This is a genomic window from Eggerthella sp. 1_3_56FAA (genome assembly GCF_000185625.1).
GTDB classification, from domain to species: Bacteria; Actinomycetota; Coriobacteriia; order Coriobacteriales; family Eggerthellaceae; genus Eggerthella; species Eggerthella lenta.
In genome coordinates this window covers 86542-143713 of record NZ_GL622581.1, presented here as the reverse complement: position 1 = coordinate 143713, position 57172 = coordinate 86542, and the positions used below count along the sequence as shown (strand labels likewise).

Annotated in this window: 54 protein-coding genes (1 of these 54 cut by a window edge); 38 read left to right on the top strand and 16 right to left on the bottom strand. The window is 63.0% G+C overall.

Going from position 1 to position 57172, the window contains the following annotated elements:
- The 8 genes from HMPREF1023_RS10890 to HMPREF1023_RS15495 all read right to left on the bottom strand — a co-directional run.
- Positions 1-80 carry the 5' end (the start) of an MBOAT family protein gene (locus tag HMPREF1023_RS10890; protein WP_009306370.1) on the bottom strand. The gene continues 1510 nt to the left of window position 1, outside the view, so only the first 80 of its 1590 coding nucleotides appear in the window; its start codon is at positions 78-80; its stop codon lies beyond the left edge, outside the window.
- A 34-nt stretch (positions 81-114) separates the two neighbouring features.
- Positions 115-351: an acyl carrier protein gene (locus tag HMPREF1023_RS10885; protein WP_009306369.1), complete on the bottom strand. Its 237-nt coding sequence runs from the start codon at positions 349-351 to the stop codon at positions 115-117.
- Positions 348-1586, bottom strand: a complete 1239-nt coding sequence (locus HMPREF1023_RS10880; RefSeq protein ID WP_009306368.1) for an alanine racemase — start codon at positions 1584-1586, stop codon at positions 348-350. The genes HMPREF1023_RS10885 and HMPREF1023_RS10880 overlap by 4 nt, the downstream gene beginning before the upstream one ends.
- A complete protein-coding gene (locus HMPREF1023_RS10875) occupies positions 1583-3124 on the bottom strand; it encodes an amino acid adenylation domain-containing protein (RefSeq protein WP_009306367.1) in 1542 nt (513 codons plus the stop codon). Before HMPREF1023_RS10875 ends, HMPREF1023_RS10880 begins: the two co-directional genes overlap by 4 nt.
- A gap of 90 nt (positions 3125-3214) precedes the next feature.
- Positions 3215-4120 carry a GDSL-type esterase/lipase family protein gene (locus HMPREF1023_RS10870; protein WP_009306366.1) on the bottom strand — a complete coding sequence of 302 codons (906 nt, stop codon included), beginning with the start codon at positions 4118-4120 and terminating at the stop codon, positions 3215-3217.
- Between the two features lie 95 nt (positions 4121-4215).
- A complete protein-coding gene (locus HMPREF1023_RS10865) occupies positions 4216-5826 on the bottom strand; it encodes a sensor histidine kinase KdpD (RefSeq protein ID WP_009306365.1) in 1611 nt (536 codons plus the stop codon).
- Positions 5798-6502, bottom strand: a complete 705-nt coding sequence (locus HMPREF1023_RS10860) for a response regulator transcription factor (RefSeq protein WP_009306364.1) — start codon at positions 6500-6502, stop codon at positions 5798-5800. The genes HMPREF1023_RS10865 and HMPREF1023_RS10860 overlap by 29 nt, the downstream gene beginning before the upstream one ends.
- A 10-nt stretch (positions 6503-6512) precedes the next feature.
- Complete coding sequence (locus HMPREF1023_RS15495) at positions 6513-6833, bottom strand: Ldh family oxidoreductase (protein WP_139019509.1); 321 nt, start codon at positions 6831-6833, stop codon at positions 6513-6515.
- Between HMPREF1023_RS15495 and HMPREF1023_RS10855 the strand changes: the two genes are divergently transcribed.
- The 33 genes from HMPREF1023_RS10855 (at position 6832) to HMPREF1023_RS10695 (ending at position 38461) form a co-directional block, all read left to right on the top strand.
- Positions 6832-7533: an ABC transporter ATP-binding protein gene (locus HMPREF1023_RS10855; RefSeq protein ID WP_009306363.1), complete on the top strand. Its 702-nt coding sequence runs from the start codon at positions 6832-6834 to the stop codon at positions 7531-7533. The two genes, HMPREF1023_RS15495 and HMPREF1023_RS10855, sit on opposite strands and share 2 nt — an antisense overlap.
- A 10-nt stretch (positions 7534-7543) precedes the next feature.
- A complete protein-coding gene (locus tag HMPREF1023_RS10850; RefSeq protein ID WP_009306362.1) occupies positions 7544-11077 on the top strand; it encodes an FtsX-like permease family protein in 3534 nt (1177 codons plus the stop codon).
- Between the two features lie 46 nt (positions 11078-11123).
- Complete coding sequence (locus HMPREF1023_RS10845) at positions 11124-12461, top strand: trigger factor (RefSeq protein ID WP_009306361.1); 1338 nt, start codon at positions 11124-11126, stop codon at positions 12459-12461.
- Between the two features lie 427 nt (positions 12462-12888).
- Entirely contained in the window at positions 12889-17211 is a 4323-nt protein-coding gene (locus HMPREF1023_RS10840; protein WP_009306360.1) for a hypothetical protein, read from the top strand.
- A 204-nt stretch (positions 17212-17415) separates the two neighbouring features.
- Positions 17416-17853 (top strand): hypothetical protein, encoded by a 438-nt coding sequence (locus tag HMPREF1023_RS10835; RefSeq protein ID WP_009306359.1) that lies wholly within the window; start codon positions 17416-17418, stop codon positions 17851-17853.
- Between the two features lies 1 nt (position 17854).
- Positions 17855-18640, top strand: a complete 786-nt coding sequence (locus HMPREF1023_RS10830) for a hypothetical protein (RefSeq protein ID WP_009306358.1) — start codon at positions 17855-17857, stop codon at positions 18638-18640.
- Positions 18637-18900, top strand: coding sequence for a PqqD family protein (locus HMPREF1023_RS10825; protein ID WP_009306357.1), 264 nt, complete (start codon positions 18637-18639; stop codon positions 18898-18900). Before HMPREF1023_RS10830 ends, HMPREF1023_RS10825 begins: the two co-directional genes overlap by 4 nt.
- Positions 18897-19352, top strand: a complete 456-nt coding sequence (locus HMPREF1023_RS10820; RefSeq protein WP_009306356.1) for a S24/S26 family peptidase — start codon at positions 18897-18899, stop codon at positions 19350-19352. The genes HMPREF1023_RS10825 and HMPREF1023_RS10820 overlap by 4 nt, the downstream gene beginning before the upstream one ends.
- The gene (locus HMPREF1023_RS10815; RefSeq protein ID WP_009306355.1) at positions 19352-21115 is read left to right on the top strand and encodes an ABC transporter ATP-binding protein; all 1764 of its coding nucleotides are present in this window, start codon (positions 19352-19354) and stop codon (positions 21113-21115) included. The genes HMPREF1023_RS10820 and HMPREF1023_RS10815 overlap by 1 nt, the downstream gene beginning before the upstream one ends.
- Positions 21112-22419: a nucleotidyltransferase family protein gene (locus tag HMPREF1023_RS10810; protein ID WP_009306354.1), complete on the top strand. Its 1308-nt coding sequence runs from the start codon at positions 21112-21114 to the stop codon at positions 22417-22419. The genes HMPREF1023_RS10815 and HMPREF1023_RS10810 overlap by 4 nt, the downstream gene beginning before the upstream one ends.
- A gap of 369 nt (positions 22420-22788) precedes the next feature.
- Positions 22789-23619 carry a 50S ribosomal protein L2 gene (rplB, locus tag HMPREF1023_RS10805; RefSeq protein WP_009306353.1) on the top strand — a complete coding sequence of 277 codons (831 nt, stop codon included), beginning with the start codon at positions 22789-22791 and terminating at the stop codon, positions 23617-23619.
- A 22-nt stretch (positions 23620-23641) separates the two neighbouring features.
- Positions 23642-23917, top strand: a complete 276-nt coding sequence (gene rpsS / locus HMPREF1023_RS10800; protein ID WP_009306352.1) for a 30S ribosomal protein S19 — start codon at positions 23642-23644, stop codon at positions 23915-23917.
- Positions 23918-23932: 15 nt separating this feature from the next.
- Positions 23933-24274 carry a 50S ribosomal protein L22 gene (gene rplV, locus HMPREF1023_RS10795; RefSeq protein ID WP_009306351.1) on the top strand — a complete coding sequence of 114 codons (342 nt, stop codon included), beginning with the start codon at positions 23933-23935 and terminating at the stop codon, positions 24272-24274.
- 5 nt (positions 24275-24279) lie between these two features.
- Positions 24280-24993: a 30S ribosomal protein S3 gene (rpsC, locus tag HMPREF1023_RS10790; RefSeq protein ID WP_009306350.1), complete on the top strand. Its 714-nt coding sequence runs from the start codon at positions 24280-24282 to the stop codon at positions 24991-24993.
- Positions 24993-25415 carry a 50S ribosomal protein L16 gene (rplP, locus tag HMPREF1023_RS10785; protein WP_009306349.1) on the top strand — a complete coding sequence of 141 codons (423 nt, stop codon included), beginning with the start codon at positions 24993-24995 and terminating at the stop codon, positions 25413-25415. Before rpsC ends, rplP begins: the two co-directional genes overlap by 1 nt.
- Positions 25416-25610: a 50S ribosomal protein L29 gene (rpmC, locus tag HMPREF1023_RS10780; RefSeq protein WP_009306348.1), complete on the top strand. Its 195-nt coding sequence runs from the start codon at positions 25416-25418 to the stop codon at positions 25608-25610.
- Between the two features lie 27 nt (positions 25611-25637).
- Positions 25638-25898, top strand: coding sequence for a 30S ribosomal protein S17 (gene rpsQ, locus HMPREF1023_RS10775; protein WP_009306347.1), 261 nt, complete (start codon positions 25638-25640; stop codon positions 25896-25898).
- 51 nt (positions 25899-25949) lie between these two features.
- Positions 25950-26318, top strand: a complete 369-nt coding sequence (gene rplN, locus HMPREF1023_RS10770; protein ID WP_009306346.1) for a 50S ribosomal protein L14 — start codon at positions 25950-25952, stop codon at positions 26316-26318.
- Between the two features lie 23 nt (positions 26319-26341).
- Complete coding sequence (gene rplX / locus HMPREF1023_RS10765) at positions 26342-26653, top strand: 50S ribosomal protein L24 (protein ID WP_174262984.1); 312 nt, start codon at positions 26342-26344, stop codon at positions 26651-26653.
- A gap of 125 nt (positions 26654-26778) precedes the next feature.
- Entirely contained in the window at positions 26779-27330 is a 552-nt protein-coding gene (rplE, locus tag HMPREF1023_RS10760; protein ID WP_009306344.1) for a 50S ribosomal protein L5, read from the top strand.
- Between the two features lie 106 nt (positions 27331-27436).
- Positions 27437-27622, top strand: coding sequence for a type Z 30S ribosomal protein S14 (locus tag HMPREF1023_RS10755; protein ID WP_009306343.1), 186 nt, complete (start codon positions 27437-27439; stop codon positions 27620-27622).
- A 106-nt stretch (positions 27623-27728) separates the two neighbouring features.
- Positions 27729-28127 (top strand): 30S ribosomal protein S8, encoded by a 399-nt coding sequence (gene rpsH, locus HMPREF1023_RS10750; RefSeq protein ID WP_009306342.1) that lies wholly within the window; start codon positions 27729-27731, stop codon positions 28125-28127.
- Between the two features lie 17 nt (positions 28128-28144).
- Complete coding sequence (rplF, locus tag HMPREF1023_RS10745; RefSeq protein WP_009306341.1) at positions 28145-28684, top strand: 50S ribosomal protein L6; 540 nt, start codon at positions 28145-28147, stop codon at positions 28682-28684.
- A 37-nt stretch (positions 28685-28721) separates the two neighbouring features.
- Positions 28722-29090 carry a 50S ribosomal protein L18 gene (gene rplR, locus HMPREF1023_RS10740; protein WP_009306340.1) on the top strand — a complete coding sequence of 123 codons (369 nt, stop codon included), beginning with the start codon at positions 28722-28724 and terminating at the stop codon, positions 29088-29090.
- A gap of 15 nt (positions 29091-29105) precedes the next feature.
- Entirely contained in the window at positions 29106-29633 is a 528-nt protein-coding gene (gene rpsE / locus HMPREF1023_RS10735) for a 30S ribosomal protein S5 (RefSeq protein ID WP_009306339.1), read from the top strand.
- Positions 29633-29824, top strand: coding sequence for a 50S ribosomal protein L30 (gene rpmD, locus HMPREF1023_RS10730; RefSeq protein ID WP_009306338.1), 192 nt, complete (start codon positions 29633-29635; stop codon positions 29822-29824). The genes rpsE and rpmD overlap by 1 nt, the downstream gene beginning before the upstream one ends.
- A 143-nt stretch (positions 29825-29967) precedes the next feature.
- Positions 29968-30417: a 50S ribosomal protein L15 gene (rplO, locus tag HMPREF1023_RS10725; protein ID WP_009306337.1), complete on the top strand. Its 450-nt coding sequence runs from the start codon at positions 29968-29970 to the stop codon at positions 30415-30417.
- Positions 30411-31691: a preprotein translocase subunit SecY gene (gene secY, locus HMPREF1023_RS10720; protein WP_009306336.1), complete on the top strand. Its 1281-nt coding sequence runs from the start codon at positions 30411-30413 to the stop codon at positions 31689-31691. Before rplO ends, secY begins: the two co-directional genes overlap by 7 nt.
- A gap of 297 nt (positions 31692-31988) precedes the next feature.
- Positions 31989-32615, top strand: coding sequence for an adenylate kinase (locus tag HMPREF1023_RS10715; RefSeq protein WP_009306335.1), 627 nt, complete (start codon positions 31989-31991; stop codon positions 32613-32615).
- A gap of 93 nt (positions 32616-32708) precedes the next feature.
- Positions 32709-34886: a hypothetical protein gene (locus HMPREF1023_RS10710; protein WP_009306334.1), complete on the top strand. Its 2178-nt coding sequence runs from the start codon at positions 32709-32711 to the stop codon at positions 34884-34886.
- Positions 34887-34940: 54 nt separating this feature from the next.
- Positions 34941-35669 carry a glucosamine-6-phosphate deaminase gene (gene nagB, locus HMPREF1023_RS10705; RefSeq protein WP_009306333.1) on the top strand — a complete coding sequence of 243 codons (729 nt, stop codon included), beginning with the start codon at positions 34941-34943 and terminating at the stop codon, positions 35667-35669.
- The gene (nagA, locus tag HMPREF1023_RS10700; protein WP_009306332.1) at positions 35660-36799 is read left to right on the top strand and encodes an N-acetylglucosamine-6-phosphate deacetylase; all 1140 of its coding nucleotides are present in this window, start codon (positions 35660-35662) and stop codon (positions 36797-36799) included. Before nagB ends, nagA begins: the two co-directional genes overlap by 10 nt.
- Before the next feature lie 249 nt (positions 36800-37048).
- Positions 37049-38461, top strand: a complete 1413-nt coding sequence (locus HMPREF1023_RS10695) for an L-cystine transporter (RefSeq protein WP_050784836.1) — start codon at positions 37049-37051, stop codon at positions 38459-38461.
- A gap of 68 nt (positions 38462-38529) precedes the next feature.
- Here the strand turns inward: HMPREF1023_RS10695 and HMPREF1023_RS10690 are convergent, their stop codons facing one another.
- From HMPREF1023_RS10690 to HMPREF1023_RS10655, 8 genes are all read right to left on the bottom strand, one after another.
- A complete protein-coding gene (locus HMPREF1023_RS10690) occupies positions 38530-39204 on the bottom strand; it encodes an N-acetylmannosamine-6-phosphate 2-epimerase (protein WP_009306330.1) in 675 nt (224 codons plus the stop codon).
- Positions 39201-40151, bottom strand: a complete 951-nt coding sequence (locus HMPREF1023_RS10685; RefSeq protein ID WP_009306329.1) for an ROK family protein — start codon at positions 40149-40151, stop codon at positions 39201-39203. The genes HMPREF1023_RS10690 and HMPREF1023_RS10685 overlap by 4 nt, the downstream gene beginning before the upstream one ends.
- A 12-nt stretch (positions 40152-40163) precedes the next feature.
- On the bottom strand, positions 40164-41156 hold the full coding sequence (locus HMPREF1023_RS10680; protein ID WP_009306328.1) for a dihydrodipicolinate synthase family protein: 993 nt from the start codon (positions 41154-41156) through the stop codon (positions 40164-40166).
- Positions 41157-41294: 138 nt separating this feature from the next.
- Positions 41295-42155 carry an ABC transporter ATP-binding protein gene (locus HMPREF1023_RS10675; RefSeq protein ID WP_009306327.1) on the bottom strand — a complete coding sequence of 287 codons (861 nt, stop codon included), beginning with the start codon at positions 42153-42155 and terminating at the stop codon, positions 41295-41297.
- Complete coding sequence (locus HMPREF1023_RS10670) at positions 42152-44179, bottom strand: dipeptide/oligopeptide/nickel ABC transporter permease/ATP-binding protein (RefSeq protein WP_009306326.1); 2028 nt, start codon at positions 44177-44179, stop codon at positions 42152-42154. Before HMPREF1023_RS10670 ends, HMPREF1023_RS10675 begins: the two co-directional genes overlap by 4 nt.
- Positions 44180-44183: 4 nt before the next feature.
- Positions 44184-45140 carry an ABC transporter permease gene (locus HMPREF1023_RS10665; RefSeq protein ID WP_009306325.1) on the bottom strand — a complete coding sequence of 319 codons (957 nt, stop codon included), beginning with the start codon at positions 45138-45140 and terminating at the stop codon, positions 44184-44186.
- A gap of 190 nt (positions 45141-45330) precedes the next feature.
- Positions 45331-46215 carry an SGNH/GDSL hydrolase family protein gene (locus HMPREF1023_RS10660; RefSeq protein ID WP_009306324.1) on the bottom strand — a complete coding sequence of 295 codons (885 nt, stop codon included), beginning with the start codon at positions 46213-46215 and terminating at the stop codon, positions 45331-45333.
- Between the two features lie 85 nt (positions 46216-46300).
- Positions 46301-47902, bottom strand: a complete 1602-nt coding sequence (locus tag HMPREF1023_RS10655) for an ABC transporter substrate-binding protein (protein ID WP_226844417.1) — start codon at positions 47900-47902, stop codon at positions 46301-46303.
- Positions 47903-48255: 353 nt separating this feature from the next.
- Between HMPREF1023_RS10655 and HMPREF1023_RS10650 the strand changes: the two genes are divergently transcribed.
- The 5 genes from HMPREF1023_RS10650 to HMPREF1023_RS10630 form a co-directional block, all read left to right on the top strand.
- Positions 48256-48669, top strand: coding sequence for a very short patch repair endonuclease (locus HMPREF1023_RS10650; protein WP_232228715.1), 414 nt, complete (start codon positions 48256-48258; stop codon positions 48667-48669).
- Positions 48670-48967: 298 nt separating this feature from the next.
- Positions 48968-52510, top strand: a complete 3543-nt coding sequence (gene nifJ, locus HMPREF1023_RS10645; protein WP_009306321.1) for a pyruvate:ferredoxin (flavodoxin) oxidoreductase — start codon at positions 48968-48970, stop codon at positions 52508-52510.
- Between the two features lie 86 nt (positions 52511-52596).
- Positions 52597-52944: a type II toxin-antitoxin system RelB/DinJ family antitoxin gene (locus HMPREF1023_RS10640; protein ID WP_227101050.1), complete on the top strand. Its 348-nt coding sequence runs from the start codon at positions 52597-52599 to the stop codon at positions 52942-52944.
- 1 nt (position 52945) lies between these two features.
- Positions 52946-53410, top strand: a complete 465-nt coding sequence (locus tag HMPREF1023_RS10635; protein WP_009306317.1) for a PIN domain-containing protein — start codon at positions 52946-52948, stop codon at positions 53408-53410.
- Between the two features lie 221 nt (positions 53411-53631).
- A partial coding sequence (locus tag HMPREF1023_RS10630) for a DEAD/DEAH box helicase (RefSeq protein ID WP_232228714.1) occupies positions 53632-57172 on the top strand: 3541 nt, incomplete at its 3' end.

Here is a 57172-nt window from a genome sequence, read left to right as displayed (position 1 = left end):
CGCCTTGGCGCCATGCCGTACAACATGACCGTAATCGGCAAAAAGGCCGTGAAGAAAAGGGCGGAATAGTACGACGTCATTAAAATGATTCCCTACTCGAGCGATTCGCGCAGGCTAAGCCTGCTCTGCTTGCAGGCGCGCCATCAGGGAGCATACGGCCTCAACCGAGTTGAAATTGTCGGGCACGATCTCGACGGGGGGTATCTCGACGTCGAATGCATCTTCGAGTTCGGCCACGAAGGCGATCATCGTCAGCGAATCGATGCAGCGCGAATCGACGAGGTCGACGCGCGCCTCATGATCCACGCCCGGGTTGATGTCTTCGAGAATGTCGATAACTTGATTTTTCATAGTCCGTTCTCCTTTTCGTCCTGTTCCGTCGATCTATCCTGCGGCCCGTTCGATGAATTGAACGAGGCCGTTTCCAGCCGATGCCGAGCAATGCGCATATTTCCCGAAACGTCGCGCACGACCACCGACGGAAGATCCCGGCTTAAAAACAGCGCCCGACCCTCCGTTGCGCAGTAGGCGCCTGCCCGAGAGAACGCAAGCACGTCTCCCACGGACAAATCGACGATCGGCGCTTGCTTGGCCAGGATGTCGTTGACCGTGCAAAGCGCTCCGCAGATGTTCCAAGGCTGCGCAGCGCCGGCCGTTGCGCCGACCTTCCTGAAAACCGGGGACTTCATGGCCATCGAATGCCCGTAGTACGAAATCTGATGCATGCCGCCGTCGACGATCGCGTAGTTTTGCCCGCTCGTCGTTTTGACGTCGACGACGCTGGTCAGATACGCTCCACAATCCGCTGCGATGCTGCGTCCCAGCTCGAGGACGATGTCCCCCTCGAAAGGGAAACCGTCCAGCAGCGTTGCAAGCTCGGCAACGGGTTCGTCCTGCGCGCTGCGAGCCCGTTCCTCGTTCTCGTCGAAGTACTCGACGGGAAGCCCGGGGCCGTATTCGATCTCGTTCAGCTTCACCGAGCAAGCGGCTTCCACTTCGGCCACGATGCGGTGCAGCTTGCTCAACTCTCTATCAAGCTTCTTGAGCGACGTTTTCTGCGTGCCCGAGTAGTACTGGATACCCTGGATGCTGATGAACGGGTCGTCTTTGCAGCCGGCAATCAGCTCTTTCAGCGTGGCGGAGTCTACGCCGAATTGGTTTTCGCTGCTCAGCCTGAAAAGAACGTTCACCCGCCTGCGATACGCGTTAGCGAGTTCGACCAGGTCTTTCAACTGTTGGGAAGACTCGATGGTGAATCTATGGGGGATGCGATCCGCTTGGAACAGATCGTCCAAGCAGCGACGGTCCTTCCACACGCCCGAAAGCACGATCTTCTCGAACGGCACGCCTGCGTTCGCGCAGATGAGCACCTCGCCCGGCGAGCATGCTTCTACGCAATCCGCCAGAGCCGACGCCTCCCGCACGATGAAGGGGTTCGCCTTCATCGCATAGCAGAGCTTGATGCGAGAGGGGAGCGATGCCCGTAACCGGGTGATTCGGTCGTTAAGAACCTGCTGGTCGAAAAGGTACAAAGGCGTCGGGCATGCATCCAGCGCGTTTTGCAGCGTTGCGTCGTCTATCATCATCGATCAGCCCTCTCGCGCTTCGCCGGTTCGCCGTGCGATTCCAGGAGCATCGCACGGTCCACCTTCCCGTTCTTGTTCAGCGGCATGCTCGGCACTTTCGCGATGCGCGTCGGCCTCATGAAAGCGGGAAGCAATGATGCCGCCCGACCGGGAAGCTCTTTCTCGCAAGCCGTTCCTTCGTAGAACGCGCATAGCCGGTTCTTTTTGGAATCGAAGGCGCATCGGCACCTGTCGACGTCGGAGAACCCTTCGAACGCCTTGTCGATCTCTTCCAGTTCGATTCGGTGCCCTCGGTACTTGATCTGATTGTCTTTGCGACCGCAAAAGACCAGATCGCCCTCGTCCGTCAGCATCGCGCTGTCTCCCGTGCGGTACACGCGCTCGCCGTAAAGGGAATTGAGGGGATTGGGCGCAAACGCCTTTTCCGTCGCTTCTCGATTGCCGATATATCCCAACGCCAACGAGGGTCCTCGCACGATGATCTCGCCTTTCTGGCCCGGCTCGACGATGCGCCGTCCCTCCTCGTCGATCGCTAGGACTTCGCAGTGCCCGAATGCTTTTCCCAGGGGAAGCTCGGCGGCGCCGTCTTTTGCGCGGTCGACGCGATGGTACAGGCAGTTGCAGGTGATCTCGGTTGGGCCGTACAGGTTGACGAACTCGGCGTCCGGCAAAGACGCAAGCAGGGATTTCAAGTGGGCAAGTGGCATTACCTCGCCGCTGAACAGCACTTTTCGAACCGTGGTAAGCGAATCGCTTGTAATTGCGCGAAATGTGTTCACCATGCACAAAGCCGCGACCGCCCAAACCATCACGGTCACGCGCTGCTCGTCCAGAAACTCAACCAAGGCTTTCGGCTGCATGAACAAGCGGCGCGGCACGATGACGAGCGTCGCTCCCACCGCCAAGCTTCCGAAAATATCTTTGACGGACACGTCGAAGTCGAATGGCGCTTGGTTTGCGAACCGGTCGCTGCGTTCGAATCCGAATTCCGACACGAATTCGTCGATGAAGCTGATGATGGCCCCGTGGCTGACGGCCACGCCTTTGGGGGCGCCCGTCGACCCGGAGGTGAACAGGACGTATGCCGGGTCGGTCGAAAGCGACGCCGGCTCGACCGCGTCGCGCTGCTGTATCCCGGCGCGCTGGCTATGCAGCTCCTCCAAGGAAACGATCTTGCACGCGTCTTCGAGTTGAAGGCCCCGCAGGGCTTCCTCGTCGGCCACCAAGAGCGGGCTTCCCAATGTCGCGACGATGTGCGCAAGTCGCACGGGGGGAACCGATGGATCGACCGGCACGTAATATCCGGATGCGAACAGCGTGCCCAGCATGATGGCAAGCGTGTCATAGCATTTTTCCACCATGATGACCACGCCCCGATTTGCCACGTCGTATTCGGATAGCGCTGCGCCGTACGCTGCGCTATCGTCCTGCAACTGCTTGTAGGTATAGCTGCCGAACTCGTCGACAACGGCCGTATCGCCGGGCCGCCGCTTCGCGGCCTCGGCCAGATACTCCAGCACATTGCTCTTGGATTTCATGGGAAACCTCTCTTACGTATTTGCCTCGTGTTCCACAGTAAGAGAGCAACCTTTTCGTTTCCTAAACGCTTTCTAAAGGTTTCTTTGGGTTTACCAATAGTCCAATTGAACGCCTCTCTGGTACACTGCCTGCGCCTTTGCGTAGTATCCGTAAGAATTCAAATGGGTCCAGTCTGAGCGTAGCTGCAGGGATATGCAGCCTACGGCAGCATCTTCTGCATCTTCTCGGGTGGGCGTAAGCCCTGCGATCGCCAACCCGTCATCGATGAGAAACTGGCGCATGTTGATAAAGCGGTCGCCGAATTCTGCGGTCAGCGCGGCCTCCCACTCGGTTTGACGGCCGGTCTCGCCCGGCTCGAAAGCCTCTTGACTTGGATCGCCGAACGAAGTTCCGGGGTCGTCAGTGTCGCCGATGATGATGAAGTTCTCGCATCCGGAGTTTTCGATGATCGCATGGTACTGCTCTATGAGCGTTGCGTAATCGCCGTCCCAGCCGCCGTTGCTTCCCATTTCCAGCACCAGTATCGTTCCCGTATGCTGTTTTGCCAGCTCGGTCACTTCCTCATCGATGAAGAGGCGCTCGTCCTCGTCATCGGCCTCGATGGCTCCTTGCATAATGCCGATCTCTTCGGATGTCGCGCCCGACACGCCGAAATTGCAGGTGGTCATACCCGTCAGTTTTTGAAGTACGTCAGGATACGACAGATAGCTGGCATCGAAGACGCCGTCGCCGGTCGCGATCACGGCTGGATCGCGACCGGCTCCTTCGGTCATGCTGTCGCCCCAGCAAGCTATCTCCTTCGACGCTTTTCCGTTGCTCCGATCGTCTGAGACCAAAACGCGCTCTTCGGGCTCATCGTATCTCGCGTCCGCCAATTCGTTGTCGATGGAATCGTTTTCAGCATGCTTTTCCTGGGTTGCGGCGCATCCCGCCAGTCCGATGTGGCCAAGCAGCAGCGCAAGCAGCGCGACGCAGCGTATCAGAGGATTCTTCATAGCTCTCCTTCAAGCAAAGGACATACGCTTTTCACTATGAAAAGCCATCCTTTGCTTAGGCTGAAGACAGCCTTAAGGTTTCTTAACGAAAGGGGCTATGCCAGCGGAAGAGTCACGACGATCTCGGTTTCGAAGTCTTCTTCGGGCCGAGCTGAAACGGCAATCGTTCCACCCTGCAAGTCTATGAAACGTTTGGCAATGGAAAGCCCCAAGCCGGTGCCCTTGCCCGATTCGCGTGCGTCATTGCTGGTCACAAACGGCTCGAACACATGGTCGCGTATGGATTCGGGAATTCCCGCGCCGTCATCCGCTACGGCGATCACCGCCTCGCTTTCAGTGCGTTTGCAGGTCAATCGAACGGTAACGCCGCCAGGATTATGCACGCATGCATTGTTGATCAGGTTGCCAAGCACGCGCGCCAGCAACGAGCCGTCGGCGCGCACCCAAATGGGATCGTCGGGGATTGCCGCGTCAAGGCGGCAGGCGCGCTGTTCGATAGTCGGAAGCATTTCCACCGCAATGCGACGAACCGCTTCGCAAACGTCCATCCGCACAAGCTGAGGGCTGTACGAGGGGTGGTTCGTTTTGGCGTAAAGAAACAGCGAATCGATGAGCTGGGAGGCTTCGTCCGTTTTTTCCTTCATTGCCCTCAGATACTCTCCGGCTTTTTCGGGCGGCACGCATCCGTCCTCGAATGCCTGCGCATACCCCCTTATCACCGTCAACGGCGTTTTCAGATCATGCGAAATATCCGAAACGATGCGCTGCTTGTCGTTTTGCGCGGCCTTAAGCTCCTCCATCAGCTCGAGAAAATTATCGTATGTCGGCACCAGCTCAGCTGGAACGCGATGCATGCCGTCGGGGCTTTCGCCGCCTTCCTTGCATGCGGTAATGGCAGCGTCGAGCGGCTTTGCCGCCCTGCGTATCATTCTCACGAGCACCACGGCGGCAATTGCCGTGAAGGCAACCGCGACAGGGATAGAAGAAAGCCAAATCATCCCGTTTTGGCTGATCAGCTCATCGTATGTTGCTTCGCTCACATTCGAGGAGATAAAAACAAGGGTGCGGGGCTGATTGTCGACGGTAACGTATTCGAGCTTCTGGATAGATTTGTTTGCGCTGAATTCCCCGTTTATCAGGGAAAGCTCCCGCTTGCTCAGCGATTCGCGACCGGCGAACAGGTCGCCTTCGACGATCGTTCCATCAAGCTTGCAAACGCATGAGGACAAGACTATCTTCGAACTCCCGATCCCGCTCATTCCGCATAAGTTTATTTCATACACGGTGCCGTAGCGGGCATCGAAGCGCTGCAAAACCTCGTAGAACACCTGATCTTCTTCGGTTCCGTTGATGATTTCCAGGTCGTTGGCGTCGATCGATTTGGCGACATCGTCATCGCTGGCATAGAGGCGGTTTCCGTTCTGATCGAATATCACCATCTGAGCAGATGGCGGTATCGAGTTTCTCAATTCGTTGAAAGAGTCGTTTTCCAGCGCGACCCTGTTTTCCTCCAGATCGTCGATGGAAGGAAACGCGCTGTTGAGGCGCGAGTCCGCGAGGTAGCCGACAGCCGAAAACAGGCCCATGATCAAGACCGCATAAACAAGCACGATCGACATGCACCGAAACGCCAAGCTGGAAAGCAGCGACTCCACCCCCAGCTTCACCGATGTCGTATCAGCCCTCAAAACGATATCCCAATCCACGAACCGTAACGATATGCGCCGGATTGTTGGGATCGTCTTCTATCTTAGAGCGGATGTTGGATATGTGAACCATGATGCTGTCCTCGCCTCCGCCATGCGAGGAAGCGCTGATCAGTTCATACAATTGCGCCTTCGTGTACACGCGGCCGGGCGAGGAGAACAGTTTGCTGAATATCTTCAATTCCGAGGCCGTAAAGGAAACCACGTTGCTGTTCTTCCGAACGATCAAGGACTCTTTGTCGAATTCTATGGCGCCCATGCGCACGACCGAACCGTCTGGTGAAATGTTGCTTGGGCCGCTTGCGGACAATGCGTTGCAGCGTCTGAGAACCGCGCGAATGTAGGCCAGCACTTCGATCGGGTCGAACGGCTTCGTGATGTACCCGTCGGCACCCAGATCCAAGCCGAGCATCTTGTCGGTGGGCTGACTGCGCGCCGAAATGATGATGATGGGCGCGTTCGAAACTAAGCGAGCTTCCTTGATGAAGTCAAACCCGTTCATTTCGGGCATCATCAAATCCACGAGTATGACGGAAGGGGACTTGCGCTCAAGCAGCTCGAGTCCCAGCTTTCCGTTCGCAGCGGTTTCGACTTGGTAGTCGCTACCGCATAGATAGAGGCTCAGGATTTCGATAATATCCGAATCGTCTTCGACTATGAGAACCGTCTCATTCATGACGAGCCTTTCAAAAGAGTAGCGAGATCACGCTTTGCTCTTGCAGGGAGGGGGAGCGGCTTGGATTCGTATTGCCAGGACGCAGCCCATCAAGATAACGTTCGAGCAAAGAAATACCATGACTGGCGGCCTTGAGGTCATAGGGGGATTGAAAGAACAAGAAATCTCGCACTTTTGCCATAACCTGCGCATTGCATCCGGCAAGCTGCGAGCCGTTGATTGGATCCGTGGAATTTGTTCGCAGGGCAGGCGTGTTGTCGCTGGCGTTGGGATGTGGGTTCGTGTATGGTGAGGGAAACCGGTATTCGGGCTGACGGAAGAAGGGCGACATGGCGTTCGTGGAGTTTCGCGACGTGCGCAAGGTGTACCGCATGGGCGAGGTGGAGGTGGCTGCCGTCGACGGCATGACCTTCGACATCGAGCGCGGCGAGCTCGTCGTGGTCGTGGGCCCCTCGGGCGCGGGCAAGACGACGCTTTTGAACATGTTGGGCGGGATGGACGCCTGCTCGTCGGGAACCATCATGCTCGACGGTCGCGAGATCAGCGCATTCTCCGAGAAGGAGCTCACGTACTACCGTCGCTACGATATCGGGTTCGTCTTCCAGTTCTACAATCTCGTGCAGAACCTCACGGCGCTTGAGAACGTGGAGCTTGCCAGCCAGATCTGCAAGGATCCGCTCGATGCGGGAACCGTGCTCAAGCAGGTGGGCCTGGGCCATCGCCTGGACAACTTCCCGGCGCAGCTTTCCGGCGGCGAGCAGCAGCGCGTGGCCATCGCCCGTGCGCTGGCGAAGAACCCTAAGCTCCTGCTGTGCGACGAGCCCACCGGCGCGCTCGATTACCGCACGGGCAAGGCCATCCTGAAGCTGTTGCAGGACACGTGCTTCGACACGGGCAAGACGGTGGTGCTCATCACGCACAACTCCGCGTTCACCGCCATCGCCGACCGGGTGATCCACATCCGTGAAGGACGCGTTGCGAGCGTCGAAGTGAACGAGGCGCCTGTTTCCGCCGAGGCGATCGAGTGGTAGCCGGCGCGTCGTGAAAAGCGCGTTCAACACTGAGACCCTGCGTTCGATCACCCACTCGCTCGGGCGCTTCCTGGCCATCGCCGCCATCGTCGCGCTGGGCACGGGCTTCTACGTCGGCCTGCGCATGACCGCGCCTGATATGAAGCTGGCGGCCGACGAGTACTTCGACGGCACGTCGCTCATGGACATCCGCGTGCTTTCGACCCTCGGCCTCACCGACGACGACATCGCGGCGCTGCGCCACGTCGAGGGAGTCGAGGCTGTGATGCCCGCGCGCGAGACCGACGTCATGGCCTCTATCGACGGCGAACAGTACGCCACGCGCGTGCATTCGCTGCCCGATGCGGCGCGCACGAGCGACACCTCCGACGGCGTGCATGCGCGTTCCGACGACCCCGACTATCTGAACCGTCCCCTCCTCGTCCGGGGCTCGTGGCCGCAGAAGACGGGGGAGTGCGTGCTGTCGGCCAACCTCGTGGAGAACGACGCCATCGCCGTCGGCGACACGCTGACCATCACCGAGGGCGTGCAGGACGTGGACCAGACCCTCGTCACGCGCACGTACACGGTGACGGGCTTTGTGAACGCTCCGTACTACGCAACGTCTTCGAGCATGGGCGAGACCACGCTGGGTTCGGGCTCCATCCAACAGTATATGTACGTGCCCGAGAGCGACTTCTCGGCCGATCTTCCCTATACCGAGGCGTACCTCGCGGTGCGCGGGGTGGCGAACGAACGCGCGTCGAGCGACGCCTACCAGCGGCTCGTAGACGAAGTGGCGGATCGCATCAAGGCGCTTGCGCCCGAGCGCGAGCAGGCACGTGTCGATCAGCTGAAGTCCGATGCGCAGAAGGAGCTCGACGAGAAGCGTGCCGACTACGAGCGCGAGAGGGCCGACGCGCAGTCGCAACTGGACGATGCGAAGCGCCAGCTCGACGATGCCGCCGCGACGATCGCCGCAAGCGAGCAGGGGCTGGCCGACGGCCAGGCGGCCTACGACAGCGGCGCGTCCGAGCTGGCGAGCCGGCGTGCGAGCGCTCAGGCGCAGCTGGACGATGCCGAACGGCAGATAGCCGAAGGGCAGGCGCAGCTCGACGCGCAGCGCCCGCAGTTGGACGATGCCGCAGGGCAGCTCCAAGCGGCCCGGGCTCAGTGGCAGCAGGGCGCCGACGCCCTCGCGGCGGCGTGGGGCGATTGGCAGCGGCAATCCGACGAGCTTGACGCGGGCATAACTCGGGCGCAGGCCGGCGTCGCCGACGCAGCGGCCGGCGTCGACCGGATCCAGAAGGGCATCGACGCGCTGGAGGAGCAGATCAAGCAGCTCGATCCCGACAAGGACGCGCAGAAGATCGCCGAACTGCGCGCCGAGCAAGACGCCCTCAAAGCGCAACAGCAGGATCTCCGGGCGCAGATGGCTCTCGTCCAGGCCACCCTCGACGATCTCGTCAACGTGCAGAAGCCCAAGCTGGAGGCAGCGCGCGCCGAGCTCCAGGGCAAGCAGGACGTCTTGGACTCCTCCAAGGTCGAGCTCGAACAGCAGCAGGCCGCCTACGAAGGGGGGAAGGCTCAGTTCGACGCGAGCGCCCGGAAGCTTGATCAGGCGCGCGCCGATCTCGCCTCATCGCGCTCGCAAGCCGACGCGCAGATCGCCGCGGCTCAGCAGCAGCTCGACGACGCCGCCGCTCGGCTGCAGGACGGCCGCGCCCAGCTCGAACAAGGTCGCGCCGACTACGACAGCGGCCTCGCCGAATACGAGCAGAAGAAATCCGACGCCGATGCGCAGCTGGCGGACGCCGAGCGTCGCCTCGACGACGCCCAGAAGCAGATCGACGATCTGGAGCGCCCCGAATGGCTGGTCATGGACCGCACGGCGAACTACGGTGCAGCCAGCTTCGAGGCGGACGCCGACCGCGTGGACAGCATCGCCGCGGTGTTCCCGTTCATCTTCTTCCTCGTGGCGGCTCTCGTGGCCCTCACCACCATGACGCGCATGGTGGAGGAGGAGCGTGCCCTCATCGGCACGTTCAAGGCGCTTGGCTACCGTCGCACGCGCATCGCCTCCAAATACCTCGCATACGCAGCCGCGGCCAGCGGGATCGGCAGCATTCTGGGCATCCTCGCGCTGTCCCAAGTGCTGCCCGCCGTCATCATGAAGGCCTACGGCATCATATACTTCGTGCCCGAGCTGCCGCTCCCGCTGCCCGTCGATCCTGGGTTCGCCGGGCTTGCAGCCGGGCTCGGCGTCGGCGTCACGCTGTTCGCCACCTGGGCCGCCGTCGCCGCCACCTTGCGCGAGCGCCCGGCGCAGCTCATGCTGCCGCGCGCTCCGAAGGCGGGCAAGCGCATAGTACTCGAACGCATCGGTCCGCTGTGGCGGCATCTCTCGTTCTCGTGGAAAGTGACGTTCCGCAACCTGTTCCGCTACAAGAAGCGCTTCGTCATGACGGTCATCGGCATCGCGGGCTGCACGGCGCTCTTGCTGACGGGTCTCGGGTTGTCCAACGCCATCAACGATATAATCGACAAGCAGTTCGGCGAGATCACGAAGTACAACGCCGTCGTTACGCTGGCGGACGACCTGTCAAGCGAAGAGCAGCGGCGTATCGACGACCTGCTCGACGACGGCTCGCTCGTCACCGCGCATACGCTGGTCATGCGGCAGAACATGCTGGCCGGCGGGCCGGACGAGCAAGACAAGCGCATGGAGCTGGTCGTGCCCGAGGATCCGGCATCGTTCGACCGCTTCGTGGCCTTGAACACCCGCGTCGGCCATCATCCGGTGAAGCTGGACGACGACGGCCTCGTGCTCACCGAGAAGCTGGCGGCGGAGTTGGGCGTGCGCGCAGGCGATGCCGTCACGCTGACCGAGCAGGATGCCATCGGCAACGCGACCGGCACGTCCTACGAGGCCACGGTCACGGGCATCGTCGAGAACTACGTGTACCATTACGCCTATATGGGTCCTGCCCTCTACGAGCAGCTTATGGGCAAGGCTCCCGACTACCGCACCGTGCTGGCCGTCACCACGTCCGACCCCGACTTGCGCGTGCAGTTCTCGAACGACCTTCTGGCCGCAGGAGGCGTGAAGACCGTGGCGTACAACGACGAGACTATCGACGCGTACCGCGACATGATGTCGAGCGTGAACATGATTGTCGTGGTGCTGGTCACCGCGGCGGCGGCGCTCGCGTTCATCGTGCTGTACAACCTCACGAACATCAACATCACCGAGCGCATGCGCGAGATCGCCACCCTCAAGGTGCTCGGCTTCACGCCGCGTGAGATGAACGCTTACATCTTCCGCGAGATATTCCTCTTGGCGGCCATCGGCTGCGCGGTCGGTCTCGTGCTGGGCGTGTGGATGGAAGGCTTCGTCGTGGTCACGGCCGAGGTGGATCAGATCATGTTCGGCCGTGCCATACACCCGACCAGCTTCCTGCTGGCGTTTCTGCTGACCATGCTGTTCACTGTGCTCGTGATGCTGGCCATGCGCGGCAAGTTGCGCCGCATCGACATGGTGGAAAGCCTCAAGTCGAACGAGTAATGCGCTACAATGAGCGCTTGACGATCGAAACAGAAGGGGACTCTTCATGAAGGTAACCGAAAAGAAGCTCGACGACGGACGCATCCTGCTGGAGGCCGTAGCCTCCACCGCCGAGGTCAGCCATGCCCTCACGGCGGCTCAGTACAGGTTCGCCCAGCAGATGGGCGTGCAGCCCACGCCGGGCATGTCCGTGGAGCAGGCCGTCGAGAAGCAGCTGGGCATCAAGGACCTCGACGCCATCGTGCAGCAGCAGGCCGTGGAGTACCTCGTGCCGTTCGCCATCGACAAGCGCAACATCACGCCGGCGTTCCCGGCTCTTCCGAAGGCCGCCGGTCCGCTCAAGCGCGGCCAGACCTTCTCGTTCGAGGTTCGCGTCACGCCGAAGCCCGACTACGAGCTGAAGTCTTACGAGCCCGTGTCCATCACCGTGCCGCCTTTCGAGATCGAGCAGGCCGAGGTCGAGGAGCAGATCGCGCAGATCGCCGAGAGCTACGCGGAGTTCGTGTCGGACGAGCCGCACCCGGTGGAGAAAGGCGACGGCTTCCTGCTGGCGCTCGAAGCCTTCCAGAACGGCGAGAAGATGGACAACCTGTCCACCGAAGGCCGCACGTACCTCACCGGCATGGGCCTCATGCCCGAGGACTTCGAGAAGCATCTCATCGGCATGAACGTGGGCGAAACGAAGTCGTTCTCCTTCGACCTGCCCGGCATGAACGCCGACGACAAGGGCGACACCGTCGACTGCACCGTCACCGTCAAGGAGATGCAGAAAAAGGTCGTCCCCGCCATCGATGACGAATGGGTGGCCAAGAACCTGCCCATGTACCGCGATGCGGCCGCTCTGCGCGGCGGCATAACCGATCGCCTGACGGCCGACCGTCGCGCCCAGTACGAGGCGTACAAGCTGCAGGTTGCGGCATCCGAGCTGGCCAAGCGTTTCGAGGGCCGCATTCAGGACGAGGTGTACGAGGCCATGCAGCAGACGCTCGTGTCCAACCTGCGCGGCCAGCTGCAGCAGCAGGGCATCCCCTTCGAGCAGTTCGTGCAAAGCCAGGGCGGCGAGCAGCAGTTCGGCATGATCATGATGATGCAGACCCGCGAGATGCTCGTGCAGGGCTACGCGCTGGACGCGCTGTTCCGTCACGAGAAGATGACCCTCACCGACGAGGACATCGACGCCGCCTGCCGTTCGATGAACCCGCAGAACCCGGACGCCGTGAAGCGCGAGATGCAGGAGAACGGCCGCGGCTTCGCTCTGCGCGAGGCCGCCGAGCGCATGAAGGCGAACCAGTGGCTGCTCGATCATGCCATCGTGAACGTGGAGCAGCCGGTCGCTGCGAACGAGACGGCTGCTCAGCCGGCTCCCGCAGTCGACTCAGAGTAGCGATAACGCACAGATAACTATCTATCCGAGCGGTTTTGCGGCCCCTGATTTCCGAAAGGAAATCGGGGGCCGCTTTTTATCGGCGCAGTGTCGCGCTGCTCACCCGCCGTCAGACGCGGCTAAAAGCCCGAGAACCCCTGCAAGCTGGTTTCCGTGTCCGTTGCCGAATCGACGGTTGACGAACGTGCGGTTCGAGGTTGGCGTCGGCACGATTTCCGACCTCTGGTTTCGATCGCGGGGAAACGGCCTTCTCAGCCTCTCGCAGTGTTGCGCCTTTGGCAAGGCTCTCTATTGACGTAATGCGGGGGGGGGGGGGTATTCTATTTTCATTGCTCATCATTACCGAGCGATTACGTTTGCTGGAAGGCATACATGCATACGTACTAGCAAAAGACTGAGCAAAAGCAGACGAGAAAGGCGGGGCCGTATGAAGAAAAGAAAAGGAGCGGATCAGCTGCTAGCAGTGGCGCTTAGCGCATCCATGGTCGTTTCCATGAATGCGCCCATTGCCGCATGGGCTGATACGGGCGAGGAAAGTTCTGCCGTGGTCGGTTCGCAGGTGGCGGAAACCGAGCCGGTCGTACCTGTTGAAGAGCAGGTGACCGACTCGAGCGCAGAACCGACGGTTGAGTCGTCCGAGATCGTCGACGTTGTCAAGACGACGGAGACTCCGGTTGCATTTGCAGCTGGAGAAACGCAGAATGCAACTGCAGTGGCCACCATCGACGGCACCGCGTACGACACGCTCGCCGCCGCCATCGCCGCCGTTCCAGATTCGGGGGCCACGCCGACAACCATCACGTTGAACAGCGATGCCACCGGCGGAGTTAAAATCAACGGCGACAAGAACGTCATCCTCGATTTGAACAGCCATACGTACAACGTCGTGCAGGGAGTTGGCTCCACAGGCACCGAGACGAACGGCATGCAGCTTATCAAGGGCAGCACCGTGGTCATCAAGAACGGCACCATGACGGCCAGCGCGAACGCGGGCCTGCACTTCATGATCAAGAACTACGGTGACTTGACGCTCGAAAACGTTGTCGTGCAGGCTTCGGGCCTCGGCAATGGCGACTCGACCGTCAACAACTGCGGCAACCTGACCGTTCGGGGAGCCAATGCGAGTATCGCCGCTCCTCAAGGCGGCTATGCGGTGACTACCGGCAACTATGTCGTCGGCACGCATCCGCGCACCGTTATCGAGGCCGGCGCCATCGACAGCGTGTATACCGAGGGAAGCTTCTGGGAAGCGAGCGGTGCTGGTCAGGATCATAGCAGCTCTACGGTTTCCACCGAGATTACCGGCGGTACGATCGGATCGATCGGCATCAGCTATTGGGATGCGGCGAAAGATCTTGCATGGACGTTTGACGTGGGACCCGATGCTACGATTGGGACCGTCAACGATTTCGCAGCTAACGTGGGAACCGGTTACTACGCAAGCCTCAAAGACGCCATCGCGGCAGCTCAACCTGGTGATACGGTGACCTTGACGAACGACGTGCAGCTTTCTAGGAGCGGAGACGCCTTGCAGGTGTCGGGTGCGGACAAGAGCATCGTGCTCGATCTGAATGGGAAGTCGATCGTCGCCGATGAAACAATCGGCGCCAAAGTGACTGATGGCGCGAAACTTACGGTTAGGGACTCTGCCGAGGGTGGCAAGATCCAGCTCGTCAAATACGGCTTCGAGGTGGTTGGGGATACGAAGTACACCGACGGATCCAAGCCGGATCCGAGCAATGCGGTATCCTCTACGCTTACGCTTGAGGGCGGTACTATCGCGAACAGCGGTGGCTATGCAGCAACCGTGTATCCGTACGGCAACGGTGCGACCCTCAATGTGACCGGCGGTACCATCGAGAACACGTATGCGAACGGAGCCGTCGATGGCGGGTTCGCCGTTTCGGGCAACGGAACTCGCAACGGCTCTCTTGATTACGGCGGCATCGCCGTCAATGTCACGGGCGGCACGATCAAGAGCGCTCAGGATTGCGCCATGTACCTGCCAGGATATGGCGATGTGAGCATCACGGGCGGCACCGTCGAGGGCTGGACCGGAATCGAGATCGATTCCGGCAACCTCTCGATCGGCGGAGACGCGGTTGTGAAGTCGACGTATCAAGGCGACGGCACGCGCAAATACAAGACCAGCGGCGACGGCAACTACAATTTCGGAGCTGCGCTGGCCGTTGTGAGCAAGGGGTCGCAGGCCGCTACGGGCTATTACGGTCACATGAACATTGACATCGCCGGAGGCACGTTGGAAAGCGCAAGCTACTACGCCATCGACGAGTACAATCTTGCTCACGTGCAGGATAATGCCAAGGCAAGCACCCCGTATATCGACTCTCTTGCCATCACCGGCGGGACGTTCAAGGGGTCGGTAGGCGCCATCCTGTCTGATAACATGGCCGGATTCGTTACCGGCGGCACATATTCCAGCGATCCTGTTGCGTACATCCCTGCGGGGTACGAGACGACCCAGACGGTTGACAGCATGTGGGAGGTGGCCGCTGTCGCTGTCGCCAAGGTGGGCGATATCGAGTACGCTTCGTTGCAGGACGCCATCGATGCGACGGCGGACGGCCAGGCCATTTCCCTGATCGCGAATGCGACCGAGAACGTCACTGTACCTGCGACTGCTAACTGCACGCTTGACTTGGCTGGCTACACGCTGAACGGCGGGACGGTTGCAAGCAAGGCCGCGCTGACCAACAACGGTACTTTGGTCATCAAGGATTCGGTCGGCGGCGGTGCGGTGAAGCGCAACGACTCCCAGACGGCGGGCTACTACGTCGTGGACAACCAGGGAACGATGACGGTCGATGGCGGTTCGTTCTCGAACAATTCTGGTTTTTACGATGAAGCGAAGAATACATGGAGCGCTGCTTCGCTGGTGAGGAACGGCGGAGTCGCGGCAGATCGCGCGAACACGCTTATCGTGAACGGTGGCACCTTCGAGCAGCCCGGGTTCATCGTCGTGAAGAACGACGACTACGGCAAGCTGACCGTGAACGGCGGCACTTTCCGCACTCAGGATCAAACGTACACCCAAAAAGATGGCGTACAGGCTACGTCTGTAAATTCGGCGATCCAGAACTGGGGCCAGGCGACCGTCAGCGGCGGCGACATCCAGGGTGCGTTGTGGGTTGATACGTGGAGCAACGATCTGCCATCTAGCGAGATGACCGTGGGCGGCAACGTGCAGTTCAAGGGCAAAGTTGTCATGGGCAGCTACGCTTCCCAGCACGGCATCTCCAAGCAGGCCATTCTGAAGGTGACCGGCGGATCGTTCGACGTCGAGAGCTGGAGCGTTCCGAGCGAAGCCGCTCTGGTGTCCCTGACCGGTGGCACCTTCAGTGCCCAGATTCCGGCAGGATGCGTGGCCGACGGTTACCTGGTGGAGCCGAATACCGATAAAACCGTGTACACCGTGAAGAAGGCCTCTGAGACCGAGAACAAAGTCCAAGTTGTCGACAAAGACGGCAATGCCACGGGTGTTGCCAAGAGCGTCAGCGAAGTAGTTGAGGAAGTGCAGAAGTCGGGCGGCTCGCTGGTTCTGGCGGGCGACGTTGCCGAGACTGGCGGCATCACCATTCCCACCCCTCAAACTGGAACCGAAGCGAAGCCGGTGGCCATCGAGCTGAACGGCAACGATGTTACCACGTCGGGCACTGATGCGGCGGTTAAGGTCGGCAAAGGCGCCGAGCTGGTCATCAGCGATGCGAAGGGTTCCGGCGTGATTTCCTCGACGAGCACTCAGGCTCCTGCCGTGGAGGTTGCCGGTACGGTGACGCTCGACGGTGCCACGGTGACAAGCTCGTCCAACGACGGCATCAAGGTTGCGGCGGGTGCAACGTTGACGGTGAAGAGCGGCGTGGTTGAGGCTAAGGCAGCAACTCCGAAGCTGGAGTCCCGCTCCGCGCGTTCTGCGGCTCCCAGTCAGTACGGCATCTCTGCCGTCGGCGAGCAGGGCAAGACTACCACGCTGAACATCGAGGGCGGCAAGATCTCCGGCGAGGCGGGTGCGCTCGGCATCGGCCAGAACGTGACCTGCTCGGTAACGGGCGGCGTGTTCAACAGCAATGTTTCGCAGTATGTGAATAGCCAGAACTACAAGCAGACCGAGGCAAACGGCCTGTACTACGTTGCTCCGAATGCTGACAATGCGTACAACGTCGCGCAGTTCAAGACGAATGCAGCCGATCCGAGCACGTGGACCGCGCCGACTGCTCCTGAAGGCCAGACGTTCGCGGGCTGGTACGCCGACAGCCAGTACGGCACTCCCAGCACCGCGACCGAGGGCACTGTATACGCGAAGTTCGTGAACATCGCCGACGTGATGAAGTTCAAGGGCGGATCGCTTCGCATGGATGCTACGCCCTCGGTATCAGAAGGCTTGCGTTTTGGGTACTCGCTATTCCTTCCAGAAGAAATGCAGTTTGTGAGCTCTGGTTGGAAGTACACAATTAAAGGCACCGACTACACCAAGGTGGCTGAGCATCAAGCGCTGTATGACTCCGGCGTGATCGATACAAACTTGGTTTTCCTCAATGTTCCCAAGAACGACTATGCGGAAGATATTTCAGTCGAAATGTATGTAACGTACAAAACTTCCGATGGCACTACGGTGACATTTAAAGAACCAACTGCGCAGATTCGTTCAGTGAATAAGGTGGCGCAATTCATCCTAGATTCTCCGAACGCTTCGGCGGAAGAGAAAGAGTATGCACAAAAGATCCTCGCTTAGAGGGACGAGAGAAAGAGTAGGTTTAAGCAATGAAGTATGAAACTCCCAGCATGGAAGTAGTCGAGTTCGAGGGCAAGGACGTTGTGTGCTCCTCCATGCCTGGCGACGATACCGTGGAATTTCCTCACGCACTCTAAAGCATAGCAAGGGCGACAGGGGCGCACGGGTTGCGCCCCTGTCGTGTTGATGAAGGGCGGTTGATCGATGGAACGGAAACATATCGCAATCACCGCTGCGGTTGCCGCTGCGGCGGTCATTCTTGTTGGAGGTATTGGTTTGGCGTGCACCGGCCTGCTAAATGGCGAACCCGACAAGGCGACGCCCGAGAACTCGCTTCCCTCTACGGACAAGCCCGTCCAAGATGCGAAGCAGCAGATAAGCGCGCCTGATGAGTCCGGCGATGCAGTACAGCCTCTGCCAAGCACGGAAGGCTCTTCTGGCGCAGCGGCTTCGGGCGAGGGGCCGGAGGCGGCGGGCGATCAGCCCGCGCCCGAATCGGGCAATGAGAATTCCGGCGGAAATTCTGCCGATAACACAGTGGACTTCGGCTCGCCCGGATCCGACAATCCGTCCGATGAGCAAAAGCCTCCGGCTGAGCAGAGTCCGTCGGGCGATGGAGAGCGTTGGACGGGGTACTACTAAGATGCCGCAATTCTGCCTTCAGCTGGCCGGGCTTTCGGTGTCGGTTGCATCGCAGTACTCACAGGTGGAGCACATGTGTTCAGGCTACGAGGTGCCGAAAGGCGCCTCGAGCGATATCGACGTGCGCATTGATCCGCAGGATATCGACGCCGAGCGCGACGAGGGCGCATGGTCGGACGCCTACCTGGAGACGCTTGCGGTGTATCGGCAGATCGCCGAGGCCTTGCCTGCGTTCGATCGCATGCTGGTGCATGGGGCTCTGCTCTCGTTCCAAGGCGAGGGCTACCTGTTTGCAGCTCCCAGCGGCACGGGCAAGTCGACGCACGCGCTTTTGTGGAAGCGCTTTTTGGGCGATGCGGTCAGTATCGTCAATGGCGACAAGCCCATCGTTCGCCTAACCGGCGAGGGCGACGTCCCCGTAGCGTACGGCACGCCGTGGGCGGGCAAAGAAGGCTGGCATGAAAACGCTTCCGTGCCGCTTCGCGCCGTGTGTTTTCTGCGGCAGGCTCCAACGAACAGCATCGGGCTCCTGGACGCTTCCGGTTGCGTTGGCCGGCTTTTACGGCAAGTGTATCTGCCGTTCGACAGCCGCGCCGCCGCGCGCACGTTGGAACTGTCGGACAGGCTGGTCGGATGCGTTCCGATGTACGAATTGGCGTGCGACGTGTCGCATGACGCCGTTCGATGCAGCTTTGAGACGCTGACGGGGCGGCGCTTCTCGGATTGGGATATAAGCACATCGTGCCTGGATGCGAGCCAGGCATGCAGGGGAAGGAGCGTGACGTGAGGATTAAGGACGGGTTCGTGCTGAGGGACGTGGCCGGGCAGACGGTGGTCATCGCAACGGGCGAGGCCAGCCGCGACTTTCATGGCATGGTGAAGCTGAACGGGACGGGTCGCGTTATTTGGGAAGGGCTTTCTCGCGGCGACGATGCGGAAGATATCGCCCAGGAGCTCGTGAAAAGCTACGACGTGGATCTCGAAACCGCGCAACGCGATGTCGCGTCGTTCGTGGCCACCGCGCAGAAAGCCGGCTTTTTGGCATGACGACGCTGTCGACCATTGCGGAGGTGCTTGAGCGCGAGGGCGTCTATGTGGGGGTTACCAGCGGCGTCAGCATGTGGCCCATGATCCGCGACCGATGCGACACCGTCGTGGTGCGTCCGCCATGCGGTCGGCTTCGGCGCTTTGACGTCGCCCTGTACAAGCGCGATGATCGCTATGTGCTGCATCGCGTGGTGGAGGTGCTGGCTGATTCGTATGTGATTTGCGGCGACAACTGCATAGGCCGCGAACACGACATAACCGATGCCGACGTCCTTGGTGTTCTCACAGGGTTTTACCGAGGCGAAACCCAGGTGAACATGCAAGGGACGGGGTATCGGTGCTACGTGCGCGCGTGGTGCGGGGCGTATCCGGCGCGTCGAGCGCTCATGCGACTTCGTCGCTCGCTCGGTCGCGTCAAGGCTTTCGTTCTCGAAGCGGGTAGGTGCGTCTGATGACGTTGCGTGCAAGCGCCGGAGCGCAGGTCGACGCCTTGCGCGATCGGTTTCGGGTGCAGCGATGGATCGTGCGCGTGGGCGGGCCGGGGACATGGCTGGTGGTTGGCCTTGCGGCTCTGCGTGCGGTGGCGGCGGTCATCGCGGTGGCGTTCGCCCTTGTTATGAGGGCGTGCATCGATCAGGCTGTGGCGGGCTCGTCCCAAGGGTTCTCCGCTGCCGTGTGCGCGTTCGGCGTTCTTCTTGCCACGCAGGTGGGCGTGCTATGCACCTGCCGCGCGCTCTCCGAGGCGGCCCAGGCCACGCTTGAGAATCGGTTTCGCCAGCAAGCGCTTGCGGCGATGCTCGAAGGTGATTTCGGCTTGGCGTCGAGACGACATACCGGTGACGTGTCTGCGCGCATGACGTCCGATGCGCGCGTGGTGGCCGAGGGGGCAACCGGAGCGCTTCCCGAAGCGGCGTCCTCGATCACGCGGTTACTCGGGTCGCTTGCGGTGATGGGCATGCTGGCCCCTCTGCTTGCCGCAGTGCTGGTGGCGGTGGGCTGTCTGGTTGGCGCGGTTTCCCTTGCGTTGCGCTCGCATCAGAAAAAGCTTCATCGTTGCGTGCAGGAGGCGGAAAGCTCCGTTCGTTGCTACGTGCAGGAATGCTTGGAAAGCTTGCTGATGGTGCGTTCGTTCGGGTGCGAGCGCAAGGTGATTGGCCAGAGCCGTCGGGTTATGGACGAGCATCTGAGCTCTCGCATGCGCAAGATGGCGTTCTCGAACGCCTGCAGCACGGGTCTTTCCGCGGCAATGCAAGGCGGATACCTCCTGTGCTTCGCGTGGTGCGGTTGGGGGCTTTTGAATGGCTCGGTCAGCTACGGCACCATGATGGCCGTTGTTCAGCTGACCGGTCAGGTGCAGGCGCCCTTTGCGGGAATGGGATCCCTGTTCTCGCGCTACGCCTCCATGTTGGCTAGCGCAGAGCGTCTCATGGAACTCGATCAGGCCGTCGGACGTTTCTCCTGCGCAGGCGGAGCGTACCCGGGCGGACGCGACTCCGTGGCAGTGCCGGCTTCCTCGTTGGAATCGTTCGGTTTGGACAAGGCCTTCTTTCGCTACGATCAAGACGGCGCGCGCGAGGCTTTGTGCGACTGCTCGTTCGATGTGCACGCGGGGGAGGTAGTGGCGCTTGTGGGGGAGAGCGGCGCCGGTAAAAGCACGGCGATGCGTCTTCTGCTGGGGGCGTATCAGCCTGACGAGGGAAGCGCGTATGTGCGTGCAGAGGGGCGCCGAATTTCGGCATCCTCGGTTCGCCCAGGGTTGTTCGCGTACGTTCCGCAGGGTAATTGCCTGCTTTCGGGCACGGCGCGCGAGGTGGTTGCGTTTGCCGACGGGGATGGCGCTCCCGATGACGCGCGTGTCAGGGACGCCTTGTATGCGGCCTGCGCCGACGAGTTCGTCGACGGCTTGCCCGGCGGGCTCGATGCTCGTCTGGGAGAGCGCGGCGCCGCTCTTTCGGAAGGGCAGAGGCAACGGCTCGCCGTTGCCCGAGCTGTATACAGCGGCGCGCCCGTGTTGCTGCTCGACGAGGCCACGTCCGCGCTCGATACCGCTTGCGAGGAGCGGATGATCCGTCGTTTGCGCGAGCTTCCCGATCGCACGGTGCTCATGGCAACGCATCGGGGCAGGGCGGTGGCTCTGTGCGATCGCGTCGTGCAGGTGGGCGGTCGCGTATCTACGGAGGGCTGCCCGAATCTTGAAAGAAGGAAAAGCTTATGAGGGAAAGCGCGTTCTATTTGATTCACTTGATGTCGTGTGCATTGAACGACGTGCAGCCCTGTTCGCTGCCCGAAGGCGCCTCTTGGGATGAAGTCTACGCGTTGGCGGAGTTCAACAGCGTGGAGGGCTTGGCTTGGACGTCGGCTCGCCGGGTTCGCGATGTTCCGGCAGACATGCTGAAGGAATGGAGCGCGACTGCCGACATGACCTTGTACCGTTGCGTGAGCTACGGCATCGAGCGCGAGGCCGTGCTTGCCGCTTTGGCGGATCGCGGCCTGTCGTGGCTTCCTCTTAAGGGCGCGCTGCTGGTGGATTTGTATCCGTCGCCCCATATGCGATCCATGGCGGACAACGATATTCTGTACGGATTCGTAGAAGAAGACCCTGCCGGTGGGTTTCGGATTGCGGGGGCTACCGAAGCCGACCGCGAGCGCACTACGGCGCGCGCCGTGCGTGTGGCTGTTGAGGTTATGGAGGCGCGCGGTTACCGGACCATATCGAAAACAGCAGGCAATCATGAGTCGTTCGTTAAGAACCCTCACTTCAATTTCGAACTTCACCGCAGGTTGGTATCGCCTTCCAGTCCGCAGGCTGCGTACTACCATAACCCCTGGCAGCGTGCCGTGCCCGTCCGCTTGGATTCGAATGCCGCCGAAGGCGAGGCGTCCGATGCCGGCCGGGGCGGAAGGGGATGGGAGTATCGCTTCTCGGACGATGACTTCTACCTGCACCTGGTTTCGCATGCTTTCAAGCATTATGACGCATCGGGTTGCGGTATCAGGTTTTTGGTCGATCAGCTGGTGTTTCTACGTGCACGCGGCAAGGGTCTCGATCGATCCTATCTTGCAGACGAGCTTTCCAAGCTGGGTCTTCGAGATTTTGAGCAGTGGACGCGCAGGCTGTCGTTTCGCGCGCTGGAGGATCCGCGAGCGGCTTGCCGTTGCGCGCAAGGGCGGGACGCTGAAAGAGGCCCGGCGCAAAAGACAGCGGGTCTTTCGGATGCCGACCAGGCGCGTCTTCTGCGCCTGATGAACGGCGGCACGTACGGTACGTGGCAGACCGTGATGGAGCGACGCCTGGAGGCCATTCGCGCAGACTCTCCCAACGATGACGCTGATGTCAAGAAGCGCTACGTTGCAAGCCGCGTGTTCGTCAGCGAGGAGCAGATGCAAGAAGCCTTTCCGTTCTTCTGGCGTCATGCATGGATGCGTCCCCTGCTCCCGCTTTACCGGATGGGGCGGGGCCTGGTACGCAACCCTAAAAAGATAGCGTGCGAGATAAAGGCGCTGCGTCGCTTGCGCTGATCAGCTGGCCTCGCCGTCCGTTCAAAGCAGGCGAAACCGTCGAAGCCGAAAAGCCCGGACGTTCCCGATGGACGAGCATGGCCGCTCAGCAGTCGAGCGTCCGGCTTTGCTTGCGTATCTTGTGTTCAGGTTGTGTGCAAGGGGGTTCGCGAATGATCGCCAAAAATCGATTCTTGAATACAAAGCGTTTTCTGCGTATAATTCTCGGTTGCGTCTGGACTTAGATGGATACACCCGGACGCGTGGCAACCGGAGTCGCACGTGCCCAGCCTCCCTGCGGCACATCGGCGGCAATCGGAGCCACGAAGAGACGAAGGATTCTCGGTGTACGGAGAGGCGTGCGAGCGAGAATCCGCAGAAAGGAAAGCAATGGGAGTCAAACAGTACAAGCCGACCAGCCCCGGCCGACGCTTCCAAACGGTCTCGGACTTCGCCGAGATCACGACGTCGACGCCGGAGAAGTCGCTGCTTGCGCCGCTGTCCAACAAGGCAGGACGCAACAACAACGGCCGCATCACCACCCGCCATCAGGGCGGCGGTAACAAGCGCCGTTACCGCATCATCGACTTCAAGCGCAACAAGGACGGCGTCCCCGCGAAGGTCGCGACCATCGAGTACGACCCGAACCGCAGCGCCCGCATCGCCCTGTTGCACTACGTCGACGGCGAGAAGCGCTACATCCTTCATCCGAAGGGTCTCCGCGTGGGCGATACCGTCATGAGCGGTGTCGAGGCCGACATCAAGCCGGGCAACGCCCTGCCGTTGGCCAACATCCCCGTCGGTACGCTCATCCACGCCGTGGAGCTGCAGCCGGGCAAGGGCGCCGCTATCGCCCGTTCCGCCGGCACCAGCATCCAGCTCATGGGCAAGGAGGGCGACTACGCCATCCTGCGCATGCCTTCCTCCGAAATGCGCCGCGTGCTCATCACGTGCCGCGCGACGGTGGGCGAGGTCGGTAACGCCGAGCACTCCAACATCAAGATCGGCAAGGCCGGTCGCAACCGTTGGAAGGGCATCCGTCCCAGCGTTCGCGGTACCGTCATGAACCCGGTCGACCACCCGCACGGCGGCGGCGAGGGCAAGAACAAGTCCGCTGGTCGTCACCCGGTCACCCCGTGGGGCGTTCCCACGAAGGGCCATCGCACCCGCAATCCCAAGAAGGCTTCGAGCCGCTTGATCATCCGCCGTCGCAAGAAGTAGCGCAAAGCGTTAAGGAGTAATAGTGAGTAGAAGTTTGAAGAAGGGTCCTTTCGTTGAACCGCGCCTTCTTGATCGTATCGAGAAGATGAATGCGGCGGGCGAGAAGAACGTCGTGAAGACCTGGTCGCGCTCGAGCACCATCTTCCCGGAAATGGTGGGTCACACCATCGCCGTGCACGATGGCCGCAAGCACGTGCCGGTATACGTTACGGAATCCATGGTCGGCCACAAGCTGGGCGAATTCGCCCCGACCCGCACCTTTAAGGGTCATTCCGCCGACAAGGGCAAGAAGAGATAAGAAGGGGTGAAAACAATGGAAGCTAAAGCAATTGCACGCTATGTCCGCGTTTCGCCCCGTAAGGCGCGTATCGTCATCGATCTGATTCGTGGCAAGTCCGTGCCCGCCGCTCGCGAGATCCTGCAGTTCTCCGACCGCGCCATCGCCGAGGTTGTCGCCAAGACGCTGAACTCCGCTGTGGCCAACGCCGAGAACCAGCACCACGTGCGCCCGGAAACGCTCATCGTGAAGGCCGCCTTCGCCGACGAAGGCCCCACGCTCAAGCGCATCCGTCCGCGCGCCAAGGGCTCCGCTTCGCGCATCCGCAAGCGCACGAGCCACATCACCATCATCGTTGCACCGCGAGAGGAGGCATAAGCCGCATGGGTCAGAAAGTAAGCCCCACCGGGTTCCGTCTCGGCATCACCGAGGAATGGCGTAGCCGCTGGTACGCCGACAAGGATTACGCCAAGAACCTGGCAAACGACTTGGCCATCAGGAAGTTTTTGGACAAGCAGCTCGCCCGTGCCGCCGTCTCCAAGATCGAGATCGAGCGCGCTGGCGACAAGATCAAGATCATCGTGACCACCGCCCGTCCGGGCGTCGTCATCGGCAAGAAGGGCGCCGAGATCGACTCGCTGCGCAAGAAGCTCGAGAAGGTCGCCAACGGCCCGGTGTCCATCGAGGTCGTCGAGGTCAAGCGCCCCGAGCTCGATGCTGCGCTCATCGCGCAGTCCGTTGCCGAGCAGCTCGAGGGACGCGTTGCGTTCCGCCGTGCGATGCGCAAGGCCGTCCAGTCCGCCCGTAAGAGCGGCGCCAAGGGCATCCGCATTCAGTGCTCCGGCCGTCTCGGCGGTGCCGAGATGAGCCGTCGCGAGTGGTATCGCGAAGGTCGCGTGCCGCTGCACACGCTGCGTGCCAAGATCGACTACGGTTTCGCCACGGCTGCTACGACGATGGGCTCCATCGGCGTGCAGGTGTGGGTGTACCACGGCGAAGTGCTCCCCGGCCAGAAGGCTCCCCAGCCGGCGCTCGAGGGCAGCTCTCGCCCCAGCCGTCCCCGTCGCAACGATCGTAACGATAGGAGGGCAAAGTAATGCTCGTACCTAAGCGCGTGAAGCACCGCAAGGTGCAGCGTGGTTCCATGAAGGGCAAGGCCAAAGGCGGCACCCGGTTGAACCACGGCGAATACGGCATCCAGGCGCTCGAAGCCGCTTGGATCACCAACCGCCAGATCGAGGCAGCCCGTATCGCCATGACCCGCTACATGAAGCGTGGCGGCAAGGTGTGGATCACGATCTTCCCGGACAAGCCCATCACGAAGAAGCCTGCCGAGACTCGCATGGGTTCCGGTAAGGGCAACCCCGAGGCATGGGTCGCGGTCGTCAAGCCCGGCCGCATCATGTTCGAGATCGGTGGCGTCGACGAGGCCGTCGCCAAGGAAGCGCTCCGCCTCGCCATCAACAAGTTGCCCATCAAGTGCAAGATTGTTTCTCGTGAAACGGAAGGGCAGGAATAAATGAAAGCAGCAGAGATCCGTGAGCTGTCTGCCGACGATTTGCAGGCGAAACTCAAGGAAGCGCGCGCGGAGCTTTTCAACCTGCGCTTCCAGATGGCTACGAGCCAGCTTGACAACACCGCCCGCGTGAAGCAGGTCAAAAAGGACATCGCGCGTATTCAGACCGAGATGCGCGCCCGCGAGCTGAGCGCATAGCCCGTCGGCTAGGAAGGTTGGATACACATGAGCGAAGAACGTAACTCCCGCAAGGTCCGTCAGGGCGTCGTGGTAAGCGCCGTCAACGACAAGACCTGCGTCGTGCAAGTCAAGGAGCGCAAGCCGCACCCCGTGTACGGCAAGATGATGACGACGACGAAGAAGTTCCATGCCCATGACGAGAACAACGAAGCCGGCCTCGGCGACACCGTTCAGATCATGGAAACGCGTCCGCTGTCGAAGATGAAGCGCTGGCGCCTCGTGAAGATCGTCGAGAAGGCCCAGTAGTCTTGCGCGCTCGTCGCGAAAGACTATCGAGATGAAAGTTAGGTTGAAGCAATGATTCAGATGCAAACCATGCTCGCAGTGGCCGATAACTCCGGCGCTCGCAAGGTGCAGTGCATCAAGGTCCTGGGCGGCTCTAAGCGCCGTTACGCGGGACTGGGCGATGTCATCATCTGCAGCGTTAAAGAAGCCGCGCCGAACACCAACGTGAAGAAGGGCGACGTCGTCCGCTGCGTGGTCGTTCGCGTGAAGAAGGAAGTTCGTCGTGCCGACGGCAGCTACATCAAGTTCGATCAGAACGCAGCCGTTCTGATCGACACGAACGGCGCCCCGCGCGGCACGCGCATCTTCGGGCCCGTCGCCCGCGAGCTGCGCGACAAGAAGTACATGAAGATCGTGTCCCTGGCACCTGAAACGCTCTAAGGAGGTGTGCGCAAATGAACAGCATGAACATCAAAAAGGGCGATAAGGTGAAGGTCCTGGCCGGCAAGGACAAGGGCAAAGAGGGCACGATCCTGCGCTCGCTGCCGCAGAAGCAGCGCGTCGTCGTGGAGAAGGTCAACATCGTCAAGAAGGCTCTTCGCCCCACGCAGCAGAACCCGCAGGGCGGTATCTCTTCGGTGGAGGCTCCCATCCACGTGTCGAACGTGATGCTGGTGTGCCCGAGCTGCAAGCAGCCCACGCGCGTCAGCAACAAGCGCGACGAGAACGGCAAGAAGGTCCGCGTCTGCAAGAAGTGCGGCAAGGACATCGACTAGCACATGAAGGCGGCGCGGCGCTTCGGCGGCGCGCCCCTTTGAGCAATGACCCCCTCCGGCCAGGCCGGTTGGGGACGCAGGGTCGGAAATCCTGCGTTTAATTCATCGAAAGGATACAGGAAAACATGACTGCTCCTCGCTTGAAGGAAAAGTACACCAACGAGATCGTGGCCAAGCTCGAGAAGGATCTCGCCCTCGACAACGTGAACAAGGTTCCGCGCCTTGAGAAGATCGTCGTGAACATGGGCGTGGGCGCCGCCGCTGCCGACCACAAGCTGCTGGACGCCGCCATGGGCGACCTGCGCATCATCACGGGCCAGCAGCCCTGCGTGACGCGCGCCAAGAAGTCCATCGCTGGTTTCCACGTGCGCGAAGGCCAGCCCATCGGCTGCAAGGTCACGCTGCGCGGCGACCGCATGTGGGAGTTCCTCGACCGTCTGCTGGCCACGGCGCTTCCCCGCGTGCGCGACTTCCGCGGCATCTCGCCGACCAGCTTCGACGGCCGCGGCAACTACACCATGGGCGTCACCGAGCAGCTTATCTTCTCGGAGATCGATTACGACAAGATCGATCGCACGCGCGGCATGGACATCACGTTCGTGACGACGGCTCCGGACGACGACAGCGCCTTCGCGCTGCTCGACGCGCTGGGCTTCCCGTTCAAGGACAAGGAATAACCCGCGTTGTCCCACCCAAGGCTGCCCCAAGGCAACCTGCGCTGAAACGTGCACTCGAGCCCGTCCGGACGATCGGACGGGCTGGATATAAGAAAGAAGGATTTGCATGGCTAAGAAATCGATGGTCGCCAAGGCCAAGCGCGAGCCGAAGTTCTCGACGCGTCAGCACAACCGCTGCACGCGCTGCGGACGTCCCCGCGCCTACTACCGCAAGTTCGGCCTGTGCCGCGTCTGCTTGCGCGAGTTGGCCAACAAAGGCGAACTGCCCGGCGTGACCAAAGCTTCGTGGTAAGCCACACGACGATTACGCTCGGGTGTGCCACGGTTCAGGCGGAGGCGTTACGGGCGCTGACGAACCGAATCGACAGGCTCATCACGGACCAAAGGAGAAAATCACTATGACCATGACCGACCCCATTGCAGATATGCTTACGCGCGTGCGTAACGCTAACTCTGCCGGCAAGCCGACGGTGTCCATGCCGTCCAGCAAGAAACTTGTCGAGATAGCCCGCATCATGCAGGAAGAGGGCTATGTTCAGGGCTACGACGTCATCGAGGGCGAGCCGCGCGCTACGCTCGAGATCACGTTGAAGTACGGTGACAAGAAGGCCAAGACGATCCGCGGCATCAAGCGCATCTCGAAGCCCGGCCTGCGCATCTACGCGGGCAAGGACGAGCTGCCCCGCGTGCTCGGTGGCCTCGGCACGGCTATCGTTTCGACGAGCAACGGCGTTATGACCGATCGCGATGCCCGTAAAAAGGGCGTTGGCGGCGAAGTCATCGCCTACATCTGGTAGGAAAGGGAGGGATAGATATGTCTCGTATTGGCAAGCTGCCCGTGACCGTTCCTGCCGGAGTCGATGTGACCATCGACGGCACGACGGTGACGGCGAAAGGGGCGAAGGGCGAACTGACCCGCACCTTCCCCGAGATCATGACCATCAAGCGGGAGGGCGACGACATCATCGTCGAGCGTCCGAACGACTCCCGCGAAGCGAAGGCCTACCACGGCCTCGTGCGCACGCTCATCGCCAACATGGTGGAGGGCGTGTCTGCCGGCTTCTCCAAGAAGCTGCAGCTCGTGGGCGTCGGCTACCGTGCCGCGCTCAAGGGCAAGGATCTTGAGATGCAGCTCGGCTTCTCCCATCCCGTGCTGGTGGAGGCTCCCGAGAACATCACGTTCGAGGTGCCCAGCCAGACCGAGATCATCGTGAGCGGTCCTTCCAAGGAGCAGGTCGGCCAGGTTGCCGCGAACATCCGCAAGTGGCGCAAGCCGGAGCCCTACAAGGGCAAGGGCATTCGCTATGAGGGCGAGCATGTCCGCCGCAAGGTCGGCAAGGCCGGCAAGGACTAGGCGCGAGCCGCGAACGATTGAGATCGAAGGGATTATCATGAACAAGCTTCAGAAAAAGCAGGCTGCGCTGGCTCGTCGCCATCGTCGCGTTCGCGGAAAGATCGCCGGTACGGCGGCTCGTCCCCGCGTGTGCGTCACGCGCAGCAACTCCAACATGTACGTGCAGGTGATCGACGACGTCGCCGGCAAGACGATCTGCGGCGTTTCCACGCTCGGCCCCGATTTCAAGGCCACGGGCAAGAGCGGCGCGACCGTCGAGGGCGCTGCCGCCCTGGGCGCGATCGTGGGCAAGAAGGCGCAGGAATCCGGTGTCACGGAAGTCGTGTTCGACCGTGGCGGCAACCTGTATCACGGGCGCATCAAGGCTTTGGCCGATGCCGCTCGCGAAGCAGGCTTGAAATTCTAGAAGGGGTTAAGGTCTATGGCTCGTAACAAACAAGACAACGCCGCGGTCCCCGAGCTTCAGGAGCGCGTCGTCTACATCAACCGCGTGTCGAAGGTTGTCAAGGGCGGCCGCCGCTTCGCGCTCACCGCGCTCGTGGTGGTCGGCGACGGCAACGGTCGCGTCGGCGTGGGCATGGGCAAGTCCCAGGAAGTGCCCATCGCCATCAAGAAGGGCGTCGAGGACGCGAAGAAGAACATGTTCAGCGTGCCGCTGACGGCCGAGAAGACGCTGCCGCACGAGATCATCGGCGAGTACGGCGCCGGTCGCGTGCTCATCAAGCCGGCTACGCCCGGTACCGGCGTTATCGCCGGCGGCGCGGCTCGTGCGGTCATGGAGCTGGCGGGCGTCACCGACTGCTTCGCCAAGTCGCTCGGCACCGACAACGTGATGAACGTGGTCAAGGCCACCGCCGAGGGCCTCAAGAACATGGAGAGCCCCGAGCAGGTTTCCGAGCGTCGCGGCATGTCCGTCTCCAAGATCTACGGCTGGAAGGAGAAGAACTAATGGCTGACGCAAAGAAGACCCTGCGCATCACCCAGGTGAAAAGCTCCATCGGCTACAAGGAAGACCAGGGCAAGACCCTGCGCGCGCTTGGCCTCGGCAAGATCAACCGCTCCGTGGAGCAGGTGGACAACGAGTCCGTCCGCGGCATGATCTTCAAGGTGAAGCACTTGGTCAAGGTCGAAGAGATCTAATCTTCGTGGTACTTGGCAGGTAGGATATAATGATTCGTCGGCGTGCCGCAACGGCACGCCGATGGTCGATTTACGGAAGTTTGCTGGCGGCGAGCTGCCAGCGCCGGGAAGGGTCCCGGACAGCGAAAGAAGGAGAAACTAACATGGAACTCAAGGATCTTAAGCCGGCTGAAGGTTCGCGCAAGCCCCGCAAGCGCGTGGGTCGCGGTCCCGCGTCGGGCACGGGCAAGACGTCCGGTCGCGGTATGAACGGCCAGAAGTCGCGTGCTGGCGGCGGCAAGGGTGCAGGCTTCGAGGGCGGTCAGACGCCGCTCGCTCGTCGCCTGCCGAAGCTCCCGGGCTTCAAGAACATCAACCACGTGGAGTACCTGCCCGTCAACGTGAAGCGTCTCGAGGAGACCTTCGAGGCCGGCGACGTGGTGAACGGCGAAAGCCTCAAGGCCAAGGGCATCATCAAGCATGCCGACGCGCTCGTGAAGGTGCTGGGCGACGGCGAGATCACCAAGGCTCTCACCGTGCAGGTGGATAAGGTGTCTGCTTCCGCCAAGGCGAAGATCGAAGCAGCCGGAGGAAAGGTCGAAGAGCCTTGCTAAGCTCGATCATCGATGCATTCAAGGTACCGGAGCTGCGCAAGAAGATCTTGTTCACTCTGGCTATCCTCGCGCTGTATCGTTTCGGCGCGTACGTGCCGGTGCCCGGCATCCCGTTCAACGAGTTCGCGAACTCGTTCCAGGACTCGGGCGTGTCCATGACCATGCTCGACCTGTTCACGGGCGGTGCGTTGTCGAACTTCTCGGTTTTCTCGCTGGGCATCATGCCCTACATCACGGCATCGATCATCATGCAGCTGATGCAGGGCGTCATCCCCGCCATCGGGCGCTGGGCTAAGGAAGGCGAGACGGGTCGTCGCAAGATCACGCAGATCACGCGTTACCTGACGTTGGGTCTGGGTCTGATCAATGCCATCGGCTACCTGCTGCTGTTCAAGTCGCCGCAGTACGGCGTGGTGTTCTCCACGGAGGTGCCGGAGATCCTCACCGACATCCTCGTCGTGTTCACGCTCGTGGCGGGCACTGCGTTCATCATGTGGATGGGCGAGCTTATCACGCAGCGCGGCATCGGCAACGGCATGTCGCTCATCATCTTCGTGAGCATCGTGTCGCGCGTGCCGAGCGCCATCTTCTCGTCGATGAACCTCACGGCCGATACCACTATGGGCGTCGCGATTACGGTGGTCACCCTGCTTGTGGTGCTTGCCTGCATTCCCGCGATCATCTTCGTGGAGCGTGCGCAGCGCCGCATCCCGGTGAACTATGCCAAGCGCGTGCAGGGTCGCAAGATGATGGGCGGCCAGTCCACCTACATTCCCCTCAAGGTGAATGCGGCGGGCGTCATCCCGATCATCTTCGCAAGCTGCCTGATCTACTTCCCGGCGCAGCTGGCGGCCCTGTTCAACGTGGGCTGGCTGACGGCGGTGGCCGACGCCATCTCCACCGGCTGGGTCAACTGGATCCTCACCGTGCTGCTCATCGTGTTCTTCGCGTACTTCTACACCTCCATGGTGTTCAATCCGGAGGAGACGGCCGACAACCTGCGCAAGCAGGGCGGCTTCATTCCCGGTGTGCGTCCGGGCACGGCGACGGTGACCTATATCAAGAACGTGCTGCATCGCGTCACGCTGCCCGGCGGCATCTTCATCGCCGCCATCGCGGTGGTGCCGACGATCATCTTCTACTTCACCGGCAATACGCTCATCCAGGCGTTCGGCGGCACGCCGATCCTCATCATGATCGGCGTGGCCCTCGACACCATGAACAAGGTGGAAAGCCAGCTGAAGATGCACAACTACGAAGGTTTCTTCAAGTAATGGGTTCCGCTGGCCTTGCGGCCAGCGGAACAAGCCGCCGCTGCGAAGCCCCGAGGCGCCTTGCCTTGCCGCTCCAAGTCCTCGTCGCGTACCGAAGTACGCTTCCTCGGACTTTCACGGCAATGCAAGGCGCCTCGGGGCTTCTCGCTGTCTTTACGAACGACCTGCGAGTTTATTATGCGCCCTTCGGGGCGCATTCGTTCGCTCTGGCTGTCTTTCTGTTGAAATGCGCGCGTACGGCGTAGGGCTTTGATACAATACGGCGCATCGATTGTATGTCGAAAGGATTGAACCATCATGAATATCGTGTTGTTAGGGGCGCCGGGTGCTGGTAAGGGTACGCAGGCGGCCAAGCTGGTTGAAGAGTTCGGCACGCCGCACATCTCCACGGGCGACATGCTGCGCGCTGCCGTAAAGGCCGGCACGCCGCTGGGGCAGAAGGCGAAGTCTTTCATGGACGCGGGCGACCTCGTGCCCGACGATGTCATCATCGGCTTGGTCACCGAGCGCCTGCAGGATCCGGACACCGAGAAGGGCTTCATCCTCGACGGCTTCCCGCGCACGTCCGCCCAGGCGGTCGCGCTCGACGCCGAGCTGTCCAAGCTGGGACGCCCGCTGGACGCGGCGCTGCTCGTGGACGTGGATCCCGAGGTCATCGTCAAGCGCCTCACCTCGCGTCGCATGTGCCGCGACTGCAACTACATCGGCACCGCCGCCGACGAGACCTGCCCCAAGTGCGGTGGCGAGATGTACCAGCGCGACGACGACAACGAGGCCACGGTGCGCAACCGCCTCGACGTGTACGAGAAGTCCACGGCTCCGCTGATCGACTACTATCGCGGCTGCGACCTGCTCGTCTCCATCGACGGCGATCGCGATCCGAACGTGGTGTACGCCGACGTGAAGCAGGCGCTTGGTCTGTAAAGCGCGTCCGCGCGCTTTTTGCACGCAATCTTGAAGGCGGACGGGGCTTGAGCTGCCTCGCCCGCCTTTTTTCATCTATAATTCCATACCAATATGCCGACCGTACGCCAGAACATAGCCTATGCCTACAACGGCTTCATGAGCAGGCACCGCTTGGCGGCGGTTCACCTGATCAAGAGCGCGCTTGCCATCGTACTGATCTCGCTTCTGCTCGAGACGTTCCTGTTCAACATCAACTACTTCACGTCGGCGAACTACAACACCATCTCGCTGAACGACAAGCTCACCTTGCAGGAGACCGTTGACGACCAGTACAAGGTGACCGCGGTGAACCACGTGCTGGAGTTCTCGAACCTCAACACCGAGGTGCACAACATCTGGCTGAACTTCGACTACCGGCAGCCTGCGCAGGATCTGACGGTGAAGATCCAGTTCACTGACGACGCGCACCATACGTACTTCGACTCCACGGAGTACACGGTAGGCGTGCCACCGGTGGGGGTGTCCACGTTCAGCGATCAGAGCGAGTACATCAACCTCAACACGACGGGCCTCGTGAAGAACCTGCGTATCGAGATCGCGGGCGACGACGTGAGCTATCCCATCAAGCTGAGCGACATCGTCCTCAACGCGCATCACCCGTTCGACTTCAACACGACGCGCTTCTTCGTCTGCATGGGCCTGCTGGCGTTGGCGTTCGCGTTCCGTCCGGGCTCGGCCATCTACCGCATCGGCATCGTCAGCGAGCCGCGCAAGTCGAAGGCCGCCATCGTCGCAACGGTGGCTATCGAGGTGTGTCTGCTGGGCTCGTTCCTGTTCCTGGGATCGAATCTCGTGGGCGTGGCCACGCAAAGCTACAACAGCGGCTCGTGGGACGGCAAGAGCCTGGTCAACGTATTCGAGGTGGGCGGTGACAACGCGCAGCAGTACGCGGAATTGGCGAAGGCCATGGCTCGCGGCCAGCTGTACCTGGAGGAGGAGCCGCCGCAGTGGCTGCAAGACTCCAACGACCCCTACGACAAGGGCGCGCGCGACGAGATGCAGAAGGAGACGGGAGAGCCCTATCTTTTCGACGTGGCGTATTATAACGGGCACTACTACGTGTACTTCGGCGTGGTGCCGGTCATATTGTTCTACCTGCCGTTCTACTTGCTGACGGGCGCGAATTTCCCCACGGCCATCGGCGTGCTGATCGCCGTCGTGGCGTTCGTGTTGGGATGCTCGGCGCTGTTGGACCGGTTCGCGCGCTACCACTTCAAACGGGTGAGCTTGGGGTTGTACCTGTTGCTGCAGATACCGCTGGTCATGTGCTGCGGCGTGCTGTACCTGCTGAAGTTCCCGACGTTCTACTCGCTGCCCATCGCACTGGGCCTGGCGTTCTCGGTGTGGGGCCTGTACTTCTGGATGAAGGGGCGCGCTTCGGCGGGACCCGAGAAGTGGTACCTTGCGGGATCGCTGTGCATGGCGCTGGTCGCGGGATGCCGCCCGCAGCTGCTGGTGCTGTCGTTGGTGGCGTTTCCGTTGTTCTGGCGCGCGTACATCACCAAGCGCCGGCTGCTCACCCCGCGTGGCGCACGCGAGTTCGCCTGCCTCATCGCGCCCTACCTCGTGGTGGCGGCCGGCCTGATGGCGTACAACCATGCGCGCTTCGGCTCGTTCACGGACTTCGGGGCGAACTACAACCTCACGGTGAACGACATGACGAAGCGCGGGTGGAACATCGGGCGTTTGGCCCCGGCGCTGTTCGCTTACTTCCTGCAACCGCCCAGCGCAACGGGCGTGTTCCCGTATTTGCAGCCGGCGCCGTTCGATACCACGTACATGGGGCAGACCATCAAGGAAGTCACCTTCGGCGGCATCTTCGCGTGCCTGCCGGTGCTGTGGGTGCTGCCGTTCGCGAAGCGCGTCCTGCAGCTGCGCATGAGCCAGCGCTCCACGCGCACCATCGCGGGCGTCATCGTCGTGCTGCTGCTGGGCGGCGTCATCGTGGCGCTGGCCGATGCGGAGATGGCCGGCATCCTGCAACGATACTTCGCCGACTTCAGCTTCATGTTCTTGGCCGCGGTGGTGCTGCTCGTGTTTATCGTGAACGAGAACCTGCAGCCCGGTTCGACCGTGCAGAACCTGCTCATGAAGGTGCTGCTCGTGCTGGTGGCCGTGTCGGTGCTGTACAGCGCGCTTCTGTGCTTCGTGCCCGAGACGGGCTGGTACTCCGACGTGTATCCGTGGGCGTACCGCGACATCATCGAAACCGCGCAGTTCTGGACATAGATCCGTATCCGTATCCGTATCCGCATCCGTTCGATCCGAGAGAAGAGAGGTTCCATGGAATTCATCATCGCCGAGAGCACCGAGGATATGAGCCGTCGCGCCGCCGACCGCATCGCGTCGTTCGTCGAGGCCGACCCGTCGTGCGTGCTGGGGCTGGCCACGGGCACGACGCCCATCGGCTTGTACGCGTGCCTCGTTGACGATTGCGCGCAGGGCAAGATCAGCTTCGCCGACGTGACCACGTTCAACCTGGACGAGTATCGCGGCCTCGATCCCGAGCACGATCAGAGCTACCGCTACTTCATGAAGAAGCACCTGTTCGATCATGTGGACATCGATCAGGCACGCACGCATGTGCCCGAGGGCTCGAACCCCGATGCCGAGGCCGTGTGCGCAGTCTACGAACAGGCCATCGAAGAGGCGGGCGGCATCGATTTGCAGCTGCTCGGCCTCGGCCCGAACGGGCACATCGGCTTCAACGAGCCCGAGGACACGTTCCCGAAGGCCACGCACTGCGTGGATCTCACCGAGAGCACCATCCAGGCGAACAGCCGCCTGTTCGACCGCGTTGAAGACGTGCCGCGCCAGGCGTACACCATGGGCATCGGCACCATCATGGCCGCGCGCAGCGTGCTCGTGGTGGTGGAGGGTTCCCACAAGGCCGAGATCGTGAAGAAGGCGTTCTTCGGCCCGGTCACGCCCGAAGTGCCGGCGTCCATCCTGCAGTTCCATCCCGACGCCACCGTCATTGTCGATCCGGCAGCGGGTGCGCTGTGCAAGTAAGGGGCGGCTCGGTTCTGACGGGCGCGGGATTCGCGTCCGCCGACATCGTCATCGAAGGCGAGCGCTTCGCGGCTGTCGACCCGCAGGGCACTGCGGCGACGGCGGCTGACGGTCAGGTGCTCGACGCGTCGGGATGCTACGTCGTTCCGGGCCTCATCGACCTGCATTTCCATGGATGCGTGGGGCACGACTTCTGCGACGGCACCGAAGAGGCCATCGACGCCATCGCGCGGCACGAGGCCTCGTGCGGCGTGACGGCCATCTGCCCGGCCACGATGACCTATCCCGAAGACGTGCTGGCTCCCATCATGGATGCCGCGGCCTCCTACGAGGCGAAGCGCGACGGGGCGGCGCTCGTGGGCATCAACATGGAGGGTCCCTACATCTCGCCCGGCAACATCGGCGCGCAGAACCCTGCCTACCTCCATCTGCCCGACGAGGCGATGTTCCGTCGCTTGCAGGAACGTTCGGGCAATCTCATCAAATTGGTCGACGTGGCGCCCGAGGTGGACGGCGCACTCGATTTCATCCGCTCGGTGTCGTCCGACGTGCGCGTGTCCATCGCGCATACGCAGGCCGACTACGATACCGCGTGCGCGGCCATCGAAGCCGGCGCTCGGCAGATGACGCACCTGTGCAACGCCATGCCGCCGCTGCACCACCGCAAGCCCGGCCCCATCGGCGCGGCGTTCGACCATTCGGAGGTGATGCCCGAGCTTATCGCCGACGGGGTGCATATCCATCCGTCCATGATGCGTCTCCTGTTCGCCGCTTTCGGAGCCGATAGGGTCATCCTTATCAGCGACTCGATGATGGCGACGGGCCTCGACGACGGCGAGTACTCGCTGGGCGGCCAGGATGTCACCGTGCGGGGCAACGTCGCCACGCTGCGCAGCGGCACTATCGCGGGCTCGGCCACCGACCTCATGGCGTGTGTGCGCGTCGCCGTACGCGACATGGGCATCCCGCTGGATGCAGCCGTTCGGGCCGCCAGCGCCAATCCTGCCCGCGCGTTGGGGCTGGAAGGGGAGCGCGGCAGCATCGAGGTCGGCAAGATCGCCGACGCCGTGGTGCTCGATGAGAACCTCCGCGTGCGCCACGTGATCCTGCGAGGCGAGCTGCTGGGGTAGCTTTCTGCGTTCATCGCGCCGGGCGAGGGCTCGGCAGCGGGGCGAAGGGTTCCGTGCGGAGGCGACCGACGCTCTCGGCCGCTCTGTGCAGAGCCCTTCGCCCTTTGCCGTTTTTTAGGGGGGGGCGGCAGCCGGCGGCGCTACCGTTCGGTGACGCTTCATTCTCTTTGACGGCTTTCCGGTTTCTTCTTGGCATGCTCGTCCTATACTCTACTTTTTTCGTCGGATAAACGAGGAAGGGCGTTGCCTATGTCGATGGAGGTGCTGGTGCCCGTCGCAGGTATCTTGGCGGTGTTCGCCGCCATGCTCGTCGTGCTCAAGATCATGCGATCGAAGGGCCTAAGCTTCACGGCGAGGGTGTTCACCGCGCTCGGGCTGGGCGTCCTGCTAGGTTTGGGAATCCAGCTGTTGCTCGGCCGCGACGGGGATGCTGCCACGACGGCGCTCGACTGGATATCCATCGTGGGACAGGGTTATATCGGCTTGTTGAAGATGCTCGTCATGCCGCTCGTGTTCGTGGCCATCGTCGGGGCGTTCACGCGCGCGGAGGTCACCGAGCACTTCGGGCGCATCGCCTTCGCGGTGTTGGCCGTGCTGCTGGGCACGGTGACCGTTGCGGCCGTGCTAGGCTGGGGTGCTACGGTTCTGACCGGGCTTGCGCATGCGGGCTTCCTCGATGCCGCGACCCCCGATGCCGCCGAGCTTTCGTCGCTCGCCTCCCAGCAGAGCGAGGCTGCCAGCCTTACGCTGCCGCAGGAAATCCTCTCGTTCATCCCGACGAACCCCTTCGCCGACCTCACTGGTGCCCGATCCACCTCCACCATCGCGGTCGTCATCTTCTCGGCCATCCTCGGCGTCGCATATATCAGGTTGCGCGATAAAGACGTTGACCAGGCAGACTTCTTCAAGAGCTTCATCGACGGCCTGTACGGCATCGTCATGCGGATAGTGGCCATGGTGTTAGGGCTCACCCCGTACGGTATCCTCGCGCTCATCGCGAAGGTGATGGCCGCGAGCGATTACCGCGCCATCCTCGGACTGGGAAAGTTCGTGCTCGTGTCTTACGGCGCGTTGCTGGCGGTGCTGTGCGTGCATTGTCTCATCTTGCTGGCGAACCGCGTGAATCCGGCGACCTACTTCAAGAAGGCGTTTCCCGTGCTCAGCTTCGCGTTCGTATCGCGTTCGAGCGCGGGCGCGCTGCCGCTCAACATCGAGACGCAGCATAAAGCCCTGGGCGTGGACAGCGCGTCGGCGAACCTCGCGGCAAGCTTCGGCATGTCTATCGGGCAGAACGGGTGCGCGGGCGTGTACCCGGCGATGCTGGCCACCATCGTGGCGCCTACCGTAGGCATCGACGTGCTGTCTCCTACGTTCTTCGTGCCGCTCATCGCCGTGGTGGCCATCAGCTCGTTCGGTGTGGCAGGAGTGGGCGGGGGAGCGACGTTCGCCTCGCTCATCGTGTTGGGGACGATGGGGCTTCCTATCGAGGTGGTGGCCGTCCTCGCATCCGTGGAGCCGCTCATCGACATGGGTCGCACCGCCCTCAACGTCAGCGACTCCATGGTGGCGGGCATTACAGCCTCGCATGTTGCGGGCGGCCTCGACCGCTCGGTTCTGGACGATCCGGAGGCGCGTGTCACCGCCGAGGCGCACGTGAGCTGACGGGCATGAAAAAAGCCCTGGAGGGGGATGATCCCCTCCAGGGCTTCGCGCATCGGATTCGGTGCGTCCTAGCCGATGGCGTCGGCGAACCAGGAAGTGATGGACTGCGGGTGGGTGATGGCCGTCCCCACCACGATGGCGAAGGCTCCCGCCTCCATGGCCGCCTGCGCATCGGCGAGCGTGTGGATGCGACCCTCGCAGAACACGGGCACGTCGCCCGCTGCGGCGACGGCCTCGCGCAGGAACTCGAGGTCGGGGCCGGCGGTTTTCTCGCGGCCGCCGGGCACGTAGCCCGCCAGGGTGGTGGACACGATGTCCGCACCGGCTTCGAGCGCCCGTTGCACGTCGTCCATGCAGGAGCAGTCGGCCATGATCAGCGTTTCACCGCGCAAAGCCTCCACGGTCTCCTCGAAGGTGCGACCGTCGGGGCGGGGGCGTGCCGTGGCATCGATGGCCACCACGTCGGAGCCGGCGGCGATGCAGGCGCGCGCGTGGCGCAGCGTCGGCGTGATGTAGACGCCGTCGTGCCCCTCTTTCCAAAGGCCGATGACGGGGATTTCCACCTGGCCTTTGATGGCGGCGATGTCGGCAAGGCCTTGGCAGCGGATAGCGGCTGCGCCGCCGCGTTCGGCGGACAGGGCAACCTGCGCCATGGTTTCGGGGTGGCGCATCGGCTCGCCCACGTAGGCCTGGCAGCTGACGATGAGCTTGCCTTGCAGGGAGGAAATCAGGGGATCGGTCATGATCGTCCTTTCAGGGTATCGAGCAGGTATTCGGCGGCTCCGATGAGCGGGGCTCGGCTGCCGAGCGCGGCATCGACGATGGGCAGGCCGTGCATCACGGAAGGCGCCTGTCGCTCGAAGCCTTCTTGCAGGGCGGCTCGCCAGGCTTTTCCGGCGTTGCATACCGAGCCTGAGAGCACGACAAGTTCCGGATCCAGCAGATCCGTCCAGGTTGCGATGGCTTCGCCGAGCACCGCGCCCGCCTCCAGAATGATGCGGCGTGCCAGCTCCTCGCCGTCTGCGGCGCGCCTGGCTATCTCGTCTCCCGCAAGGCGTTCGCCTCCTGCTGCGACGTAACGGGCTTCGATTCCGCTGCCGGCCGCGATGGATTCAAGCTCGCTGGCGGTGCCGCAGGCGCGCGGCGTGCCCAGCGCATCGGGGCAGGGCGTTCGCCCCAGCTCGCCTGCGAACCCGTGCGCGCCTAGCAGCACGCGGCCGTTCGCCACGATGCCGCCGCCGAGCCCGGTGCCCGCTGCGATAACGAAGCAGGTTTGAGCGCCGCGGGCAGCGCCCCAACGAGCTTCGCCGAGCGCATGAGCCTTCACGTCGTTGAGCACGGCCACGGGAAGGCCGAGCGACGCGCTCAGACGCTCGGCTACGGGCTGACCGGTCCAGCCGGGCATGAGCTCGTTGGCGAACGCGATGCCGCCCGTGCGCACGTCCACGAGCCCGGCCGTCCCCACGCCGATGCCGACAACGTCGTCTTCGGCATCGGCTACCACGTCGGCCACGAGCGAGGCCAGGGTGTCCAGCACGGCGCTGCCGCCGCGCTGGGCTTCCGTGGGAACGCTGCGCAGGGCGTCCACCGTCGGCGCCGCATCGGCGGCGGAATAGCGCACGAGCGCACCCGCCATCTTCGTGCCGCCCACGTCGAAGGCGGCAATCGTGCATGGATGTTCGACGCTCATGCGGCGCTCACGCTACTTGCAAGCCGGAGCGCCGGGCGAGACGGGGCACGCATCCCAGTGCGCCTGGCGGATCGGCGCGTCGGCGTCCATGAGTCCCGCGCGCTTCAGCACGGCGACGATCTGCTCCACGTCCTCGCCTTCGAGCGCGCACACGGGCTCGCGCATCTGGTTCGTGTTGAACACGCCCATCTGCCACAGCGCCGTCTTGAACGCGCCCACGCCCGCGCCGAAGCCCACGGTGGCCTTCACCTCGCGCGTGACGTACATGAGGCGTGCGAGGTGATTCTGGATCTCGCGCACGCGCTCCCAGTCGCCGGCTTGCGCGGCGCGCCACTGCTCCACGTAGCTTGCCGGATCGATGTTCGCCAGACCCGGAACCGAGCCGTCGGCACCGCCCAGGTAGGCGCCGTCCACGACCACCTCGTGGCCGGTCAGCACTTGCAGCGGGTGGCCGGCGTCCTCGTTCTGCAGGCACAGCCAGCGGAACGACACGTCGTCGCCCGAAGAGTCCTTCACGCCCTGCAGCACGCCGTCCTCGCCGAGGCGCACGAGCATCGTGGGATCGAGCTTCGTGTGCACGCAAGCGGGCAGGTCGTAGGCGAACAGCGGCAGGTCGGTGTGCTCGCGGATGGCGCGGAAGTGGCGTTCCACCTCTTTGGGACCGCCGAGGGCGTAGAAGGGGGCGGTTGCCACGAGGGCGTCCACGCCGTAGCCCGTCGCGCGCTTGGCCTGGTCGACCACGCGCATGGTTTCCATGTCGATGATGCCCGTGAGCACCGGTACGCGGCCGTGCACCATGGCGATGGCCTCTTGCAGAACGTGGTAGCGCTGCGCGTCGGTGAGGAAGGCAACCTCGCCCGAGGATCCCAGGAAGAACAGACCGTCGACGCCCGCGTCGATCATGCGGTTGATGGAGCGCTCGAGCGCCTCGAGGTCGAGCTGGCGCTTCTCGGTCAGCGGAATGACGACGGGGGGAATGACGCCGCGAAACGGTGAATCAGTCATAGGAGCAAGCCTCTCTCTGTTCGTCGGTAAACGGTAAAAGGGTAAACTCCCTCAGCGTAAGCGTCAACGCAAGAGGGCAGGTCGCCACATAAAAAGCGCCCCCGGTTCAACCGAGGGCGCAGGGGAAACGTCGTAATCTTACTTGCCCAATTCGGGATGCAGAAGCGACGGAGCCGCTCCCAGAAGCAGCTTGGTGTAGGCGTCTTTCGGGTGCTCGAACACGTCCTTCGCCGCGCTGCGCTCCACGGCCTCTCCGGCGTTCATCACGATGATCTGGTCGGAAATGTAGCGCACCGTCTGGATGTCGTGGCTGATGAACACCATGGACAGGCCCAAGTCGCGCTTGAGATCCATCAGCAGGTTCAAAATCTGCGCGCGCACCGACACGTCGAGGGCGCTGGTGGGCTCGTCGGCGATGATGGCGTCGGGCTCAAGCGACAGGGCGCGCGCGATGGCCACGCGCTGGCGCTGGCCGCCGGAAAGCTGGCCCGGCAGGGCATCCAGCACGGAGTTCGGCAGGCCCACCATCTCGATGAGGTCGAGCACGCGGCGCTCGCGGGACGTCTTGTCGCCCACCTTGTGCACCACGAGCGGATCCATCAGCTGGTCGTGCACGCTCATGCGCGCGTTCAGCGCCGTGGCCGGATCCTGGAACACCACCGAGATCACGCGGCCGATGAGACGGCGCTGCGCAGCCGAGCGCTTCGTCACGTCCTCGCCCTTGAAGAACACCTTGCCCGACGTGGGCTGTTGCAAACCGCACATCACGTTGGCCGTGGTGGACTTGCCGCAGCCGGATTCGCCCACGATGCCCAAGGTTTCGCCGGGCATGAGCTTGAGGGTGAGGCCGCGCACGGCCTGCACTTTGTTCGGATGCAGGATGGAGCCCGTGCGCGTTTTGAACGTCACGCGGATGTCGTCGAGGAAGATGATGGGGGTGGGTTCTCCCGCTCCCGTTGCGGGCTGGACGCCCGCGTTCACGCGTTCCTGCTCGCTCATATGATGGCACCTCCTGGGACGTACGGTTTGATGCCGAGGCGCTTGAGCTCGCTGTCGGGCAGCTCGGCGTAGTAGTGGTCGGAGTCGGACACGCGCTTGAGCACGGGGCGCAGCTGGGACACCTTGTCAGGATGGCTGGAGCGCGGCGTGAAGCGGTCGCCCTCGGGGAAGTCCTTCGGGCTGGGGACGCTGCCGGGCACCTGGTGCAGGCGCGTTCCGCCGGCTTCGATGGACAGCACCGAACCCAAGAGACCGCGGGTGTATTCGTGCACGGGATGGCACAGGATGTCGGACACCGGGCCCTGTTCGACCACCTGGCCGGCGTACATGACCGTGATGGAGTTGGCCACCTCGGCGACGAGCGCCAGGTCGTGGCTCACGAACACCATCGCGAAGCCCAGCTCCTTCTGCAGCTTGTTCAACAGGTCGATGACCTGCTTCTGCACGGTCACGTCGAGAGCCGTAGTGGGTTCGTCGGCGATGATGAGCTTCGGGTCGCGCGTCAGCGCCATGGCGATGAGCACGCGCTGGCGCTGGCCGCCGGACAGTTCGTGGGGGTAGGAGTCAAGCGTGCGCTTCGGATCGAGTCCTACCAGCTCCAGCAGCTCCTCGGCCGTGCGGGTTCCTCCGCGCTTCGTGAGCTGCTTCATTTGGGCTTTGATCAGCATGGACGGGTTCAACGAAGAGAGCGCGTCCTGGTAGATCATGGCGATTTCGCGACCGCGCAAGGCGTTCATCTGCTTCTGATCCATGTTCAGCAGGTTCTGGCCGTCGTAGAGGATCTCTCCGGACACCTTCGCCTTCGGATCCAGCAGCCCCATGATGGTAAGGGAGGTGATGGACTTGCCGCAGCCGGACTCGCCCACAAGACCCATGGTCTGGCGCGGGCGCACCACGAAGCTCACGTGGTCGACCACGTTCACGTCGCCGTGGCGCGGGAACTTGATGCACAGATCCTTCACTTCCAGAATAGGCGGCACGTCGGTGCGCGCCTCGAAGCGGTCGGTGCGCGTCTTCTCAATCGCCTGAAGCTCGCTGAGGCGCTGTTCGAGCATCTCCGCCTGGGCGGCGTATGCCAGCGTGGGGTCGGCCACGAGCTTGTCGGCCTCGCGGTTCGCGCGGACGGCGGCGTCATCGGCCTTGACCGGGGCCTTGGGCGCGGCGGCCATGGCATCGGTGATGCCCTCGGACAGGATGTTCAGGCACAGCACGGTGATCATGATGGCCAGACCCGGGAATAGCGCCTGCCACCAACGACCGGCAAGCACGCCGCCGCGGGCGTCGGACAGGATGTTGCCCCACGTGGGTGTGGGCTCGGGAATGCCGGCCGAGATGAACGACAGCGACGCCTCGAATACGATGGCGTCGGCAACCAGCACGATGGTGAACACCATGACCGGGGCGATGCAGTTGCGGATGACGTGCTTCACGAGGATCCAGGGGGCGCGGGCGCCGGAAACGACGACGGCGCGCACGTAATCCTGATTGTACTCGCTCACCACGTTGGCGCGCACGATGCGGGCGATCTGCGGGATGTACAAAAAGCCGATCGCGAAGATGAGCGAGGGCACCGAGTTGCCGAACACGAGCACGAACGTGGCGGCCAGCGCGATACCGGGGAAGGACATGATGACGTCCAGGATGCGCATGATGACCTCGGACACCCATTTGCGCGCCACGGCGGCGACGGCGCCGATGATGGAGCCGCACACGAGGGCGAAGGCGGTGGCGCCCAGGCCGATGATCAGCGAGTAGCGCGCGCCGTACATCATACGCGACAGCACGTCGCGGCCCTTGTCGTCGGTGCCGAACAGGAACTGGGCATCGGGGGCTTGGCGTGCCGTGAAGATCTCAAGCGTGTTGTGCGGCGCCAGGATGTTGGCGAACACGGCGATCATGACGATCAGGATGAGCACGACGAGCGAGATGCGTGATCCGATGCTCATGGCCTTCCACCGGCGGAAATGCACCTTGCCGGGATTGGCTTCCATCTTATCAGTGAGGTTTCCTCGAAGTTTGACCATGTTGCTACACCGTCCTGATTCGCGGATCGATCAGGATATAAAGCATATCCACGATGATGTTGATGATGATGAAGGTGATGGCCACGCACAGCACGACGCCCTGCACGAGCATCGTGTAGCTGGACTGGATGCCCGAGAGGATGGCCATGCCCATGCCCGGGAGGTTGAAGATGACCTCGATGACCACGGCGCCGCCGATGAGGTAGCCGATGCGCAGGCCGAGCACCGTCACGGGCGTGATCAGCGCGTTGCGCAGCACGTTGCGGGCCACCACGACGCGCTTCGGGATGCCGGCGCCCAGCGCGGTGCGCACGTAGTCCTTGTCCAACTCTTCCACCATGGACGTGCGGATGACGCGCGTCAGCTGGCCGGCCACGGGAACGCCCAGCGCGATGGCAGGCATGGCCATGCGGGCCAGCCAACCGCCCGGATCGGCCGTCAGCGAGGGCAGCGGGCCGGAGGCGGGCAGCACGTGCAGCATCGAGGAGAACAGCAAAATCATGAGCACCGCCAGCCAGAACGACGGCGTGGCGATGCAGGCGATGGAGAACACGCGGATGATCTGGTCGGGCCATCGATCCCGATACAAGGCCGAGATCACGCCGAGAATCACTGCGATGACCACGCCGATGATGAGGCCGAAGAACGTCAACTGCAACGTGACGGGCAGAGCTTCGCCGATGCGATCGGCCACCGAGGCGTTGTTCGCGCCGTAGGTGCCGAGGTCGCCTTGTACGAGGCCGACGATGAAGTTACCGTATTGCACGAGGATGGGATCGTTCAATCCGTGCTCCTCGCGATACTGCTCGGCTTGGGCTTCAGTGGCGTTCTCGCCAAGGACCGAATACGCTTGGTCGATAGGAGAGAGTGCCATGATGAAGAAGACGAGGATGGTGACACCGAAGATCATGATCGGCAACGCTATGAGGCGTCGTCCGATTAATCGTAGCAGGTTGCTCACCGTATCCCCCTTTCGCTTCGTGGGCTCGAAAGCCCGCTTGCACTGACAAACTGCTGCCTGCATCGCGCGCGCAGGCGCGGTAAGGCGTAGACAACCAATGGTATTTTATATGATTCGCACTGATTATGCGGAGAAATAAGAACGATCTTGCTTCGTGTCCGACGCCGTCGGTACGACCTCGCCGCTCGAGTTAGGACGGATTCCGTTCGCATACGAGAAACCAGCTGCTCCCGGTTCCGCGGGCATGCTCGCATCCGACGCATGCCTCGCCGGGACATAGCTCCCCGGAGCGAAACGTTTCGTCGAACAGGTCGGCGGGCAGCAGTCGTTCATCGGGTTCGGCACCTTCGATGCACGACGCGATCAAAGCGGACAGCTGGCGCATTCCCCGTGCGGTGGGGTGGGTGCCGTCGACGGCCTCGTAGTCTATGCCGAATGCCTCGAGGTCGGCCACGTTGCAGCCGTGCTCTCGCGCAGCAGCGCGAATGGCGTCGTTGTAGCTCTTGAACGGTGCGCCGCGCAGGTTCCATGCGAACGTGGGGCTCGGGCATCCGGCCACGCGTCCGGGGCAGAGCGTGCAGCACCATACCTCGGCTTGCGGGTAGGCTGCGCGCATCCGTTCCAGCAGCAGCCCGTAGGCGGCGCGGAAGCGGTCGATCGCGCCGGGCGCGGCGGCTGCCGGGGCGTGCGGTTCGATGGCGTCAAGATCGAGCGCGACGGGCACGGCGTTGCCGCGGCCGGCGGCTTGCGCCGTCGCGCCGCCCCAGCCGTAATCGTTGATGCCCATGAACACGATGACGACATCGGGCTGCACGCCGTCTTCGGCCAGCGCGTCGATGCGTTCTTGACTGTTTCCGGCAGGGAAGCCGGCGCCTTCCACGAGGCTTCCGGAGAACGAGCTGTTCGCCAGCAGCCGTCCGCCGAGGCGTTCGATAACTTGGGACCACCAGGTGTCGGCGCTCGACGTCACGCCGGTCTGCTCGCAGCGTTCGCCCTGGTAGTACACGGCGAATCCGTCGGGGTTGCATCCATCGAACGTGCTGATGGAATCGCCGAGAATGGAAAAGGATCTCATAGGGCCTCTTTCTCAAAAGCAAGGGCCCGCTCCTTGCGGAGCGAGCCCTGGGGGTTGCCTTGCTCTACGGGTTCACAGCGCGCGCTTACGCCTTCACGCTCGCACCGAGGAACACGAGGCCCGTCGTGGCGATGGGCTCGAAGCCGGTGATCTGCGTCTCCTGGTAGCCCGTGGCCAGCTCGCGGTGGAACAGCGGGTACAGCGGAACTTCCTCGGCCAGAAGGTCGAAGCACTTGTTCCACAGCTCCTGCTGCTCGTTGCCGGTGGCCTCGCGAGCCTGCTGCATGAGGGTCTGCAGCTCGTCGAACTTGCCGTCGCCGGCCTTCTTCCAGCAGCTGCGGCCCTGGGTCCACACGTTGTCGCCGTACCACCAGGACATCAGCAGGTCGGGGTCGTTGCCGAAGCAGGTCGGGTCGCCCGGGGTCAGCATGACGTCGTAGGGCAGCACGTCGGCCGACTCGGCCAGAGACGCCCAGTCGATCTTCGTCTCGTTGATGGTGCAGTTCACGCCGATGGCATCGAGGTCGTTCTTGATGCCGGCGGCCAGGTTCTTCACCCAGTTGTTGTTCGTCATCAGCTCGAAGCTCAGGTCGGTGACGCCGGCCTCGGAAAGCAGGCTCTTGGCCTTCTCGGGGTCGTAGGTGTACACCGTGGAAGCCTTGTGGTAGTTCTCGTGGCTCTCGGGCAGGAAGCTCGTCACCTTCGCGGCATGGCCGGCCATGGCGTTGGAGATCAGCTTGTCCACGTCCACGGCATAGTAGAACGCCTGGCGGACGCGCTTATCGTCGAACGGCTTCTTGAGCGTGTTGAACATGAAGAACGGCTGGTTGAAGCCCTGGATGTAGTCGACGGACGCGCCGGCGGCCATGAGCTGTTCGGCGTTGGCGTCGGGCACGTTCTCCATGACCTGGACCGTGGCCTCCTGCAGCGCGGTGGTGCGGGAGGTGTCGTCGAGCAGGATGTCCCAGTGCATCTTGTCGGCCGTAGCGGCGTACTTGCCGTTGTAGTTCGTGTTCGGCACGAACTCGATGGAGCCGCCGTCGTCGCCGTTGATGGTGTCGTACACCCACGGGCCGGAACCGATCGGCTTCGTCTTCAGATCATCCTCGGTCAGCGAGGCGGGGAACACCTTGACCACGCTCAGACGGCCCTTCAGCAGGCTGTCGAAGGGGTACTTCAGCGTGAAGGAGACGGTCTTGTCGTCCTTCGCAGACACCGTGTCGATGAATTCGAGGAAGGCGCCGTAGGTGGCGTCGGCCATGTTCTTCTCGAACGCGTTCACCACGTCGGCGGTGGTGACGTCCGTGCCGTCGGAGAACTTGGCACCGTCGCGCAGGGCAACCTCGTACTCGGTGTCGGAGACCTTCGTGGGCTCGCCGGCGGCAAGCGCGTTATAGGTCTTGTAGGTGTGCAGATCGAGGTCGTACAGGCCCTCGAACACATGCCACGTGGCGGCCAGCATCAGCGCGGAGCTGTTGCCGATCGGGTTGACGTTCGTGCTCGTGTAGGCCATGGCGCCGGTCAGCGTGCCGCCCTGGGCCGCTGCGCCGGCGTCGGTGCCGGCATCGGTCGACGGGGTGTCCGTCGTTTCGCCGCCGCCACCGCAGCCGGCCAGAGTCAGGCCTGCTGCAGCCGCCGCGACGGCGCTGCCCGCCAAGAACGTGCGGCGAGACAAAGTTGCTTTCAAAGGCTGTTCCATTGGTTTCCCTCCATTTCGGTATCGGGGCAGGAGGCCCCGAACGTACGTGCGTGCTTGCGCACGCGCACAACAGCAGTGCCCATTATCCGGGAAAACCCCCAGAAAATAAAGAACTTGTAAGATCAATGTTCTTATATTTGTTCAAATACGAGAATAATTCACCAGGGGAAATACGTGGTATCATGCGCCGCATGATACGAAAGAGCGATAAAAGTAACAGTTGGCTAACGGCGTTCCTCAGCCGCGAAAACCGACCGTTTCCCGCACTGGTTGTCCGTCTCTCGCGTCCAGCGTTGCCCGCGCCCGCCAAGTTGCTGGCGCCGCCCGCTTCGAACGAGGCCGTGCGCAAGTCCATGAAGGGTAACAAGCGCAGCAACACGAAGCCCGAGCTTCTGGTGCGCGAGCGCCTGCGCGCGGCTGGCCTGACGGGGTATCGGCTGCAGTGGAAGGTGCCGGGGCACCCGGACGTAGCGTGGCCGGGCAAGAGGGTGGCGCTGTTCGTCAACGGGTGCTTCTGGCACAGGTGCCCGCACTGCAAGCCCAGCATGCCGAAGAGCAACGTGGAATACTGGGTGGTGAAGTTCGAGCGTAACGTCGAGCGCGACGAGCGCAGCCGCGCCGCGTTGGAGGAGCTAGGCTGGACCGTCCATGTGATCTGGGAATGCCAGCTCAAGAAGAAGGCGATCGACGACACGTTCGCCGTGCTGCTCCCCGCTCTCGCCGAGGAGCTAGGAAAAGAACTCAAGGGCATCTAGCGAGAAGGCTGGCGCACGGTGGTCTGGCGCTCGAACGGTCCTGCTCGCGCAAACAGCTCGCTGGGCCGTTCGGCTCGTGCGGAACCGCGCCCAGACCGCCGCGCGCAAACCTTCCGCCGCCTACCGACGGGGGCGACCGCGGCGTGCCGCCCATCGTATTCGTCGCACCGCAACGCGATTTCGGGCTGGTATCATGAATGCCGTGTATTCTGTCAGGCGAAGCAAGCTGAGCAAGAGCAGAAGGTCGGAGCCCCGATGCGCCTTTGTCGGGTGAGCATCCCCTTCGAAGGAGAGGAATATGACGAGAGAATTCAAATCTATGGACGGCAACAACGCCGCCGCGTACGTCTCCTATGCGTTTACCGAGGTGGCGGGCATTTACCCGATCACTCCGTCGAGCCCCATGGCCGACCTGGTGGACCAGTGGTCCGCTGCCGGCAAGAAGAACATCTTCGGTACCACGGTGAAGGTGTGCGAGATGCAGTCCGAGGGCGGCGCCGCCGGCGCGGTGCACGGCTCGCTGGCCGCAGGCGCGCTGACCACCACCTACACGGCTTCCCAGGGTCTGCTCCTCATGATCCCCAACATGTACAAGATGGCCGCCGAGCAGCTGCCGTGCGTGTTCCACGTCAGCGCGCGCACGCTGGCCACCCAGGCGCTTTCCATCTTCGGCGACCATTCCGACGTCATGGCGTGCCGCCAGACGGGCTTCGCCATGCTGGCCGAGACGAACGTGCAGGAGGTCATGGACCTGTCGGCCGTGGCGCACCTGTCCGCCATCAAGGGCCGCATTCCTTTCATCAACTTCTTCGACGGCTTCCGCACCTCCCACGAAGTGCAGAAGATCGCCGTGTGGGACTACGAGGATCTCGCCGACATGTGCGACATGGAGGCTGTGAGCGAATTCCGCGAGCATGCGCTGAACCCCGAGCGTCCGGCCATGCGCGGCAGCCATGAGAACGGCGACATCTTCTTCCAGCATCGCGAGGCGTGCAACGGCGTGTACGATGCGCTGCCCGCCATCGTCGAGGACTACATGCACCAGGTGAACGCCAAGCTGGGTACGAACTACGAGCTGTTCAACTACTATGGCGCGCCCGACGCCGACCGCGTGATCGTGGCCATGGGCTCGTTCTGCGACGTGGTCGAGGAGGTCGTGGACTATCTGAACGCCCAGGGCCAGAAGGTGGGCCTCGTGAAGGTGCGCCTGTATCGCCCGTTCGTGAGCGAGAAGTTCATGGCCGCGCTGCCCGCGACGGTGCAGAAGATCGCGGTCATGGACCGCACGAAGGAGCCGGGCGCGCTCGGCGAGCCCTTGTATATGGACGTCATCAACGCGCTCGCGCACGAGGGCCGCGCCGATCTCACGGTGGTAGGCGGCCGCTACGGCCTGGCGTCGAAGGACACCCCTCCGTCTTCGGTGTTCGCCATCTACCAGGAGCTGGAGAAGGACGCGCCGGCGCGCGAGTTCACCGTGGGCATCGTCGACGACGTGACGAACCTGTCGCTTCCCGAGGATCCGAACAGCCCGAACACCGCAGCCGAGGGCACCATCGAGTGCAAGTTCTGGGGCCTCGGCGGCGACGGCACGGTGGGCGCGAACAAGAACTCCATCAAGATCATCGGCGACCACACCGACAAGTACGTGCAGGCATACTTCCAGTACGACTCGAAGAAGACCGGCGGCGTGACCATCAGCCACCTGCGCTTCGGCGACTCGCCTATCCGCAGCACCTACTATGTGAACAAGGCCGACTTCGTGGCTTGCCACAACCCCTCCTACGTCACCAAGGGCTTCCGCATGGTGAACGACGTGAAGCCGGGCGGTGCGTTCATGATCAACTGCCAGTGGACGCCCGAGGAGCTTGAGCACCACCTGAACGCCGAGGCGAAGCGCTACATCGCCAACAACGACATCAAGCTGTACACCATCAACGCCATCGACCTCGCCGCTGAGATCGGCATGGGCAAGCGTACGAACACCATCCTGCAGTCGGCGTTCTTCACGCTGGCCAACGTGATCCCGCAGGACGAGGCGCTGCAGTACATGAAGGACGCCGCCACGAAGTCCTATATGAAGAAGGGTCAGGACGTCGTCGACATGAACCATCGCGCCATCGACGCGGGCGCCACGGCGTTCGTGCAGGTGGAGGTGCCTGCAAGCTGGGCGAACGCTGTGGACGAGAACGAGGCTCCGACGCTCGAGGGTCGTGCCGAAGTGGTGAAGATGGTGCGCGAGATCATGGAGCCGGTCGGCCGTATGGACGGCGACCGTCTGCCGGTGTCGGCGTTCGTCGACCACGCCGACGGCCAGTTCGAGCAGGGCGCGGCCGCCTACGAGAAGCGCGGCGTGGCTGTGAGCGTGCCCGCGTGGGATGCCGCCACGTGCATCCAGTGCAACCAGTGCGCTTTCGCGTGCCCGCATGCCACCATCCGCCCGTTCGCCCTCACCGAGGAAGAGGCTGCTGCGGCTCCCGCCGCTACCGTCATGGTGCCTGCGAAGGGCAAGGCCGCTGCCGGCCTGCAGTACACGCTGGCCATCTCGCCGCTCGACTGCATGGGCTGCGGCGTGTGCGTGAACGTGTGCCCGTCTGACTCGCTGGCAATGGTATCCACGGAAAGCCAGCTGGCGCAGCAGGACGTGTTCGACTACTGCGTGGACAACGTGTCCGACAAGCCCGCGCTCGAGGATGCCACGGTCAAGGGCAGCCAGTTCAAGCAGCCGCTGCTGGAGTTCTCCGGCGCCTGCGCCGGTTGCGCCGAGACGGCGTACGCCAAGCTGGTCACCCAGCTGTTCGGCGATCGCATGTACGTCGCGAACGCCACGGGTTGCTCGTCCATCTGGGGCGGTCCGGCCGCTACGTCGCCGTATACGGTGAACGCCGAGGGTCGCGGGCCTGCGTGGTCGAACTCCCTGTTCGAGGACAACGCCGAGCACGGCCTGGGCATGTTGCTGGGTCACGAGGCGGTGCGTGACCGCCTGGTCGGCAAGTTGGAAGCCATGGCAGCTAACGACAAGACGCCGGCTGAGACCAAGGATCTTATCGCGGCGTACCTCGACACCATGGCCGATGGCGAGGCGAACGCCAAGGCCGTCGAGGCGCTCGTTCCCGCGCTCGAGGCTGCTGCCGAGAACGGTTGCCCGGAGGCGCCCGAGATCCTGCAGAACAAAGAGTACCTGAACAAGAAGTCCGTCTGGATCTTCGGCGGCGACGGCTGGGCCTACGACATCGGTTACGGCGGCCTCGACCACGTGCTGGCATCCGGCGAGGACGTGAACGTGTTCGTGTTCGACACCGAGGTGTACTCCAACACCGGCGGTCAGGCTTCGAAGGCAACCAACATCGGCCAGGTCGCCCAGTTCGCGGCCGCGGGCAAGGATGTCAAGAAGAAGAGCCTCACCGAGATCGCGATGGCGTACGGCTACGTGTACGTGGCGCAGGTTGCCATGGGCGCCAAGCCGGCCCAGACCATCAAGGCCATCGCCGAGGCCGAGGCCTATCCCGGACCGTCGCTGATCATCGGCTACTCGCCGTGCGAGATGCACTCCATCAAGGGCGGCATGGCGAACTGCCAGGACGAGATGAAGAAGGCCGTCGACTGCGGCTACTGGAACCTGTTCCGCTTCAACCCGGCCGCCGAGCCCGGCAAGAAGTTCACGCTGGACTCCAAGGAGCCTGCGGGCGGCTACCAGGAGTTCCTCATGAACGAAGCGCGTTATAGCCGTCTGACCCGCGAGTTCCCTGAGCGCGCCAGCGAGCTGTTCGAGCGCAACGAGAAGGCGGCCATGGACCGCTACGAGCACCTGCTCAAGCTCAAGGACGTCTACGCCGAAGCGTAAGCCGTTTTCAAGGAACACGATGAACGAAAGCCCCCGACGCGAACGAGCGTCGGGGGCTTTTTGCGTCCGAGAGTTGTTCTTCGTTGATGTTGTACGAAAATGGTTGTACAATTGAGCACACGAAAGGAGTCGGCATGGACGATTCTATGGTTACGGCACGCATGCTGGATGAAAAGAAGCGCAAAGGCGCTCGCATCCTTGCGCGAGAGGGTCTCAGCGCTTCTCAAGCGATCAACCTCATGTACGACAAAATGATCGAGGAGGGGGAGGCGGGTTTCCTTCGAGCCGATTCGAGCCGTATCGGCGATGAGGCGAAGTGGGCCGCTGCTTCTCGCTTCGTCGATTCTCTATCCTCGAAGCGCGCTTCTCGTTTCGACGATATGACTAAGGCAGAGGTGAGGATGGAGCGCCTGCGTTCGAGGGGCATGATGTGATATGGCTCGCATGAAGCTCCTGTTGGACACCAATGTCGTTATCGATTATCTGCATGAGCGCGAGCCATATTACGAAAAGGCGCGCTTGCTCATGACGGCGGGCCGTGTGGGGGAATTCAGTCTCTGGATCACCTCGTCGCAGGTGACCGATCTTATCTACATCCTCTCGGAGGGCGGGAAGCGCTCGCTGTTGTCGCATGTGCTTGAGCAGCTGCGAGGGATGCGGACGTTCGTGAACGTGCATGCCGTCAGCGATCGGGAGGTCGATCGGATGCTGGCAGCCTCGTGGAAGGATCCGGAAGATTCGCTTATCTTTGAATCGGCATTGGAGATGCGCGCCGATGCAATCGTCACGCGCAATCAGAAAGATTTCGAGTCATCGGTGATCAAAGTGGTGGACTGCGACGAATTCTTCGTCTGGATGCGCAAGGACTTCGGATTGGACTACGAAGAGGTGGTCATCTAGCGAGATGCGTGATCGGACGCATATGAGTGAAACGTGGTCGGCTTCCCCTTCGGGGTGAAGCCAATTGCGATTCGTGCCCAGTGCGTCTATCCGCACCGCGATGCGCAGAGCTTCGGGCCGTCGTGCGAACGGGCGGGTATCAGCCGCCCGTTGCGCAAGACGGGCGGGCGCTCATGCGCTACCATGGGGGCACCCGATTTCAGAAGGAGCCGACGCACGCCATGGACGAAGCACGCGAGCCCACCCCTCATGCCCTGACGCGATTCTCCGACGAGGTGCGCGGCTGGTTCCTCGATGCCTTTCCCGAGCCCACGCCGTTGCAGGAGCGTGCCTGGGACGTTATCGAGGGCGGCGAGAACGCGCTGGTCATCGCACCCACCGGCTCGGGCAAGACGCTTGCTGCGTTCCTGTTCGCCATCGACGAGCTTATGCGCGAGAAGGCGGCGACGGCGGATTTGCCGAAGAAGGAGCGTCCCGGCAAGGGCGTGCGCGTGCTGTACATCTCGCCGCTGAAGGCGCTCGGGGCGGACGTGGAGCGCAACTTGCAGGCGCCGCTCGCCGGCATCGCGGCGCGCATGGCGGCCGCAGGCGGCGCGATGCCCGAAGTGCGCACGGGCATGCGCACGGGCGACACCACGCCCGATCAGCGCCGTAGCCTGCAGCGCAACCCGCCCGACATCCTCATCACCACGCCCGAGTCGCTGTACCTCATGCTCACGTCGCAGGCGCGCGAGACGCTGCGCACCGTGGAAACCGTCATCGTCGACGAAGTGCACGCGTTGGCGGGAAGCAAGCGCGGCGCGCACCTGGCTTTGAGCCTCGAGCGCCTCGACGACCTGCTGGACGAGCCGGCGCAGCGCATCGGGCTGTCGGCCACCGTGCGTCCGCGCGACGAGATCGCGCGCTTCCTGGGCGGGCCCCATCCCGTGCGCGTCGTCGCCTCCGAGGGGCGGCCCGACATGGACGTGCGCGTGCGCGTGCCCGTGCGCGACATGACCGCCGTGCCGACGTTCGGGGGAAGCGACCTGACGGGGGGCGGCGCGGGAAAGCGCGGGGGAGGGCCGCGCCGCGCGCCTGCGGAGGAAGCGTGGAAGTCCGACCGCGCCCTGCGCGCCGCCATGGCGAAGTCCTCGCTCCCGGCGAGCACGACGAGTCCCGACAGCCGTCTCGGCTCGTCTTCCATCTGGCCCTACATCGAAGCCTCCATCCTCGACGAGGTGCTGGCGCACCGCACCACCATCGTGTTCGTGAACTCGCGCGGGCTGTGCGAGAAGCTGACGGCGCGCCTGAACGACCTGTACGCGAAGCGCATGGGCATCGCGCGCGGCGTCGATGCGGACGCCCCGGCGGCGCCCATCCGCTCGGATCTGGGCTCTACGGCGGACATGTCCACGGGCGCGCCGGCCGTCATCGCGAAGGCGCACCACGGATCGGTGTCGAAGGAGAAGCGCCTGCAGGTGGAGCGCGAGCTGAAAGCGGGCGAGCTGCCGTGCGTGGTGGCCACCTCGTCGCTGGAACTGGGCATCGACATGGGATCCATCGATCTCGTGCTGCAGGTGGCGGCCCCGCCGTCGGTGGCCAGCGCCCTGCAGCGCATCGGGCGCGCGAACCACCAGGTGGGCGGCCGCTCGACGGGGTCCATCTTCCCGCGCACCCGCACCGAGATCATCGACGCGGCCGTGGCGGCCGAAGGCATGTACGAGGGTCGCATCGAGCAGACGGCGCTCGTGAAGAACGCGCTGGACGTGCTGGCCCAGCAGACGGTTGCGGCGGTGGCCATGGACGAGCTGGCGGCGGACGACTGGTTCGACACCGTGCGGCGCGCGGCCCCGTATTCCGAGCTTCCGCGACGGGCCTTCGATTCGGTGCTGGGCATGCTGGCCGGCCGCTACGCGACGGCCGATTTGGCCGAGTTCTCGCCGCGCATCGTGTGGGATCGCGAGCGCGGGCGGCTGCTGGCGCGTCCCGGCACGCAGCGCCAGGCCGTCATGTCGGCGGGCACCATCCCCGACCGCGGGATGTTCTCGGTGGTGTTGCCGGAAGGCGACGGCGCGCAAGGCCGGCGGCGCGTGGGCGAGCTGGACGAAGAGATGGTGTACGAGTCGCGAGTAGGCGACATCATCACGTTGGGCACCAGCTCGTGGCGTATCAGCGAGATCACGCGCGACCGCGTGATCGTGGAGTCCGCGCCCGGGCGCTCGGCCCGTCTGCCGTTCTGGCATGGCGAAGGCGTGGGGCGGCCCGCCGAGACGGGGCGCATGCGCGGCGCGTTCTTGCGCGCGGTGGCCGCGGGCATCGAAGGCGACGATGCGGAGGCGGAGGAGGGGGGCTTCGGCGTGTCCTGTGCGGTGAGCGAGCGCTTGGCCGCGGATGGCCTCGACGACGATGCGCAGCGCAATCTCGTCGAGCTGATCCGCTCGCAGCGCGCGGCGACGGGCATCATCCCCGACGACAAGACGCTCGTGGTGGAACGCTGCGAGGACGAGCAGGGCGACTGGCGCGTGCTGCTGCATTCGCCGTACGGCCGCCGCGTGCACGAGCCCTGGGCGATGGCGGTGTCCGACCGCATCATGGCGATCTACGGCTACGATGCGCAGGCCATGGCGGCCGACGACGGCATCGTCCTGCGCATCCCCATGACCGAGACCCGCCTTCCCGGCATCGAGCTGTTCGCGTTCGACTCCGACGAGCTCGACCGCATCGTGCGCGATCGCGTGGGCTCCACGTCGCTGTTCTCGGCGCGGTTCCGCGAATGCGCCGCGCGCGCCCTGCTGATGTCGCCCATCGCGCCGGGCAAGCGCGCCCCGCTGTGGCAGCAGCGCCTCAAGGCCGGCCAGCTGCTGGAGGCTGCCCGGCGCGAGCGCGAGTTCCCCATCCTGGTGGAAACGGCGCGCGAGTGCTTGCAGGACGTGTACGACATGAGGGCGCTGCACGAGCTGATGGAGCAGGTGCAGGCGGGATCGGTGCGCTTGGTGGAGGCGCAGACGTCGGTGCCGTCGCCGTTCGCGGCGCCGCTTCTGTTCGGGTACGTGGGCGAGCACCTCTACGCGGGCGACCTGCCGCACGCCGAGCAACGCGCGTCGCTGCTGTCGCTCGACCCCACGCTGCTGGGCGAGCTGCTGGGCTCGACCGACTTGGGCGACGTGCTGGACGCGGACGTGATAGCCGGCGTGGAGGCCGGCTTGCAGCGCCTTGCTCCCGATCGGCGCATGCGCGGCGTCGAGGGCGCGGCCGACTTGCTGCGCGTGCTGGGGCCTCTGTCCGTCGAGGAGGCGGCGTTGCGCATGCGTTCGGACGCCGAAGCGGACGACGACGGGGCAGCGGACGAAGGGGGCGGCGAAGTGGCCACCGAAGAGGAAGCGCATGCGCTGCTCGAAGAGCTGCAGCGCGCCCATCGGGCGTTTACGGTCGTGTTGGGCGGCAAGGAGCTCTGGGCGGCCGTCGACGATGCGGCGTTTCTGCGCGATGCGCTGGGCGCGACGATCCCCCCGTGGGCCGACGCGCTCAACCGCCCCGCCAGCCAATCCGGCCAAGCGCAAGCCCCCTTACGTGATCCCGAGCGAAGCGCGCAGCGCGAAATCGAAGGATCCCGTGCGGCGTCGGCCGAAAGCGATGGCGGCGAGGATGCGCTCCACCCCCTGGACGAACTGCTCGCACGCTACGCGCGCACGCACGGCCCCTTCTCCGCCGAGGCCGCGGCGGCGCGCTTCGGCATCGGGGTCGCCGTCGCCCGGGACGGCCTCGCCCGCCTCGCCTCGGCGG

What these genes read in the sequence shown, in the direction of transcription:
- HMPREF1023_RS10755 (WP_009306343.1), top strand. Translation starts at nt 27,437, where the DNA reads ATGGCTAAGAAATCGATGGTCGCCAAGGCCAAGCGCGAGCCGAAGTTC.
- HMPREF1023_RS10635 (WP_009306317.1), top strand. Translation starts at nt 52,946, where the DNA reads ATGGCTCGCATGAAGCTCCTGTTGGACACCAATGTCGTTATCGATTAT.
- HMPREF1023_RS10715 (WP_009306335.1), top strand. Translation starts at nt 31,989, where the DNA reads ATGAATATCGTGTTGTTAGGGGCGCCGGGTGCTGGTAAGGGTACGCAG.
- HMPREF1023_RS10820 (WP_009306356.1), top strand. Translation starts at nt 18,897, where the DNA reads ATGACGACGCTGTCGACCATTGCGGAGGTGCTTGAGCGCGAGGGCGTC.
- nagB (WP_009306333.1), top strand. Translation starts at nt 34,941, where the DNA reads ATGGAATTCATCATCGCCGAGAGCACCGAGGATATGAGCCGTCGCGCC.
- rpsH (WP_009306342.1), top strand. Translation starts at nt 27,729, where the DNA reads ATGACCATGACCGACCCCATTGCAGATATGCTTACGCGCGTGCGTAAC.
- rplN (WP_009306346.1), top strand. Translation starts at nt 25,950, where the DNA reads ATGATTCAGATGCAAACCATGCTCGCAGTGGCCGATAACTCCGGCGCT.
- HMPREF1023_RS10855 (WP_009306363.1), top strand. Translation starts at nt 6,832, where the DNA reads ATGGCGTTCGTGGAGTTTCGCGACGTGCGCAAGGTGTACCGCATGGGC.
- rplR (WP_009306340.1), top strand. Translation starts at nt 28,722, where the DNA reads ATGAACAAGCTTCAGAAAAAGCAGGCTGCGCTGGCTCGTCGCCATCGT.
- rpsQ (WP_009306347.1), top strand. Translation starts at nt 25,638, where the DNA reads ATGAGCGAAGAACGTAACTCCCGCAAGGTCCGTCAGGGCGTCGTGGTA.
- rplX (WP_174262984.1), top strand. Translation starts at nt 26,342, where the DNA reads ATGAACATCAAAAAGGGCGATAAGGTGAAGGTCCTGGCCGGCAAGGAC.
- HMPREF1023_RS10885 (WP_009306369.1), bottom strand. Translation starts at nt 351, where the DNA reads ATGAAAAATCAAGTTATCGACATTCTCGAAGACATCAACCCGGGCGTG.
- rplV (WP_009306351.1), top strand. Translation starts at nt 23,933, where the DNA reads ATGGAAGCTAAAGCAATTGCACGCTATGTCCGCGTTTCGCCCCGTAAG.
- rplE (WP_009306344.1), top strand. Translation starts at nt 26,779, where the DNA reads ATGACTGCTCCTCGCTTGAAGGAAAAGTACACCAACGAGATCGTGGCC.
- HMPREF1023_RS10695 (WP_050784836.1), top strand. Translation starts at nt 37,049, where the DNA reads ATGTCGATGGAGGTGCTGGTGCCCGTCGCAGGTATCTTGGCGGTGTTC.
- HMPREF1023_RS10685 (WP_009306329.1), bottom strand. Translation starts at nt 40,151, where the DNA reads ATGAGCGTCGAACATCCATGCACGATTGCCGCCTTCGACGTGGGCGGC.
- rplP (WP_009306349.1), top strand. Translation starts at nt 24,993, where the DNA reads ATGCTCGTACCTAAGCGCGTGAAGCACCGCAAGGTGCAGCGTGGTTCC.
- rpmD (WP_009306338.1), top strand. Translation starts at nt 29,633, where the DNA reads ATGGCTGACGCAAAGAAGACCCTGCGCATCACCCAGGTGAAAAGCTCC.
- HMPREF1023_RS10845 (WP_009306361.1), top strand. Translation starts at nt 11,124, where the DNA reads ATGAAGGTAACCGAAAAGAAGCTCGACGACGGACGCATCCTGCTGGAG.
- HMPREF1023_RS10690 (WP_009306330.1), bottom strand. Translation starts at nt 39,204, where the DNA reads ATGACCGATCCCCTGATTTCCTCCCTGCAAGGCAAGCTCATCGTCAGC.
- rplB (WP_009306353.1), top strand. Translation starts at nt 22,789, where the DNA reads ATGGGAGTCAAACAGTACAAGCCGACCAGCCCCGGCCGACGCTTCCAA.
- rpsC (WP_009306350.1), top strand. Translation starts at nt 24,280, where the DNA reads ATGGGTCAGAAAGTAAGCCCCACCGGGTTCCGTCTCGGCATCACCGAG.
- HMPREF1023_RS10830 (WP_009306358.1), top strand. Translation starts at nt 17,855, where the DNA reads ATGCCGCAATTCTGCCTTCAGCTGGCCGGGCTTTCGGTGTCGGTTGCA.
- HMPREF1023_RS10860 (WP_009306364.1), bottom strand. Translation starts at nt 6,502, where the DNA reads ATGAATGAGACGGTTCTCATAGTCGAAGACGATTCGGATATTATCGAA.
- HMPREF1023_RS10815 (WP_009306355.1), top strand. Translation starts at nt 19,352, where the DNA reads ATGACGTTGCGTGCAAGCGCCGGAGCGCAGGTCGACGCCTTGCGCGAT.
- nifJ (WP_009306321.1), top strand. Translation starts at nt 48,968, where the DNA reads ATGACGAGAGAATTCAAATCTATGGACGGCAACAACGCCGCCGCGTAC.
- HMPREF1023_RS10710 (WP_009306334.1), top strand. Translation starts at nt 32,709, where the DNA reads ATGCCGACCGTACGCCAGAACATAGCCTATGCCTACAACGGCTTCATG.
- HMPREF1023_RS10670 (WP_009306326.1), bottom strand. Translation starts at nt 44,179, where the DNA reads ATGGTCAAACTTCGAGGAAACCTCACTGATAAGATGGAAGCCAATCCC.
- HMPREF1023_RS10880 (WP_009306368.1), bottom strand. Translation starts at nt 1,586, where the DNA reads ATGATGATAGACGACGCAACGCTGCAAAACGCGCTGGATGCATGCCCG.
- HMPREF1023_RS15495 (WP_139019509.1), bottom strand. Translation starts at nt 6,833, where the DNA reads ATGTCGCCCTTCTTCCGTCAGCCCGAATACCGGTTTCCCTCACCATAC.
- rpmC (WP_009306348.1), top strand. Translation starts at nt 25,416, where the DNA reads ATGAAAGCAGCAGAGATCCGTGAGCTGTCTGCCGACGATTTGCAGGCG.
- HMPREF1023_RS10810 (WP_009306354.1), top strand. Translation starts at nt 21,112, where the DNA reads ATGAGGGAAAGCGCGTTCTATTTGATTCACTTGATGTCGTGTGCATTG.
- rpsE (WP_009306339.1), top strand. Translation starts at nt 29,106, where the DNA reads ATGGCTCGTAACAAACAAGACAACGCCGCGGTCCCCGAGCTTCAGGAG.
- HMPREF1023_RS10660 (WP_009306324.1), bottom strand. Translation starts at nt 46,215, where the DNA reads ATGAGATCCTTTTCCATTCTCGGCGATTCCATCAGCACGTTCGATGGA.
- HMPREF1023_RS10640 (WP_227101050.1), top strand. Translation starts at nt 52,597, where the DNA reads ATGTTGTACGAAAATGGTTGTACAATTGAGCACACGAAAGGAGTCGGC.
- HMPREF1023_RS10875 (WP_009306367.1), bottom strand. Translation starts at nt 3,124, where the DNA reads ATGAAATCCAAGAGCAATGTGCTGGAGTATCTGGCCGAGGCCGCGAAG.
- rplF (WP_009306341.1), top strand. Translation starts at nt 28,145, where the DNA reads ATGTCTCGTATTGGCAAGCTGCCCGTGACCGTTCCTGCCGGAGTCGAT.
- rplO (WP_009306337.1), top strand. Translation starts at nt 29,968, where the DNA reads ATGGAACTCAAGGATCTTAAGCCGGCTGAAGGTTCGCGCAAGCCCCGC.
- HMPREF1023_RS10675 (WP_009306327.1), bottom strand. Translation starts at nt 42,155, where the DNA reads ATGAGCGAGCAGGAACGCGTGAACGCGGGCGTCCAGCCCGCAACGGGA.
- HMPREF1023_RS10870 (WP_009306366.1), bottom strand. Translation starts at nt 4,120, where the DNA reads ATGAAGAATCCTCTGATACGCTGCGTCGCGCTGCTTGCGCTGCTGCTT.
- HMPREF1023_RS10680 (WP_009306328.1), bottom strand. Translation starts at nt 41,156, where the DNA reads ATGACTGATTCACCGTTTCGCGGCGTCATTCCCCCCGTCGTCATTCCG.
- HMPREF1023_RS10835 (WP_009306359.1), top strand. Translation starts at nt 17,416, where the DNA reads ATGGAACGGAAACATATCGCAATCACCGCTGCGGTTGCCGCTGCGGCG.
- HMPREF1023_RS10840 (WP_009306360.1), top strand. Translation starts at nt 12,889, where the DNA reads ATGAAGAAAAGAAAAGGAGCGGATCAGCTGCTAGCAGTGGCGCTTAGC.